Below are 55452 nucleotides of genomic sequence, written 5' to 3' on the forward strand. Positions count from 1 at the left end.
TTGGCGGTCGAGGGCATCACCTGCATCAGGCCGGCCGCGCCGACGCCGGAGCGGGCGTCGACGATGAAGCGCGACTCCTGCCGGATCAGGCCATAGGCCCAGGCGCGGTCCAGGCCCAGTGCCTGCGCGGTCGGCTGCATCAGCTCATCGTGCGGCGCCGGGAAGCGCTGGGTGTAATCGAGCTCGGTGCGGGTGCGCTCCGAGGTGTTGATCATGCGGTCCAGGATGTTGTTCTGGCGCGCGAATTCGGCGGTTGCCAGCAGCTGGCGCTCGGTGTAGCCGCGCAGGCCCCAGTTCCATTCGCGCGTGCCTTCGAAGCGCAGGCGCAGCGCGAAGAACTTGAGGGCGCGCTGCAGGTCGGGGTTGGCGGCGACCTGCGCGACTTCGGCCGCGCTGGGCGCTTTCGCCGCAGGCGGGATCGTCACCAGCTGGCCCAACTCTTCCATCGCGAGCTGGCCGTAGAAACTGTTCTGCTCCGCGATCTGCTCGAACAGGCGCCTGGCTTCGGTGCGCCGGTCCTGCGCCTGCAGCGCGCGGCCGAGCCAATACACCCAGGTGGGATCGTCGCGCTGCGCGGACGGCATCGCTTCGATGGTGGCTTTCACGGTCTTCCAGTCGCCCTGGCGCAGCGCGATGCGGGTCTTCCAGGCCATCTGGTCCTGCGACAGCGGCGCGCCCGCGGCCAGCTTCCAGTCTTCCCAGGCGTCGGGCGACAGCGCGATCGAGGCGGCCAGCGCGATATTGGCCCAGCCCACCGCGCGTTCTTCTGCCGACAGCTTGTGTGCGTTCTTCTTCAGCGCGACGGTCGCGAGCTTGATGCTGGTACGGGCCATGCGGCCGACGGCGACCAGGTAGATTTCGTGCTCGGCCGCGGTCTTGCCGATACCGCGCGCCATGGCCAGCGCCGGCAGGTCGACCGCTTGCGCGGCGCGTGTGTCGGAGGCGCCCAGCAGGCTGGCGGCGCGGCGCGCGGGGCCGGTGGAGTTGGTCTCGCCGGCCAGGCGCAGCTGCGCCTTCAGGTCTTCCTGGGTCAGCTGGCCGGCCTGCGCGGCCGCCACCAGCAGCGCGTTGCAGGCCTCGCCGTAGCCGGAGGGATTGACCAGCAGCGCGCGCGCTTCCTTGCCGATCTTCTCGCCCTTGGCCAGGCGCGAGAGCAGCGCGTAGCATTTGACCTGGTAGTCGTCGTTCCTGACGAACAGCGGCAGCTCGCGGTCGAAATTGGCCCAGTCGCGCCGGCGCCCGAGTTCGAGCAGCCAGTCATTGCGCAGGCGGTCGGCGATGGCGCTGCCGTTCCAGCGCTTGAGGAAGGCGCGGACCTCATCCTCGCCGGCATCGCGCAGGCGCGGTTTCAGACGATAATAGTCGACATACGAGGGGATGGCGTAGCTGGGCAGGCGCGAGGCGATGGCGTTGGCCCTGGCCGCGTCGTCCTGGCGCGCGGCCTCGCGCAGCAGCATGAAGGTGTCGTCCTCGGCGTTCTGGCTGATGCCGGGCGGGGTCGGGCCGGGCACCGCAGGCTCGGCGCCCTCGGGCGCCTGCGGCACGAAGCTGGCCGCGGCCGAGGCGGCGGGCGCCAATGCGGATTGCGGCGACTGGGCGGCCGCGCCGGGTGCGGCCTGCGGCGCCTGCGCCGCGAGGGCGGCGACACTGGCAGCGGCGAGCAGCGCGCCGGTTAACAATTTCGACGGAAACATCAAATATGCAGCTCTCACAATTCGGCGTGTTCAAACCATGACCGGCGCATCAAGAATACCATGTGGCTCGTCAGGCCTGCCACCCTCCGGCGCCGGCGTGTCCGCGGGCAATGGCGACGATGCAAAGCGGGCCTTGCGCACGGCGCTCAAGGCGGTGCGGCGCGAGCTCGGCATGGAGAAGCGGGTGCAGTGGGACGCCTACATCGGGGCCCAGGTGGTGGCCTGGTGGCGGCGCCGCCAGCCGGCGGTGCTGGGCGTGTACTGGCCGCTGTTCGGCGAGCCCGACCTGCAGGCCGCGTATGCCGAGCTGGTGCATGCGGGCGCGAAGCTGGCCCTGCCGATGGTGGTGGCGCGCGATGCGCCGCTGGCGTTCGCTGCGTGGACGCCGGGCGATCCGATGCACACCGACGATATGGGCGTGGCGGTGCCGCGCGATCCGCATTTCGTCGAGCGGCCGCCGGCGATGCTGGTGCCTTGCCTGGGGTTCAATGCCGAGGGCTACCGGCTGGGGTATGGCGGCGGGTTTTATGACCGTACGCTGGAGGCGCATCCGCGGCCGGCGACGCTGGGGATTGCGTATGCCAGCCAGGAGGCGGTGTTTTCGCATGCGGCGCATGATGTGCCGCTGGATGTGGTGGTGACGGAGGTGTCGCAGGTGCGATGAGGGCGGCTGCGAGAAAAAAAGAGAACGTCGTTCCCGCGCAGGCGGGAACCTCCTCTCATCCGCTACCGCGACGTTAAGCGCAACCGTACTGCTTGCAAAATGGGGTCCCCGCTTTCGCGAGGACGACGTTCTCACTGAGATCAGGCTTTGACCAGGCGCTCCCAAATCGCGCTGGTCGGCCCGGCCTGGTTCATGCTGTAGAAGTGCAGCCCCGGCGCGCCGCCTGCCAGCAGGCGTTCGCACAGTTCCGTCACCACGTCCAGCCCGAATGCCTTGATCGACGCGCTGTCGTCGCCGAAGCTGGCCAGCTTGAGCCGCACCCAGCGCGGAATCTCGGCTCCGCACATGTCCGAAAAGCGCGCCAGCTGCATGTGATTCGTAATCGGCATGATGCCCGGCACGATCGGCACTTCCACGCCGAGCTTGCGGGCATTGTCGACGAAATGGAAGTAGGCGTCGGCGTTGAAGAAGTACTGGGTGATGGCGGCATTCGCGCCCGCCTTCACCTTGCGCGCGAAGTTCTGCAGGTCGTCCTGCGGCGAGCGGGCCTGCGGGTGCATCTCGGGATAGGCCGCCACCTCGATGTGGAACCAGTCGCCGGTCTCGGCGCGGATGAATTCCACCAGCTCGTTGGCGTAACGCAGCTCGCCGGTGCCGCCATAGCCGCTCGGCAGGTCGCCGCGCAGCGCCACCAGGCGGCGGATGCCGTGCGACTTGTAGTTGGCGAGCACCGCGCGGATCGACTCGCGCGTGCCGCCCACGCACGACAGGTGGGGCGCGGCGGCCTGGCCGTCCTGCATGATCTCGAGCACGGTGTCGAGCGTGCCCTGCTGGGTGCTGCCACCGGCGCCGAAGGTCACCGAGAAGTATTTGGGATGCAGCTCGGCCAGCTTGCGGCGGGCCACACGCAGTTTTTCCACGCCCTCGGCGGTCTTGGGCGGGAAGAACTCGATGCTGAAGTTTGGAGTGTCAGTCATTCTTCAAAATGAGGGTAGACAGCGCCCACGAAATGATGCTGTAGAGGATGGCCGCCACGAAGGCGGAGCCGAAGCTCGCCACATGGAAGCCCTCGACGACGTGCGCCACGGCATAAAACAAAATCGCATTGATCACCAGGATGAACAGGCCCATCGTCACCAGCGTCACCGGCAGGGTCAGCAGGACGAGCACGGGGCGGATCAGGGTATTGACCAGCCCGAGGAAGAGCGCGGCGACCAGTGCGGTCGGGAAGTCGCTCACGGTCACGGAATGCATCAGGTAGGGCAGCGCCAGCAGGGCAAGCGCATTGATCAGCCAGGTAATTAGCAGGCGCATGGCAAGGCTTTCGTGATTGCTGTGTTGTTATTCTATTGTCGAAAAAAAAGGCACGGCGCGCGCCGTGCCTGGGTTCGATCAGTAGCGATAGTGGTCCGGCTTGTAGGGGCCGTCCTGGCTCACGCTGATGTAGGCGGCCTGTTCCGCGGTCAGGGTGGTCAGCTGGGCGTTGAGCTTCTTGAGCTGCAGGCGCGCCACTTTCTCATCCAGCTTCTTGGGCAGGGTGTAGACGCCGACCGGGTATTCCTTGGTATTGCTGAACAGTTCGATCTGGGCGATGGTCTGGTTCGCGAACGACGAGCTCATCACGTAGGACGGGTGGCCGGTGCCGCAGCCCAGGTTGACCAGGCGGCCTTCGGCCAGCAGGATGATGCGGCGGCCGTTCGGGAAGATCACGTGGTCGACCTGCGGCTTGATGTTCTCCCACTGGTACTTGCGCAGCGCGGCGACTTCGATCTCGTTGTCGAAGTGGCCGATATTGCAGACGATCGCCTGGTCCTTCATCTTGAGCATGTGCTGCTCGGTGATCACGTGGTAGTTGCCGGTGCAGGTGACGAAGATGTCGCCGTGTTCGGCGGCGTAGTCCATGGTGACGACGCGGTAGCCTTCCATCGCGGCCTGCAGGGCGCAGATCGGGTCGATCTCGGTGACCCAGACCTGGGCCGACAGCGCGCGCATGGCTTGCGCCGAGCCCTTGCCGACGTCGCCATAGCCGGCGATGACGGCGATCTTGCCGGCGACCATGACGTCGGTGGCGCGCTTGATGCCGTCCACCAGCGATTCGCGGCAGCCGTACAGGTTGTCGAACTTGGACTTGGTGACCGAGTCGTTGACGTTGATCGCCGGGAAGGCCAGCTTGCCGTCCTTGTGCATCTGGTACAGGCGGTGCACGCCGGTGGTGGTTTCCTCAGTGACGCCCTTGATGCACGGCAGGCGCTTGGAATACCACTTCGGATCGCGCGCGAGGCGGCCCTTGATGGCGTTGAACAGGCAGATCTCTTCTTCCGAACCCGGCTTGTCGAGCACCGAGATGTCGGACTCGGCGCGCACGCCCAGGTGCAGCAGCAGGGTGGCGTCGCCGCCGTCGTCGAGGATCATGTTGGCATGCTCGTCAGCCGGCCATTCGAAGATGCGGTGGGTGTATTCCCAGTATTCGTCCAGGGTTTCGCCCTTGACCGCGAACACCGGGGTGCCGGCGCCGGCGATGGCGGCGGCAGCGTGGTCCTGGGTCGAGTAGATATTGCATGAGGCCCAGCGCACTTGGGCGCCGAGGGCTTCCAGGGTGCGGATCAGGACCGCGGTCTGGATCGTCATGTGCAGCGAACCGGCAATGCGCGCGCCCTTCAGCGGCTGGGCGGCGGCAAATTCCTCGCGGATTGCCATCAGGCCCGGCATTTCGGTTTCGGCAATGCGGATTTCCTTCTCGCCCCAGCTGGCCAGGGAGATGTCGGCAACGTGGAAGTCTTTGATGTCTTTTAGTACGGCGCTCATCACGCCCTCCTTTCAATGGTTGAAAAAAGTAACGTGAGCGCGGTTGGTGAGTATCCGAGCCTGGCGAAGTGGGGAAACTTCGTCGCAACGCTCCTCGGAACGAGTAGTTTAACAGCTTTGGCGCGGGTCTGGCCATAGCCCAGCGCCGATGCTGCCGCGGCTGGCCGCGATCAAAGCGCCTTGAACGCCGGCGTCCAGAATGCTCTCTTTGCAAAGCATCGGACGCGGAACATCAGGGCTATGATTGAACCTAAGGTACTGCCATTCAGGCGACTTAACCCATACAAGGGTCCGGTGACGGAAGATGTAATCGTGATCGACCGATTCGGAAACGCCATTCCCGTCTATCAGGGGCAGCGCCTGCGGGCTTCACCGAACAGCGATTTCCAGCAACTGATCGGTCTTGATGGAAGGGCAACTGGGGACCGGATGGATCGGGCCGGCCACCGTGGGCAAAGGGACCCTGCGGCGAGGCGCCCCCATGCGCACAGGCCGGGTTTTACGACATCCAAGGGCAATCCTCACTTGCCAATTGAACCGAAGTGGAGGTAACCGTGTCCAAGTTCACTTACAACGACATCGTCAGGATCAGGCAAGACTGCGAGCCAACCCTGCAACGCGGCAGGGCCTGGGTAGTCGGGGTCATTGATGAACGCGAAGGTGACTACTTCAACAAATTCCCGCCCGGCGTTGTCTACACGATCGAATTCGAGGACGGGTCCTCAACCGAAGTGCACGAGGGCAGCCTGGAATTTGACCCGTCCCAATTCGAGGAAGAATCCCCCGCCTTTGAAAGCGGCGAGGGACCACCGGGACTTTAGGACAGCCCGGCCTCGGCGCGCAGCAGCGCGGCCTTGTCGGTGCGCTCCCAGGTGAACTCCGGCTCTTCGCGGCCGAAGTGGCCGTAGGCAGCCGACTTGGCGTAGATCGGGCGCAGCAGGTCGAGCATCTGGACGATGCCTTTCGGGCGCAGGTCGAAATGCTCCATCACCAGGCGGGCGATCTGCTCGTCCGGGATCACGCCGGTGCCTTCGGTGTACACCGTGATGTTGATCGGCTTGGCCACGCCGATCGCGTAGCTGACCTGCACCTGGCACTGGCGCGCGAGGCCGGCGGCGACGACGTTCTTGGCGACGTAGCGGGCGGCGTAGGCGGCCGAGCGGTCGACCTTGGACGGATCCTTGCCGGAGAAGGCGCCACCGCCGTGCGGCGCGGCGCCGCCGTAGGTGTCGACGATGATCTTGCGGCCGGTCAGGCCGCAGTCGCCCTGCGGGCCGCCGATGACGAAGCGGCCGGTCGGGTTGACCAGGTAGCGGGTGCCGTTCAGCCATTCGCGCGGCAGGATCGGCTTGATGATCTCCTCGATCACGGCTTCCTCGATCTGCGAGTGCGACACTTCCGGCGCGTGCTGGGTCGACAGCACCACGGTGTCGACCGCGACCGGGCGGCCTTCGACGTAGCGCAGCGTGACCTGCGACTTGGCGTCCGGGCGCAGCCACGGCAGGCGGCCGTCCTTGCGCAGCTGCGACTGGCGTTCCACCAGGCGGTGCGCGTAGTGGATGGCGGCCGGCATCAGTTCCGCCGTCTCGTCGCAGGCGTAGCCGAACATCAGGCCCTGGTCGCCGGCGCCCTGGTCGAGGTCGATGCCGGCGCCTTCATCGACGCCCTGGGCGATGTCCGGCGACTGCTTGTCATAGCAGACCATGACCGCGCAGCCCTTGTAGTCGATGCCGAAATCGGTGTTGTCGTAGCCGATGCGCTTGATGGTGTTGCGCGCGACCTGAATATAATCGACGTTGGCGTGGGTGGTGATTTCGCCCGCCAGCACCACCAGGCCGGTGTTGCACAGGGTTTCGGCGGCCACGCGGGCGCGCGGGTCCTGTTCCAGGATGGCGTCGAGGATGGAATCGGAAATCTGGTCCGCGACTTTGTCGGGATGGCCCTCCGAGACGGACTCGGAAGTAAAGAGGTAGTCGTTAGACATGTAAGGCTCCGGATACTGGTCAGAATAAACATGCCGCAGCCACGGGTGCCTGCGACGCTTTAGCGATATTTATATTCCGCTTCGCAAGTTGTCTATTAACTCCGCGGATCCTGCTGGAAGTGGTATTTTACGCTGTTTTGAAATTTTGTTGAGCCGGTCACCCTCGGCTTGTATCCCGATCAATCGAATGCTCGTTCTCTTATTCCGCATCATTTCCGTCCTCCCTCTGCCTGTGCTACACGCCATGGGGGCGGCACTGGGCTGGCTGGTCTACCTCGCTTCCCCCTCGTATCGCCGGCGCATGCGCGCCAATCTTGAACAAGCCGGCTACGGCCAGCACCTGCATGCCGCCATCGCCGAATCGGGCAAGGCGATCACCGAACTGGCCTTCGTCTGGTGCGCCAAGCAGCAGCGCGTGGACCGCCATTGCCGCATGGAGAACTACGAACTGGTCCAGCGCACCCTCGACGCCGGCCAGGGCATCGTGTTCCTGACCCCGCACCTCGGTTGCTTCGAGCTGACCGCGCAGCAGGTCTCGCACCGGCAGGCGCTGACGGTGATGTACCGGCCGCCGCGCCAGGCCGCCCTGAAGCCGCTGGTGGAAGGCGCGCGCGCGCGCCAGAACCTGCGCCTGGCGCCGGCCAACCTGTCCGGCGTGCGGCAACTGGTGAAGTGCCTGAAGGGCGGCGAGCCGATCGGCATTCTCCCGGACCAGGTGCCGCAGGAAGGCGAAGGCGTGTGGGCGCCGTTCTTCGGTCGTCCTGCTTATACCATGACGCTGCCGGCCAAGCTCGCACTGTTGAGCAAAGGCGTGATCCTGCTGACCTATGCCGAACGCCTGCCGCGCGGACGCGGCTGGGTGATCCGCTTCGTGCCCTTCGAGGGCGAGCTGTCCGGCACCCAGGCCGAGCAGGCGGCGGCGATCAACCGGGCGATGGAGCAATTGATCGCGCGTTGCCCGGCCCAGTACTTCTGGAGCTACAACCGCTACAAGCGCCCGCAGGGCGTGGCCGCGCCCGAGGGCGAGGTGGCGGCATGAGGATCCTGATCGCGTTCATGTGGCTGCTGCATTGGCTGCCCTTGCCCATCCTCGGCCGGATCGGCGCCGCCATCGGCAGCCTGATGTATGTGGCGATCCCGAAACGGCGCAAGATCGCCCTGATCAACCTGCGCCTGTGCATGCCTGAGCTGTCGGAGCAGGAGCGGCGCCGCATCGCGCACCAGCATTTCCAGGACTATGCGCGCAGCATCCTGGAGCGCTCGATCCTGTGGTGGGCGCCGATCCCGCGCCTGAAGCGCCTGATGCACATCGAGCCGGCGGTGCCGCAGGCGGAGATGGAGAGCGGCCCGACCATCCTGCTGTGCCCGCATTTCGTGTGCCTGGACATCGCCGGCGTGGCCGCGCGCGTGATCCCGGTGTCGACCATCTACGCGCCGCAGTCGAACGAACTGTTCGACGCCATGCTGCGGCAAGGGCGCGAGCGCTTCGGGCCGGTGCGCCTGATCACGCGGCGCGAGGGCATCAAGCCGATCCTGCGCGCGCTGCGCGAGGGCCTGCCCTATTTCATGCTGCCGGACATGGATTTCGGCGAGAAGGACGCCGCCTTCGTGCCCTTCTTCGGGATTCCGGCGGCGACCCTGACCGCCCTGCCGCGGCTGGCCGCCACCGCGCGCGCCAAGGTGATCCCCGTGGTCGCGACCTTCATGCCCAATTACAAGGGCTGGCGCATCGTGTTCTACCCGAAGTGGGATAATTACCCGGGTGACGATATGATCGAGGCAACGCGGCGCATGAATACCTTCATCGAGGAGCGCGTGCGCGAAGCGCCTTCGCAATACTTCTGGACCCACAAACGCTTCAAGACCCGCCCGCCGGGCGAGCCGTCGTTTTACGATCTCTCAAAATGAAACTGAAATTCACCAAGATGCATGGCGCCGGCAACGATTTCGTTGTCATCGACGCGATCAACCAGCAGCTCGACCTGGGGCCGGAACAATGGCGGCGCCTGGCCGACCGCCGCTTCGGCGTCGGCGCCGACCAGATTCTGGTGGTCGAGAAGTCGGGCGAGCCAGGCGTCGATTTCCGCTACCGCATCTTTAATAATGATGGCGGCGAAGTGGAACAGTGCGGCAACGGTTCGCGCGCCTTCGTGCGTTTCGTGTTCGACAAGGGGCTGACGCGCGAGCGCAGCATCCGGGTGCAGACCATGTCCGGCGTGATCGCGCCGCGCCTGGAAGCCGACGGCAATATCACGGTCGACATGGGCGCGCCGCGGCTGGAGCCGGCCGAGGTGCCGTTCGACAGCAGCGGCCTCGCGGGCCAGGCGCAGGGGCGCGATACCCTGTGGCCGCTGGCGCTGGGCGCGGACGGAGAGGTGATGGTGTCGGTGGTTTCGATGGGCAATCCGCACGCGGTGCAGGTGGTCGGCGACGTCGATACGGCGCCGGTGGCCGAGACCGGGCCGCTGATCGAGCACCATCCGCGCTTCCCGAAGCGGGTCAACGCCGGCTATATGCAGCTGGTGGACCGCCATCACATCCGGCTGCGCGTGTTCGAGCGCGGCGCCGGCGAGACGCTGGCCTGCGGCACCGGATCGTGCGCGGCGGTGGTGGCGGGCATCCGCCGCGGACTGCTCGAATCGCCGGTGCGGGTCTCGGCGCGCGGCGGCGAGCTGTCCATCGCCTGGGCCGGCGAAGGCGAGCCGGTGTACCTGAGCGGGCCGGCGGTCACCGTGTTCGAGGGCGAGATCGAGATCTGAGCGGTGCGGGGCAGCCGCGGCAGATTCCCTGTTCAGATGCGCTTTCAGCACGTCGTCACGGCGCCGGCTCCTTGAGCTGAAATAAAGCAGCGCTATCTACAGCACGTCGTCCGGCGCAGGCTCGCCGATCTGGCAGAACCACAAACCCAAACACGTCGTCCCGGCGCGGGCGGATCAATGCCCCGGCATTGTCCATGGACCGCGTGACAGGATACGCAGCATGGGTCCCGGCGCCGGGACGACGGCATTCTGGCGGCTGGCGGTGCCGTCGAATGCGAGGATCGATGCCGACGGCCGCGGTCAGCCCGCAGGCGGCGCCAGCCCCACTCCGCCGACCGGCTCGGTCTCGAAGCGCTCGCCGAAGCCGGCAATCATCGGCCGCCCTTCGGCGATTGCGGCTCGCACGGCCGGCAAGGACAGCGAGGCCTTGTGGCTGGCCGGGCTGTCCCACACTTCCGTCACCCACAGCGCATCGGCGTCCGCGGCATCCTTGGCGACGATATAACTGATGCAGCCGGGCATTGCGCCGGTGGCCCGGGCCAGCAGGCCAGCCAGGGCGTCGCGCTTGCCGGGCACGCAGCGTATTTTTCCGATCAATCCATACATGGGCGAACCTTCGCGGTTGGCGGCCATCGTGTGCGCCATCACCGACGGCAAGGTGGCGAGGGCAGCCAGCGCGCTGCGTCGGGTGATGGGCACGGGCGGCCAGTTGGGGTGGGGACGGCGCCCAGTGTAGCGAGCGCTGTTGGATATCGCAACGGCGCCCATCCCCGCGCGGCCGGTCGTTCTCAGGCGGCAATATCATAGTCGAGCCCCTCGCCTTCGCCGATGGCCGCGCCGAGCAGCGTGCGCAGGCGGTACAGGCGCTGGCGGTAGTTGCCTTCCGGCCCGGCCGGACCACAGTCGATGTTGTCGAAAATGCCGGCGATCCGGTCCAGCGCCTGGCGCTCCGGTGCCGTCTCGACCACCACCAGGCGCCGCTTGCTGCGGCCGTAGCTGGCGCGGATGTCGATCACCAGGCAATGGCCGTGGTCCGCCGCCTTCACGTCCAGCAACAAAGCCTCGGCCCGGCTCAGCCCGAACAGCGCCGCCAGTTCGAGCCGCGCCGCCAGCAGCGGGTGGGTCTCGGCCAGCCCCGGCGGAGCGGCGGCCAGCTGGCCGGTGCCGATGCCGGCCGGAAGGCGCGGCGCGATCTTGCGCAGCGCGGCGGCGGCATCCGCACAGCCCTGGCCGGCCGCCTTCTGCAACCAATAAATGGCGCGCACGTCGTTGTTTTCGTTTTCGCGGCGCGCCCGCCAGGCATGCAGCCCGCATTCGAGCTGGGCTGCCCGGTAGCCCATTTCGGCCGCCTGCTGCAGGTATTTCTGGGCATCGGCCACGTTGCGCTGGGAAAACTCCGGCTTGAGGTAGATACGCGCGAGCGCGTACCAGGCTTCCGGCAAGTTTTGCTCGCCGGCCAGCAGCAGCCAGCGGATGGCTTTTTTGAAGTTGGCCGAGCCGGCGCCCGCCGCCACCCGTTTGCCATCGACCTGCATGCGGGCGTACCACAGCCCCAGCGCGAGCTGGGCATGGCGGTCGTGCTCGGCGCCGGCCAGTTCCCAGAAACGCTGCAGTTCGCCCGGCGACAGCTGGTGCGCGGCGCTGCCGGCGGCCGCCCGTGCGCAGCGCGACAGCAGCCGCACTTCGTCCGGGGCCAGCCGCGGCCCGGCCCGGCCGCGCGCCTCCACCGCCTGCAGCACCGCCCGCGCCAACGGCAGGGCGCGGGCAAGATAGGCGGCGTGCTTGCCCTGGGCCCAATCCTGTTCCAGCACGGCAAACCGGGCTTGCGCCACGCCGGAGTCGGCCGCGCGCCGCAGCCAGCCCTGGGCCGCGGCCGGCTGGGCCGGCAACCCGGCGGCGACGGCGGGCGCGGCGCCTGGACCAGGCGCCCCCTCGGCCGCGCCATGCTGGCGCGCCAGCAGCCACTGGGCCTCGGCGAAGCCGGCGCGCGCCGCGTCTTCCAGCGCGCGGGCGGCGCGGGCCCGCACCGCCGGCCGCGGCGGCACCGGCTGGGCCAATACCAGCTGCGCATACACCAGCGCGGCGCGCGCGCTGCCGTCGTCCCAGGCCCGCTCGTACCAGGCGGCGACCGGACGCTGGCTTTGCTGCGCCAGCTCGAGCGGGATGTGGCTGCCGATGAGTTGCCATGCCTCGGCGCAATCTTGCTGCGCGGCACGGTCAAGCCAGTGCAGGGCCGTGGGCAGGCTCTTCGGCAGCCCGGCGCTGCCGAACAGGTACAGCTTGCCCAACTCCAACTGCGCGCCGGCCCGACCGGCACGCGCACTACGGATCACCGCAAGTTCCTCACGATTCGCCATCGCATCAACTCGCTTCAGTGTCTGTGGGAAACAGCGGCGCGCGGATTTAACAATCGGGCGCCGCCGGCAGGGCTTTCTGGATGGGCGCAAGTCTAAGCCCCGCCTGCCGGCGATTCGATTGAAAGCCCGGGCGCGCTTGATTTCGCACAAACCCCGGAGCGGTGCACGCGGCGTCCGCGCAAGCCCGAAAAACGGCCTCAACTGCACCGAAAACGGGCAGATTCCGGCCTTTTCCGCATCGACGTGCGTTTCGAAAATACAACAGCACGATTCGTTTTATTGGCTTTCCACCAAGTGCACAGGCCATAATTGACAAATCCGACAATCTTGATGCACGGAGCATTTAAGGTGCAGGGACGAATTTGGTCTTCACCGGGATGCCCGCAATGCACAGAGGATTACCGCTTTTTTCTTAACAAGGACACGAATACATGAAAAAATCACTGATGGCACTGGCCTTCCTGGGCGCATTCGCCGGTGTGGCACATGCACAGACCGCAGTGCAGATCTACGGCAACCTGGACGCAGGCTTCATCAAGGACACCGACAAGACCCTGAGCATCGGCAAGCGCGCCGCCAACACCCTGGGCTTCAAAGGCACCGAAGACCTGGGCAACGGCCTGAAAGCACTGTTCCAGCTGGAAATCCGCTACGAGCCGGACACCGGCACCGTCGAGTCGAACTCGCGTCCGCTGTTCCAGGGCCAGAGCCGCGTCGGCCTGCAGGGTGACTTCGGTATGGTCCGCCTGGGCCGTGGCCTGACCCCGATGCAGGAAACCATCGGCGCGTTCGAGCCGTGGCACGGCCTGCCGACCTCGGCCGGTTTCTACACCGACGTCGAAGTCGCCGGCTACACCTCGCAGCCGCTGGATCCGGCCGGTTCGTCGAACAACCGCTGGTCGAACGGCTTCTGGTACAACAGCCCGGCCAACCTGTGGGGCGGTTTCCAGGTCAACGCAGCCGTGGCAACCAAGGAAGCCAACGGTGGCGCCGCCCTGGTCGGCACCGGCACCTCGACCGCGCCGCAATACCCGGCCAACAGCGAAGCTTCGGCCAACCCGTTCTCGCTGTCGGCAACCTACAACAACGGCCCGGTGTCGGCGATGGCCGCCTACGAGCGTAACGCTGTCGAGACCAAGTTCTGGTCGCTGGGCGGCGCGATCAACGCCACCCCGGACCTGAAGCTGATGGCAACCTACGCTCGTCAAGACCAGGGCCACACCTTCGCCTTCAACCCGCGCACCAAGGCATGGGTGCTGGGTGCACAGTACTCGGTCGGCCCGGGCAAGGTGCTGGCTGGTATCGGTTCGAAGAACCCGGACGGCGCGCCGAAGACCAAGCAGTTCTCGCTGGGCTACGAGTACAGCCTGTCGAAGCGTACCTACGTGTACGTGGACGCATCGCGCAAGAAAGACATCACCGGCGCGACCCACCTGCTGTCGAATCCGTCGACCGTCAACCACTACGACGTGGGCGTGAACCACTCGTTCTAAGTTGACTTAGACCGCCGGGGCAGCGCCCCCGGCAGCGAAGACCACCGCAAGGGCGGGCACGGGAAACCGTGCCCGCCCTTGGCGTTTCTGGGCCCTGTGTGATTTGCGCAACCAGCTTGCCGGCTGGTGCGGACTGTCGAGACAAGCTGCTGACGCCGCTCAAAGGAGCGTGCGCGGCGGTTCCAATGAACGCAATTCGGGAGATGCCATGAAACAGATAGCCCTCGCCGCCCTGCTGGGCGCCGGCTGCAGCGGCGCCGCGCTGGCCCAGTCCACCGTCCAGATCTACGGCGTCGCCGACGCCGGCGTCATGTGGCAGCGCGGCGGCACCACCAAGATCATCAGCGGCGGCGCCGACGGCTCGCGCCTCGGCTTCAAGGGCAGCGAGGAGCTGGGCGGCGGCTACAAGGCCGTGTTCAACATCGAGGCCCGGGTCGAGCTCGATACCGGCCTGCAGTTCCCGACCATCCTCAACGACAAGCAGGGCCTGTACCTGACGCGCGGCATGGACCTGCTGCCGCCCGCCGTCCTGCAGGCCGTGCGCGGCGCCACCCAGCCGCCCGGCGGGCTCGCCGTCAACCCGCAGAAGGCGCTGTTCGACCGCACCTCGATGGTCGGCATGATCACCCCCTACGGCGCCTTCCTGCTGGGGCGCCTGTACACGCCGGAATACGAGGTGTTCGCCGCCGCCGACACCTTCGAGGCCGGCACCGCCGGCACCTGGGGCGGCATCCTGTACGGCACCGGCGGCTACACCGTGATCCCGTCCGACATCCGCTCCTCGCGCTCGCTCGAATACCGGATCGTGCACCCGAGCGGCTTCGGCGCCGTGCTGATGGTGTCCAGCAAGGGTTCCGGCTACCTCGAACGCTACAACAAGTTCTACGGCGTTAACGTCACCTACAAGAACCGGGGCTGGGACGTCGGCATCGGCTACAACCACGGCTACGACCAGCAGGACGCGCCCAGCCTGCGCACGGCCACCGCCGGCGGCTCCTGGAGCTGGGGCGACTACCGCTTCTTCGCCGGCGTGCACTACGAGCGCAACACCAACTCGCCGCTGATGCAGGACTACATCCTCGGCTGGGACAGCCTGGTCGCGCCCCAGCTGGCGCCGCTCGGCGCGGCCACCGCCGGCTTCCTGCGCAATGTCTTCATTCGCAACATCTTCGCCAACACCGAGCAGAACGCGATCAGCGTCCAGGCCGGCGTGCAGTACCGCTATGGCCCGGGCAAGATCCTGGCCTCGGTCGCGCACCAGAACGACCGCACCTCAGGCGATTCCGACGCCACCCTGTACGCGCTCGGCTACGATTATTTCGTCTCGCGCCGCACCGACCTGTACGCCGTCGGCGCCTTCATCGACAACCGCAAGTGGGCCCAGTTCTCGCCCGCCAGCGGCGGCGTGCCAGGCGGCTTCACGCGCCATCCGGGCGACAACGGCGGGGCGCTGCAGGTGGGCATCCGGCACCGCTTCTGAGCGCGCCATGACATCTTTCCCGGCCGCCATTTTTCTGCCCGCCCGGAGCAGGCAGTCGGTTAGAATTGCGGACATCTCATACTCGCCGCCTTATCCAATGACCGCACTGGACGCCAACGCCGTCGCCCAATACCTGGCCGACCATCCGCACTTTTTCGACGACTACGCCGGCCTGCTGGGCGAAGTGCGGCTGGCCAGTCCGGTCACCGGACGCGCGGTGTCGCTGCAGGAGCGCCAGATGGAAGTCATGCGCGACAAATACCGCGCGCTGGAGCTGCGCCTGGCCGAGCTGGTCCGGGTCGCGCAGGACAACGCGGCGATCGCCAACCGCTTCCACGCCTGGAACCAGATCCTGCTCACCTCGCGCGACCTGGCCACGCTGCCGCGCGCGCTGGCCGACGGCCTGGCCAGCAAGTTCAACGTCCCGCAGGTCACCTTGCGCCTGTGGAACACCAAACCGGAACATGCAGGCGCCTGGTTCACCGAAGACGTGTCGGACGACGCCCGCATCTTCGCCGGCAGCCTGCGCGCGCCCTACTGCGGCCCGAACCGGGATTTCGAAGCCGTGCGCTGGCTCGGTGACGCCGCGGCCGTGCGCTCGGTCGTGATCCTGCCGCTGGCCAGCGGCGACAGTACCTTCGGCCTGCTGATCCTCGGCTCGCCCGACCCCGACCGATTCAGCGCGCAGATGGGCACCGACTTCCTGGTCCACATCGGCGAAACCGCCAGCGCCGCGCTGGCGCCGCTCGTGGCCTGAGATGGACACGCCCGCGGGCCAGCCGGACTGGGTGCAACGCTACCTGGGCGAGCTGGCCACGCAGCGCCAGCTGTCCGCGCACACGGTGGCGGCCTACCGCCGCGACCTGGCCGAGCTGGCCGTGCTGGCCGTGCTGGCCGGCCACCATGACTGGGCCCGCCTGACCCATTTCGACATCCGCCGCTGCGCCGCCAAACTGCACGCCGGCGGCCAGCAACCGCGCACCATCGCGCGCAAGCTGTCCGGCTGGCGCGGCTTCTTCGACTGGCTGGCGCCGCGCGCCGCGCTGGCCGCCAATCCGGTACAGGGCGTGCGCGCGCCCAAGCGCGCCAAGACTTTGCCGAAGGCGCTGTCGGTCGACGACGCCGTGCAGCTGATGGAAGCGAACAAGCAGGCCCATCCGGAACCCTTCGAGCTGTGCAACCAGGCCATGTTCGAACTGCTGTATTCCAGCGGCCTGCGGGTGTCCGAGCTGGCCGGCCTCGACCTCGAATTCGCCCCCGCCGCGCGCGGCCGCGCCGCCTCGCTCGGCTGGCTCGACCGCGCCGCGCAGGAGGTGGTGGTCACCGGCAAGGGCAACAAGCAGCGCCGCGTGCCGGTGGGCGAGCCGGCGCTGGCCGCGATCGCGGCCTGGCTGGCGGTGCGCCCGCCGGCGCGCGACGGCAGCGCCGCCCTGTTCCTGTCGGCGCGCGCCACCCGCATCACGCCGCGCGTGGTGCAGCAGCGCCTGAAGCAGCATGCGATCCGCGCCGGCAGCCCGGTGCACGTGCACCCGCACGTGCTGCGCCACTCCTTCGCCTCGCACGTGCTGCAATCGTCCGGCGACCTGCGCGCCGTGCAGGAACTGCTGGGCCACGCCAGCATCACCTCCACCCAGGTCTATACCGCGCTCGACTTCCAGCACCTGGCCGCCGTGTATGACCGCGCCCACCCGCGCGCCAAGCCGAAGTAAGCAGTGCGCTTGACCTGCATCAAGCTGATGTAGTGTTGATGGTAGGGTGGCAGGTTTTGCGGCATAATCGCTCGATTACCCTGGCCGCGGACGGCTGCAATTGAAGAGTTAGCGAAACATGGAATTGATCCCCACCACCATCCTCACCGGCTTCCTCGGCGCCGGCAAGACCACCCTGCTCAACCGCATCCTGCGCGAGCAGCACGGCCTGCGCATCGCCGTCATCGAGAACGAATTCGGGCAGGAGAACATCGACAACGAAATCCTGGTGCAGGACAGCGGCGAGCAGATCGTGGAAATGAACAACGGCTGCATCTGCTGCACGGTGCGCGGCGACCTGATCGTGGCCCTGGGCACCCTGGCCGACAAGCGCCTGCGCGGCGAGCTCAACTTCGACCACGTGGTGATCGAGACCACCGGCCTGGCCAATCCCGGCCCCGTGGCCCAGACCTTCTTCGTCGATGAAGGCGTCGGCAGCGCCTACCTGCTGGACGCGGTGGTGACCGTGGTCGACGCGCGCCACGGCATGCAGCAGCTGGACGAGCACGAGGAAGCCCAGCGCCAGGTGGGCTTCGCCGACAAGATCCTGCTGTCCAAGCTCGACCTGGTGACGCCGGAACAGCAGGAAGCGCTCAAGGCGCGCATCCGCCGCATCAACCCGCGCGCCCCGATCTCCACCTCGGACTTTGGCCGCGCCCCCATTTCGGACGTGCTCGACCTGCGCGGCTTCAACCTGAACGACAAGCTGGAGATCGATCCCGCCTTCCTCAAGGAAGAAGAGGACGAGCACGAACACGGCCCCCACTGCGGCCACGACCATGAGCACGGCGCGCATTGCGATCATGCGCACCATCGCCATGACCACCACCACGCCCACCACAGCGACGACATCGCCGCCTTCGTGTACAAGAGCGACCGGCCGTTCGACCCGGCGCGCCTGGACGAGTTCCTTGGCGGCCTGGTCAATGTGTTCGGCCCGCGCATGCTGCGCTACAAGGGCGTGCTGTGGATGGAGGGCGCCGACCGCAAGGTGGTGTTCCAGGGCGTGCACCAGATGATGGGCAGCGACCTTGGCGCCAAGTGGTCCGACGGCGAGCCGCGCGGCAGCAAGATGGTCTTCATTGGCAAAAATTTACCAAAGGACGTATTTATCTCCGGATTGGAACAATGTTTGGTATAAACTATCCCGGTTTTGCGGTGCGCGCATCATCGCAGCCATGACCGGGACCGAGCGCATCGCCTTTGTTTGACGACTGAAATGCCGACTCGCCGGCGGGGCGAGGATAAGACATCGGGATGCCAACATGAAGGAAACCGTAAGCAAGACCGCAAAAAAAACTGGTGGAGCAAGCCCCGCCCCCCGCAAGACGGCCCTGACGGCCAAGGCGGCGCCTGCGGCCACGAGCAAAGCCAAAGCCAAGCCGGCTTCCCGCCCGGCCACCAGCAGGGCGGCGGCACCGAACGCAGCTGCGGCCAAGACGGCTGCAACGAAAGCGGTCAAGGCCGCCGCGCCAAAAGCGCCGGCCAAGACCAGCACCAAGACTCGCGCCGCCACGGCCAGCGCTCCAAAAGCGGCGCCGGCAGCGAAAGCGGCACCGGCCAAGGCATCGGCCGCGGCAGTAAAAGCAGTCAAGGCGCCGGCCAAAACCGCCCCGGCGGCGGACAAGCCGCGCAGCACCAAACAGAAGGCCGCGGCCGTATCGCCAACGGCCAAGGCAGGCAGCGGCAACGCGGCCGCCACCAGCGCACGCAAGAGCGTGGCGCCGGGGGGCAAGGCCGAGTTAGCTGATAAAATGGAAACCCCTGTCGTATCAAAGGTAAGTGAAGTCATGACTAAAACCACCAAACCGAATACTGCCGCCCAGGCCGAAGATCGCATCTTGACGGAAGACGAGATTCGGGCCATGAGCGACAATGACTACATGAACCCGGCCCAGCTCGCCTTCTTCAAGGCCAGGCTGCAGGCGCTGGAAAAAGAACTGCTCAAGAACGCCGGGGAAACCACCGAACACCTGCGCGAAACCGTGCTCGTGCCGGATCCGGCCGACCGCGCCACCATCGAGGAAGAACACGCGCTGGAACTGCGCACCCGCGACCGCGAGCGCAAGCTGCTCAAGAAGGTGCAGCAGTCGCTGGCCTCGATCGAATCGGGCGAATACGGCTGGTGCGAAGAGACCGGCGAGCCGATCGGCATCCCGCGCCTGATCGCGCGCCCGACCGCCACCCTGTCGCTGGAAGCGCAGCAGCGCCGCGAACTGAAGCAGAAGCTGTACGGCGACTGAGCCGCCAGGGCATCCCGCACCGAAAGCATGCGGCCGGCGCCGCATGCTTTTTTTGTCGCCGCCCGCGGGCCAAGCATGCGAAATTCTTGCCTATCAGATACACTTAGCGGGGCAGCCTGTGCATGCACATGCCGGGCTTAATTAACGGGACAAGATTTGGGCCTTTTCGACTTCCTGAAGAAAAATCCGGAGCCATCGGCCAGCGCGCCGGTGCCGCGCCGCACGGCCGACGCCGGCGCGCGCGTGGCGCCCGGGCCGCGTACCGTGTCGCCCAATACGGTCGCCCCGAATACGGTGGCCCCGAACACCGTCGCGCCGAACAGCGTGGCCCCGCGCCCGGCCGGGTCGCGCCACGCCGCGCCGGCCGGCCAGCGTCCGCCCGCGCACGGCCCCGCCACCCAGCGTGGCGCCGCCCCGCGCGAGCGCGCCGGCGGCGCCAGCCGCTACGACAGCGAGGAAGCGCGTGCGCGCCAGCGCGAGATCGCGCGCGCCACCGCCGCCAAGATCGACGCCATCGAAATGGAAATGGCGGCCGATATGTTCAACGACCTGCCGACCTGGAAAAGCAACACCGCGCGCCGCGCGCCGACTCCGGTGGCCGGACCGCAATCCTATGAATTCGGGACCCAGGGCGCCGGCCTGCCGCCGATCCCGCCGGTGGCGGAAGCGGCCGCCGTGATCTACGCCAACGGCGACAGCCAGACCGCCGAGCGCACCCTGCGCGGCAGCCTGATCGGCGACGGCCGCAACCAGCGCATGACCTGGTGGATGCTGCTCGACCTGTACCAGGCCGGCGGCCGCGAGCAGGATTTCGAAAGCATCGCGATCGACTACGCGATCCACTTCGAGACCTCGCCCCCGGTGTGGAAGAAGGAAGCGGCCAGCGCGCCCCAGCAGTTCGCCGGCGTCACCCCGACCGAAGCCTTCGCCGGCATGCTCGGCGCCACCATCCAGCCCCAGCTGCAGCGCCTGCGCGACTGCAGCGCCAGCAGCCCCGTGCTGCGCCTGGAATTCGGCGGCGTGCGCGGCGTCGCGCCGGAAGGCTGCGCCGCCCTGCTCGACGGCCTGCGCGCCCTGCGCGCCACCCGCAGCGAACTGGTGCTGGGCAGCGCCGACACCCTGCTCGCCGTGCTGCGCCCGATGCTCACCATCGGCAACCGCGGCGCCAGCCAGATCCCCTGGCTGCTGGTGCTGGAACTGCTGCAGCTGACCGACCGCGCCAAGGAATTCGAAGAAACGGCGATGGATTTCCGCGTCACCTTCGAAGCCGAGCCGCCGCCGTTCACCGCGCGCCTGCGGGTCGCCACCGCCGCCACCAGCACCGTGGCCGGCGACCGCTTCATGCTGCCGGTCACGGTCGAAGGCGAATCCGCCGAGCTGCTGGCCTCGATCGAAACCTATGCGCGCAGCGCCACCCCGGCCCTGCTCGACTGTTCGCGGCTGGCGCGCCTCGACTACAAGGGCGCCGAAGCCCTGCAAGGAAAGTTGCGTGCGCTCAAGACCGCAGGCCGCCAGATCGAGCTGCGCGACGTGAACCACCTCGTGGCGCCGCTGCTGCGCCTGCTCGGCGCGGGCGACAGCGCGCGCCTGTACGCCAACAAGTACTGACGAGCCCGGGCAGCTCGACAAATCCGCCCGACCGTCTTGCATTTGGCGCGGCCATCCCCACCTGCGGATGGCTGAACAACCAAGAGGCAAAGAATGGAACAATTTCACGGCACCACCATCGTGAGCGTGCGCCGCGGCGCCCAGGTCGCCCTCGGCGGCGACGGTCAGGTGACTCTCGGCAACGTCGTCATGAAGGGCTCGGCGCGCAAGGTGCGCACCCTGTACCAGGGCAAGGTCCTGTGCGGCTTCGCCGGCGCCACCGCCGACGCCTTCACCCTGCTCGACCGTTTCGAGGCCAAGCTGGAAAAACACCAGGGCAACCTGCTGCGCGCCTCGGTCGAGCTGGCCAAGGACTGGCGCACCGACCGCATGCTGCGCAAGCTGGAAGCGATGCTGCTGGTCGCCGACCGCGAGAAGACCCTGATCCTGACCGGCAACGGCGACGTGCTCGAACCCGAGGACGGCATCGGCGCCATCGGCTCCGGCGGCGTGTACGCGCAGTCGGCGGCCAAGGCGCTGCTGGAGAACACCGAGATGGCGCCGGCCGAGGTGGTCAAGAAAGCCCTGACCATCGCCGGCGAGCTGTGCATCTACACCAACCTGTCCCACATCATCGAAACGCTCGAGTAAGCGGCCCGCACCATGAACATGACACCCCAGGAAATCGTTTCCGAACTGGACAAGCACGTGGTCGGCCAGGCCAAGGCCAAGCGCGCCGTCTCGATCGCCCTGCGCAACCGCTGGCGCCGCCAGCAGGTCGAGGAGCCGCTGCGCCACGAGATCACGCCCAAGAACATCCTGATGATCGGCCCGACCGGGGTCGGCAAGACCGAGATCGCGCGCCGCCTGGCCAAGCTGGCCGACGCCCCCTTCATCAAGATCGAAGCGACCAAGTTCACCGAAGTGGGCTACGTCGGGCGCGACGTCGACACCATCGTGCGCGACCTGATCGACATCGGCATCAAGCAGACCCGCGCCACCGAGATGAAGAAGGTGCGCCAGCGCGCCGAGGACGCCGCCGAGGACCGCGTGATCGACATCCTGGTGCCGCCGCCGCGCGACTTCGGCTTCAACGTCGCCGCCGACGGCGCCAAGGAAGCCGACACCACGCGCCAGACCTTCCGCAAGCGCCTGCGCGAGGGCCTGCTGGACGAGCGCGACATCGAGATCGAAGTGGCCGAGGCCGGCCCCAACATGGAGATCATGGCGCCGCCCGGCATGGAAGAGATGACCGAGCAGATCAAGAGCATGTTCGCCGGGGTCGGCGCCGGCCGCAAGAAGCCGCGCAAGATGAAGATCAGGGAAGCGCTCAAGGTGCTGGCCGAGGAGGAAGCGGCGCGCCTGATCAACGACGAGGAGCTCAAGCAGAAGGCGATCGCCAACGTCGAGCAGAACGGCATCGTGTTCCTCGACGAGATCGACAAGATCGCCGCACGCGCCGAGCATGGCGGGGCCGACGTCTCGCGCGCCGGCGTGCAGCGCGACCTGCTGCCGCTGGTCGAGGGCACCACGGTCAACACCAAGTACGGCATGATCCGCACCGACCACATCCTGTTCATCGCCTCGGGCGCCTTCCACCTGTCCAAGCCCTCGGACCTGATTCCGGAGCTGCAGGGGCGTTTCCCGATCCGGGTCGAGCTCGAATCGCTGTCGATCGATGATTTCGTCAGCATCCTGACCTCGACCGACGCCAGCCTGACCAAGCAATACCAGGCCTTGCTGGCGACCGAAGGCGTGCAGCTGGAGTTCGCGCAAGACGGCATCCATCGCCTGGCCGAGATCGCGTTCTCGGTCAACGAGCGCACCGAGAACATCGGCGCGCGGCGCCTGTACACGGTGATGGAAAAGCTGCTCGAAGAGATCTCCTTCACCGCGGCGGGCGCGAGCGGCAAGACGGTCACCGTCGACACGGCCTACGTCAACGAGCGCCTGGACAAGCTGGCGGTGAACGAAGACCTGTCGCGTTATGTGCTGTAATTCGGGGCTGTAGCGAGGCGAAGGCATGGCGAACAAGGCTCTGGCCACCCGGCAGAAGATGCGCTTGCTCGCCAAGCCCGGCCCGCCCACGCCCATCGGCAAGCCGCGCAATCCGTTTGCCGGCTTCGCCAAGAACCGTTCGGCTGGCGCGCACGTGAAGACCGAGGCCGCCCAGCGTGCCGAGGCCAAGCGGGCGCTGAAGAAGGTGCCGCTCAAGGCCGAGGACGACGAGTAAGGCTATTGTCCGCACGTCGTCCCGGCGCAGGCCGGGACGACAGTTGAAGTGATTGGTGACTTTTAGCTTGGCCGCCTGCGGACGCCCACACCGGGCGCCCGCGATCAGGCCATTCTTGCTGCGCGCCAGCGCCCGGCTGGCGGCGGAATCGGGAGAGTGGGCACGTCCTGTGCCCACCGCGCTGGGACAGCCCATGTCCTGTCCAGCGCATGGATGCAGTCTCCACAGTTCAGCCGGCTTGCGCCAGCGGCTTGTGCGAAGTACCGCCTCGTTGTACATTCGGTACAGCCTGACAGTACCGATTCCCTTCAACGAGGTCCCATGAGCTCTCCCGAACTAATCCTGGACGTGCTGCGCGCCGAACTGCGCGGCGCCGGCATCACCTACAAGGCCCTGGCCGAGCGCATCGGCATGAGCGAGTCCTCGGTCAAGCGCATGTTCGGGCAAAAGGATATGGCGCTGACCCGGCTGGCGCAGATCTGCACCGCCTGCGGCATCGCGCTGGAGGACGTGCTGCGCCGCGCCGCCGACTCGCGCGCCGCCGCCGACACCCTCACCCTGCTGCAGGAAAAATCGCTGGTCGCGCAGCCGCAGCTGCTGCTGGTGGCGATCTGCTGCCTCGGCCACTGGAGCCTGGAGCAGATGGTCGAGACCTACCGCATCAGCACCACCGAGTGCATCCGTTACCTGGCCGAGCTGGACCGGCTGGGCCTGATCGAGCTGAAGCCGCTCAACCGCTACAGCATGCGCGTCTCGAACGCCTTCCGCTGGCTGCCGGACGGGCCGGTGCAGCAGTTCTTCCGCGAGCATGTGGTGGCGGATTATTTCAGCGGCCGTTTCGACGGCCAGGGGGAAGCCTTGATGTGCCTGCCGGCGCGGCTGTCCCTGTCGAGCGCGCACGAGCTGGCGCACAAGCTGCACCAGCTGGCCGGCGACCTCGCCCGCATGCACCGCAACGACCGGCGCCTGGCGCCGGAGGAGCGCGATGGGTTCACCTTGCTGCTCGGGTTCCGGTCGTGGGAGTTTGCGGCGTTCACGGCGCTGCGGCGCTAATGGCGCAGCGCGCGCTCCAGACAGACCGTCGTTCCCGCGCAGGCGGGAACCCCATTTTGCGAGCAGGCCACCGCGATTTAACGTAGCGGTACGCGTGCAAAATGGGATTCCCGCGTGCGCGGGAATGACGATCTCTCTTAGAACGACATGTGGGCAGCGCTACCAGATCGGGCCGAGATACAGATACAAGGTCCGGTCCCCATCTTTCGTCGCCCCTGCCCCGAAATACGCCGGCCCAAACCGCGTATCCAGCGACAGGAACGCACTCCCCGCCTGTTTGACCGTATTCGCGCGCAGCGGATGCACACCGTTGTACGCGCCGCCCGCCTCCAGCGAAAAGCCCAGGTGCACGGTGCCGCCGATGGTGAGCGGCAGCGCGCCGATGCGCCGCGCCAGCACCACCCGCCCGAATGCGATGCCCTGCCCCTCGACCGAATCGGCCGGGGTGCCGGAGATGCGCAGGAAGCCGCCCAGGCTGAGCGGCGCCGAGCCGCGCTGCGCGCGCGCCCACTCCGCGTACACGTGCCCGGCCCAGTTGGTGGTGTGCACCGCCGCCATCGCCGCCACCGAGGACCGCGCCAGCGACGTCGGTTGCGACCGGCTGGCCGGCGAGCGCTCGACCGTCGCATCCAGCAGCACGCCGCGGGTCGGGAAGGCCAGCGAATCGAGCGTGTCGACCCGGTAGCGGACGAAGTGCGTGGTGTCGTACACGTAGGCAGCCGGCTGGTCGGCCTGCGGGATCAGGGTCTGCACCCGCGCGCGCTGGCGCGTCGCGCCCAGCTGCAGGTCGCCCCAGTCGCCCAGCTCGCGCCCCAGCACCGCGGTCGCGCCAAAGCTGTCGAGACCCGTGCGCGCCACCCGCCGCCCTTCCGAAAACAGGTCGCTCGACTGCGAGCCGTACTGCAGCGACGGCGCCACATACCATGTCGAACCCGGCGACAGCGGCTGCCAGAACTGGGTGCCGAGCGCGCGCTGGTCGCCCACCCGCAGCACGCTGCGCAGCTCCGCGCCGGAATCGTTGATCGACGAGCGCACGTGCATCAGCTTGAGCGCGAAACTGTTGGCGTCGTTGAAGTCGCTGCCCAGCTCCAGCCCGACCCGCACGCGGCTGTTGGCCCAGCTGGCCTCGGTCGCGCGCACGGTGACGTCGCGCTGGCCATCGGCTTCGCGGATGTCGGTCTCGACCCGCTCGACGTCGCCGCGCCCGTACAGGCGGTCGGCGCGGCGCACGATCTCGGCCTGGCTCAGCGCCTCGCCCTCCTTCAGGCCCGACTGCTTTTCCAGCGCCTTCGGATTGATGCGGCCGACGCTCTCGACCTCGACCCGGCGCAGCGGCAGCGCGGGATCGAAGGCCGACGGCGCCGCCAGCCGGTGGTGTTCGAACTGCGCGTACTGCTCCGGCGTCACCGCCAGCGGCAGCAGGCGCGCGGCCAGCTGGCGCGCGGCCTGCTCGCCGGCGGCGATGGCCTGGCCGGCGCGCGCGAAGTCGAGGAAGCCGGTGCCGTCCAGCTTGGGCGCAATCAGCACGTCCTGCGGCTTGAGCTCCTTGAGCGAGCGCTGCACGTTCTGCTCGGTCAGGATGTTGAGCATCTGCTGGGCCACGCCGACCGCGGTGCCGAGCGACTTCTCGGGCGCCAGCGGGGTACCGACGTTGACCGCGATGACGATGTCGGCGCCCATCTCGTGTGCCATGTCGACCGGCAGGTTGCGCACCAGGCCGCCGTCGGCGACGAGGTGGCCGGCGACCCGCACCGGCGCGAACACCCCCGGCACCGCCAGCGAGGCGCGCATCGCGGTGAACAGCGGCGCCTTCGCCAGCTCGACCAGCTGGCCGGTGACGAGGTCCGAGGCCACCGTGCGGAACGGCAGCGCCAGCTGGTCGACCGGGGTCTCGCGCGTGCCCGGCGGCAGTAGCCGGCCCATGGCCTGCTCCAGCGTGGCATTGCTGGCGGCGGAAGGCGGCGAGGTGACGCCCTCATCATGGTGCACGCCGAACTCGATCCGGGACGGCAGCAGCTGGTCTTCCTCGCGGCGCCGGAACACCAGCGTGTCGCGCGAGGGCCGGTCGGCGATCACGTCTTCCCAGTCGGTGTTGCGGGCCAGGTCCTCGATCTGCGCGACCGGCGTGCCGGCCGCGTAGGCGCCGCCGATCACGCCGCCCATGCTGGTGCCGACCACGATGTCGATCGGCACCCGCATCTCCTGCAGCACGCGCAGCACGCCGATGTGGGCGAAGCCGCGCGCGCCGCCGCCGGACAGCACCAGCGCGACGCGCGGCCGCGGCGGCGCCGCATCGGGCGCGGCGAAAGCTGAAAACGAGAGGAAGAAGACCGCGCACGCCGCCAGCAGGCGCTGGCGCTGGCGGCGCCGGGAATGGCGCGTCAAGGCGTCAGCGCGACGTCGGCGGCTGGACGTTGGGCGAGCGGATCGGCTGCGGCATCTGCACCGGCGCCGACGGCGTCCCGACCGGCGTGACCGAGGAACCGGGCGGATTGACGGGGGCGCCCGGGGTGATGGCGGCAGGCGGCGACACCGGTGCGGTGGTGGCCGGCCGCGCGACCTGCGGCACCGGCCCCATGTTCAGCGGCGGATTGGTGGCCGACGGCGGCGGCGGCGCCTGGTCGTGCGCGCCGACCTCGCCATGGCCGGCTTCGACGCCGGCGTCCATCTGCGGTTCCGGCACCGAAGTCATGGGAGCCGGGGCCGCCGCGGCGGCAGCGCCGCCCATCGGGGTGGCGGCCTTGGTGTCCGGCGCCAGCTCGATGCGCTTCATGACGCCGCCGTCGGACAGCATCACGAAGCGCGGGTGCACCTCGGTCACCGACACGCCCGGCGCCAGCTCCTTGCCGATCGCCAGCGCCTTGGCCGGCGCGCCATTGGCCGAGATGATCGCCACGCTGCGCGCGCCGTCGGCGATCACGCCGGTCAGCGTGTAATTGGCCGCGACCTCGGTCGCAGCCTGGCCGCCGAACAGGGTGGCGGCGGCGTCCATGCCGGGATCGGGCAGCGCCGCCACCGGCGCCGCCGCCAGCGGACGCTGCGGCGGTTTGTAGAACTGCAGAACCCAGTAGGCGATCGAGGCGGCCAGCGCGATCAGGGCAACCAGGGTCAGGACGATGGGCAGACGCTTCATTAGGTTCCTCGTTAGCGCACGAGCTGGTTGATTTCGATGATGGGCATGAGCACGGCCAGCACGATCAGCAGCACCACCAGGCCCATGGCCAGGATCAGCACCGGCTCGAGCAGGCCAGCGATGGTGAGGGTGCGCCGTTCGAGGTCGGCCTGCTGGGCGTTGGCGGCCCGCTCCAGCATCTGCGGCAGTTCGCCGGTGATCTCGCCGGCGCGGATCATGTGCACCAGCATCGGCGGGAAGTGCTTCTGCGCCGACAGCGCGCGCGCCAGGCTGACGCCTTCGCGCACGCTGCCGGTGGCCTGCTCGACCAGGTTGCGCATGGCGACGTTGGACAGGGTGTCGCGGCTGGTGTCGAGCGCGCGCAGGATCGGCACGCCGGAGCCGGTGGTGATCGCCAGCGTGCTGGCGAAGCGCGCCGTGTTCATGCTGCGCTCGAACTTGCCGTAGATCGGCGCGTCCAGCAGCCAGGTATGCCAGCGCAGCTTGAGCGCCGGGTTGCGCAGCGCGCGCCGCCACAGCCAGAAGGCGCCCGCGATCAGGATGCCGACGTAGATACCGTAGGCGCGCACGAAGTTCGACACCGACAGCATCACGATGGTCAGGAAGGGCAGCTTCTGCTTGGTGTTGGCGAACACCGACACGATCTGCGGCACCACGTAGGTGAGCAGGAAGATCACGATCGCAAACGCGACGAAGGTGACGATGGCCGGATAGGTGAAGGCCAGGCGCACCTTCTGCACCAGCGCGTTGCGGCGTTCGATGTAGTCGGCGAGGCGCGACAGCACCCGCGCCAGTTGGCCGATCTGTTCGCCCGAGGCGACCAGCGCGCGGTAGATCTCGGCGAAGTCGCGCGGGTGGCGCGACAGCGCGGCCGAGAACGAGGCGCCGCCGATCACTTCCGAACGGATCGAGGCGATCAGGTCGCGCAGGTAGGGCCGCTCGGCCTGTTCCAGCAGCGCGGTGAAAGCCTGCTCCAGCGGCAGGCCCGCTTCCAGCAGGCTGGCCAGCTGGCGCGTGAACAGCGCCAGCTCGTTCTGCGACAGCCGCTCGCCGAAGCCGCGGCTCCTCGCCGCGCCGGCCGCATCCACCTGGGCCGCGATGGCCTCGACCGTGATCGGGGTCAGGCCCTGGGTGCGCAGGTCGGCGCGCGCCGAGCGCGGGCTGTCGGCGTTGACCACGCCCTTGCGGGTGGCGCCGCCGGCGTCGACGGCTTCGTAGCGAAATGCCGGCATCGGGTCAGTCCTTGGTCACGCGCAGCAGCTCGGCCTGCGTGGTGACGCCTTCGCGGATCCAGCGCTCGCCGTCCTCGCGCATGGTCTGCATGCCGCTCTTCAGCGCGGTATCGCGGATCTCGGACTCGGCCGCCTGGTTGTGGATCTGGCTGCGGATCTGGTCGGTGGTCTCGAGCAGCTCGTAGACCCCGACCCGGCCCTGGTAGCCGGTGTGGCCGCAGCGCTCGCAGCCGACCGCGTGCCAGCTCTGGCCGTCGAACTTCTTGCAGTAGGGGCAGAGCTTGCGCACCAGGCGCTGCGCCATCACGCCCAGCAGCGAAGACGACAGCAGGAAGGGCTCGATGCCCATGTCCAGCAGGCGCGTGACGGCCGAAGCAGCGTCGTTGGTGTGCAGGGTCGCCAGCACCAGGTGGCCGGTGAGCGAGGCCTGCACCGCGATCTGCGCGGTTTCCAGGTCGCGGATCTCGCCGATCATGATCACGTCCGGGTCCTGGCGCAGGATCGCGCGCAGGGCCTTGGCGAAGGTCATGTCGATGCGGGCGTTGACCTGGGTCTGGCCGATGCCGGGCAGGTCGTACTCGATCGGGTCTTCCACCGTCATGATGTTGGTGGCGGTCGCGTTCAGGCGCGACAGCGCGGCGTACAGCGTGGTGGTCTTGCCGGAACCGGTGGGGCCGGTGACCAGCACGATGCCGTGCGGCTGGTTGATCAGCTTGTCGAACTGCGGCAGCAGGGTGTCGCTCATGCCGAGGTGGCCGAGGTCGAGGCGGCCGGCTTCCTTGTCCAGCAGACGCAGCACCGCGCGCTCGCCGTGGCCGGTGGGCAGGGTCGAGACGCGCACGTCGACCGGCTTGCCGCCCACGCGCAGGGTGATGCGGCCGTCCTGCGGCAGGCGCTTCTCGGCGATGTCGAGCTGCGACATGATCTTGATGCGCGAGATCAGCGAGGCGTGGATCGCCTTGCGCGGCCGCACGATGTCGCGCAGCGCGCCGTCGATGCGGAAACGCACCACGGAAGTCTGCTCGAAGGGTTCGATGTGGATGTCGGACGCGCCCTCGCGCAGCGCTTGCGTCAGCAGCGCGTTGATCATCCGGATCACCGGCGCGTCGTCGGACGATTCGAGCAGGTCCTCGATGGCCGGCACGTCCTGCAGCAGCTTGGTCAGGTCGAGCTCGCTGTCGAACTCGTCCACCATTTGCGAGGCGTCGCCGCCGGCCGAGGCGTAGGCATTCGCGATCGCTTCGTCGAGTTCGCTGCGCTCCATGCGGCGCAAGGCGATGCGCCCGAAGCGGCGCGACACCTCGGCGATCGCGGCCGGCGCGGTGGCCGGCGACACCAGCACTTCGACGCTCTGGCCGGGGTCGCCGTTGGAACGCGCCAGCACCGCGTGGTCGCGCGCAAAGGCATAGGGCAACAGGTTGTTCATCTCACTTATCTCTGGTTCGGCGCCAGCGGCGGCACCGGAGCGGCCGCAGCCGGCTGGCCCGGCGTCGGCACGATGCCGGGCGCGTTGCGCGGGGCCGGGGCCTGGTAGGGCTGGGACGGTGCGAAGCCGCTGCCGGCCGGCGGCTGGCCATTGCTCAATTGTGGCAGCACGGGGGCGCCCAGGTCTTGCAGCAGTCCGCCGCCGCTCGGGTACTGGTTCTGGCCGGCGGCGCGGATCCAGTCGTAGCGGTCCATCGTGATGTTCGAGGTGGCTTCCTTGCTGCGCACCACGATCGGGCGCAGGAACACCATCAGGTTGGTCTTGACCCGGCTCCGGGTGCGGTTCTTGAACAGGTTGCCGAGCACGGGGATGCTGGACAGCCCGGGCACGCGCTCCTCGTTGTCGCCTTCGGTATCCTGGATCAGGCCGCCGAGGACGATGATCTGGCCGTCGTCGGCCAGCACATTGCTTTCGATTGCGCGCACGTTGGTGGTAATGCCGGACGGAGAAGTGAGGGTGGACTGGTCCACGCTCGAATTCTCATGGTAGATCGCCAGCTTGATGGTACCGCCTTCGGAAATTTGCGGGCGCACCTTCAGCAGCAGGCCGACGTCGCGGCGGTCGATGGTCTGGAACGGGTTGGTGTTGGTGCCGCTGGTGGTGGTGAAGGAGCCGCTGATGATCGGCACGTTCTGGCCGACCTTGATGGTGGCCAGCTCGTTGTCGAGCGTGATCATGTTCGGCGTCGCCAGGATGTTGGCGTTGCCCGAGGTTTCCAGCGCGTTGGCCACCGCGCCCAGGCCCAGCTGGCCGTTCTTCTGGTGGAACAGGCCGAGCGTGAAGCCGCCCGGCAGCAGCGAGGCGGCGCTGGAGGCCGCGGTGCTGCCGGTGGTGCTGGTGCCGCCCAGGCCGTTGCGCGCGGCCAGCGCCAGGTTGACGATATTGCCGGGCTGGCCGACGCCGAAGTTCTGCAGGCCGCCGACCCGGTAATTGCTGCTCTGGTCGCCGGACAGGGCGACCCACTGGACGCCGAAGTCGGATGCCTTGTTCGAGGTCACCTCGACCACCATCGCCTCGATATAGACCTGGGCGCGGCGCACGTCGAGCTGGTCGATGACGCCGCGCAGGTTGCGGTACATGGCGTCGTTGGCGGTGATGATCAGGCTGTTGGTGGAGGTGTCGGCCTGGATGTAGCCGGAGCCTTGCGCGGCACCGCCGCCGCCCTGCTGGGTCTGCTGTGCGAAGGTGTTGGTCGGCCCGCCCAGGCCGGTGGAGCCCTGGCCCACCGGGGTGGTGGCGCTGGCCGCGCCGGCCGCGCCGCCGGTGAGGGTGCCGGCCGGGATCGAGCCGCCCTGCGTGCCCTGGCCAGTCTGCGGCGCCGCCGAGACGTCGCCCGTCACCACCGCGCGCAGCGTCTGCGCGACCTTGGCGGCGTCAGCGTTCTTCAGGTAGACCACGTGGACGTTGCCCAGCTCCTGGGTCGGCTGGTCGAGCTTGGCGATCAGCGCGCGCGCCAGGTTGGCCTTGGCCGGCGACGGCGCCTTGACCACCACCGAGTTGGTGCGCGGGTCGGCCATCACGCTCACGCGGCCGGCGTCGCCACCGGGCGCCGGCTCCAACATGCGCGAGGCGATGGTCGCGATGTCGCTGGCGATGCCATTGCGGATCGGGATCACGTCGAGGTCGCCAGTCACCGGCGCGTCGAGCGAGGCGATGATCTTGGACAGGCGCCGCAGGTTGTCGGCGTAGTCGGTGATCACCAGGCTGTTGTTGCCCGGATCGGCCATGATCGAGTTGTTCGGCGACACCAGCGGGCGCAGCACCGCCACCAGGTTGGCCGCCGACTCGTAAGACAGGCGGTAGACCTGGGTCGCGATCTGGTCGCCGTGGGCCTTGGAGCCGCGCACCCCGACCTGGGTCGGCGCCGCCTGCAGCTTGGCTTCCGCTTCCGGCACCACCTTGGCGAAGCCGTCGGATGTGACCACCGCGTAACCCTGCAGGCGCAGCTGGCTGGTCAGCAGCGAGAACGCTTGCGCCTTCGTCAGCGGCCGCTCCGACACCAGGGTCAGCGTGCCCTTGACGCGCGGATCGATGATGAAGGTCATGCCGGTGTAGTGCCCGACCGCCTTGATCACCGACTCGATGTCGGCGTTCACGAAGTTCATGGCCGCACCGCCCGGCGCAACGTTCTGGGCGAAAGCGGGAACCGCCGTCAGGGCGCAGCACAGCATCGCGCCGGCCACGGTCCGGCGCAGGGCCGGCAGATCAAGTTGATTTTTCATTTATCTGAACTCTAGCGCGATAACTTTCTTGCCGTTCACCATTCGGCGCTGGCCCAACAGATTGAGCATGTTGCCCAGCGTGTCTTCGTAACCTTCGGCGGCCGTGGCCTGCCCGGAAAACTGCAGCCGACCGCGGTTCAGGCTGCCGTTGCCGGACAATTGCAGCGCCCCGCGCACCGTGCGCAGGGTCAGCACGGCGTCCTGCCCATGCCAGTCCATCACCATGTCGTAACTGCCCAGCGGCTTGATGGGCGACATGCGCGAACCCATGTCGCTCATGGCCAGCACCGTGCGTCCGGTGACGGCCACCAGCTGGTCCTGGCGCTGCACTTCCAGCGCATTCCAGTCGAGCTTGATCGTGCCGGTCGGCGCCAGCGTGTTCAGCGGCGCGCCCAGCCCGGCCAGTCCTTCCGCCGGCAACAGCAGCTCGCCCGGGCTTACCTGCCACTGCGACCAGCTGCCGGTCACCGTCACCGGCTGCGACAGCGCCTGCGGATTCTCGATCCGCATATTGACCGAGCCCACCAGCACCAGCGGCGACAGATGCCAGGCGAAGCGGCCCGGCAGCAGCGGCGTCACCGCCCCGCCCTCGCCCGGCGCGCCGCCCAGGAAGGCAGAGCCGTTCCACAGCGTACCCTGCGCATCCCCGAGCGTCAAACGGCCGCCCGTTTGTTTCTCCACCAATTGCCCGAGCCACATGGCTGGCAGGAAAGCCAACACCGTCAACAGCACCGCCAGCGCGACCAGCGCCAGCCACAGCACCGCCCGCCTCATTGGTTCGCCGCCCCGCCCTGGCGCAAGGTCAGGCTGGCATCGACCTGGCCGGCCGTGGGCAGCGCCGTGACCGCCGCCTCCAGCGCCTGGATGCGGTTCTCGCGCCGCTGGGCGTCGAGCCAGCTCATCAGGTTAGCGAACGACACATTGTTCACCTGCAGCTTGGCGTACTCGCCGGTCATCGCCAGCGAGCCCGGGGTGATGCCGCGCGACGTCAGGCTTTGCTGCAGCGACTCGCGCGTCATCGGCGGCACCTGCGGCACCGGCTGCGCCGCCAGGCTGCGCGCCTGGTCCGCCAGCGCGTGCATCTGCGCCGCCTGCTGGCGCAGCTGCGGCAGCTGGGCGCGCAGCGCGGCGCGGCCTTCCATCGCCGGCGCGATCAGCACCAGGTAGGCCAGCGCCAGCAGCAATATGCCGGCGCCGATCGACAGCGTGCGCCGCTCCTGCTCGGTGCGCGCCATCCAGTACGCCAGCGCGCGGGCGCGCGCCTGGCCGATCCGTTCCTGCGGGGTCATGGCTTGGCTCCGGTGTTGGCGATGCGCCAGGTGGCGGCGCCGGTTTCTTCCAGCGCCAGGCCGCGTGCGCCCAGCGCCGATTGCAATTGCTTGAACAGGCCCGGATCGACGGTCTCGGCTTTGACCTTGACCAGCAGCGCGCGTTCCCGGTATTCCAGCGAAGTGATGCCGGGCGCGCGGCCGGTGCTGCCGGCCGCTTCGCCGAAGGCCGCCACCAGGTAGTTGAATTCGTCATGCGCCAGCTCGCCGCTGCTGGCCTTGGCGCGGGCGATGTTCTGCTGCATCTGGGCCACCGGGTCGATCGCCGGCGTGTTCGGGTAGGCCGACTTGAAGGTCTGGGTGATCTGCTGGCGGATCGCGTTGGCCTCGCCGCGCTGGCGCAGCCAGTCGACGTTCAGCGCGGCCAGGTTAATCACCAGCACCAGCAGCGCCAGCCGGATCGGCCAGCGCCAGCGGGCCCAGTCGCGCTGCGCCATGCCGGCCGCGCCCAGGCCCGGCACCAGGTCCAGCACGGTGCTCTTGGAGCCGGCGATCCAGTGTGCCCAATCGTCCTGTTCGACCGCGCTGCCGGGACCGGCCTCGGCAGCGATGGCCTGGTACTCGCCCAGCTGCTCGTGCGGCACGTACAGCACCAGCGGCGAGTCGCCGGCCAGTGCGCGCACCGTCTGCAAGGTGGAAGCCGCGGTGCCGTCCAGCGCCAGCCCGAGGCCCTGGTACTGGCTCTGGCGCAGGGTCAGTTCGCCGCCGCCGATGGCGGCCGTGACGCTGCCCGGCTGCAGCGGCAGGCACAGCTGCGCCGGCAGGGCCGTCACCGCGCGCGCGCCTTGCGCCAGCAGGGTGCGCACCAGCGGTTCGAACCAGTCGCGCTGCACCACCGCCACCGGGCGCGTGCCGTCGGCCAATGCGGGGCCGGCGACCAGCACTGCCTCCAGCGGGTCACCCAGGATATGTTCTTCGACCAGGCCGGGCAACGCCGCCCTCAGGCGCGCGCCGGACAGCGGCGGCGCCTGCACCGCCAGCAGGGTCACGTCGGAAGCGGAGACCACCAGCACCACGCGGCGCGCGGCGGCCACCAGGTCGGACAGGTTGCGCAGCGCCCCCACGCCGGTCTGCTCGATGGCGCCGTTGTCCCCGGCCAGCGCGAAGCTGCACAGGGCGCCTTCGCCTTCGGCCCGGGCCGGATGCCGGATGTAGAGTGTAGTCAAGCTCGCTCTCTTTCTTGTTCTAGATTTGGCGTATCCATACCACGTGCGGCCCCAGCTGTCTCTGGGCCGGCGCGGTCACCCTGCTCACCAGCGCTTCGACGTTCAGTGTAGCGCGGTCGAGCTTGATGTGGCTCTCCACCAGGAACCAGTCGCTGCGCACGCTGGCCTGGGTCGGCAATTGCGTCCCCCGCCCCTGCAATGCCTCGGCCGTGAACTGCTGGATGTCCTTGTACGGCGCCTGCTTGCGCCGCATCACCAGCGAGTTCGCGGTCGTCAGCGACAAGGCCGGCGACAGCGCCGACAGCACCTCGGCCGGGGCCGTGTTCACGTTCACCGGCGTATTCGTCGGCAGCACGATCGCGAACGGGCGCAGCTTTTCCACCAGTTCCGGCGTCCAGCCCGGAATCGCCAGCAGGTCGTCGACCTGCACCAATTTCATGACCGTGCTCTGGCGCTGTCCGGTCGTGGTGCCGCCGCCCGGCGTACCGCCGCCGGGGCCGCCGCCCGCGCCACCACCGGCACCGCCGCCGGCGCCGCCCGCATCGCCGCCGCCTGCCGCATCGCCGCCCCCTGCCGCGCCGCCGCCCGCGACGCCGCCCGGTCCCGGGGTTCCGCCGCCGGCGCTCACCTGGCCATTGGCCACTTGCGCCAGGCCTTGGCTGGCAGCGACGAACTGCGCCGTCCGCTGCGCCAGGTTGATATCGATCTGCAGGTTTTTCAGCAGGCGCGCGAACACATCCACCTCGTCCTTGACCGGCGCGCCGCCCGATGCCAAGTTAAATAAATTATAACGTGAGTTGGCGTCGATCATGCTGCCGGACAGGGTCGCATCATACCTCTCTCCTTGCACCCGCTCGCGCTCGATATACTGGTCCAGCCGGGTTTCGGCCAGCGGGGTGGCCCAGATCTGGTTGAGCGAGGTGTACTGGTAGTTGTCCTGGCGGTCCTGCTGCAGCACCAGCCCGGCCCAGTCGAGCGCGCCGCGTTCGATCCATTGCGTCTGCAGCTGCAGGCGCTGGTTCTCCATCGAGCGCACCTGCACCTGCTGCTGCCAGAACAGGCTGGCCACGATCGAGATCGCCAGCGTGGTCAGCAGCAGCGCCGTGACCACCGCCACGCCGCGCTCGCGCCCATGCATTCTCATATGCGGCCTCCCATCAGGAAGGACTTGGTCATCGGCACTTCCTGGCGTTGCACGGTCAGCTGGACCTGCACCCCGGTCGGCGCCAGCGCCAGCCCGACCGTGGCCTGGGTCTGCAGCGAGGAGCGCCACTGGTTGTTCTGCCACAGCAGCACCTGCATCCCGGTCACGCCGGACTGCAGCACCACCGGCTGGGTCTTGTCGCCATCGCCGGTCATGGCCTGCCAGCTCGCATCGAGCTGGGTCAGGTCGCGCGTGGCCACCGATTCGCGCCGGGTCAGGGTGCCGTCGGCCACGCGATAGGCCACCACCTGCAGCCGGGTCGGCTCGTTCTCGTTGGCCACCAGCCGCACCAGGGTCAGGCGGTCGGCGCCGACCAGCAGGTAGGGCCGGCGGTCCATGATGTCCTGGCCCGCGATGTGCTCGCAGTCGCTCTGCATCTGGGCGAAGGCGAGCTGCATGCCGCGCGTGGTCTCCATCTGCTCGGTGAGGGCGACGCGGGCGCGCACGATGCCGTCCAGCCCGCGCCAGCCGAGCACGGCCACCATGGCGAGGATGCCGATCGCGACCAGCAACTCGACCAGCGTGAAGCCCTGTCCCCGCGAAGGCGGTGATCCCATTTGCTTTATCCTCATCTTCATAGCCGCGGCCTCGGCACCAGCTGCACCAGCTTGACGATGCGGCGGTTGGGATTCTCGACGTCGAACACCGACACCTCGACCCGCCGCAGCAGCGGGTTCGGGCTGGTGAACACGTCTTCCTGGCACACCAGCTTGAGGTCGCCTTGCGGGCAGTCGAACACGCGCTTGCCGACGTCGGGGAATTCCTGGCCGAGGCGGATCTGCACCAAGCGGTTCTCGGCCGACCAGGTGGCCATCATGGCGGCGCGCAGGCCGGCGCTGTTCTGCGTCAGGCTGCCCACCGCGCGCAGGCCGGCGCCGAGCGCGGTGCCGACGATGACCAGCGCCACCAGCACCTCCAGCAGGGTGAAGCCGCGTTGGGCTTGGTGGGAGCGCGCCATCGTCATTCGACCGTGAAGTGGCCGACCCCGTCGGCGTGGATGGCGACGCGGTTGTCGCCGCTGGCCAGGGTCAGCACGAAGGGTTTGTCGACCGGCTCGCGGCCGAAGGTGATGCGCAAGGTGCTGCCGCTGCCGCTGCCGGGCGGCGGGTCGAGCATCAGGTTCACCGGCGGATTCTTGAAGGCGCGTTCGCGCAGCAGGTCGTCGTTGACGATCGGGGCCCAGCCCTTGTCGCCGCGGACGAGGAAGTGATAGCGGTCGGAATCGGCTTCGAAGCTGACCAGGCGGTTGCGCACGATCGCCTCGTCACGCGCCAGTTGCAGCAGCAGGGCGATGCGCTGAGCTTCCTTCTGCAGGTCCTGGCGCGGACTCGGAAGCGCGTTCAGCGTAGCCAGCCCCAGCGTGATGCCAATGATGACCATCACGACCAGCAGCTCCACCAGGGTGAAGCCGGAATGCTTGCGTGCCGCCCGCTGGTCCGGCATTGGGCTCCTTACTTGCTTTCCCAGGAGCCGATGTCGGCGTCTTCGCCGGTGCCGCCCGGCTGGCCGTCGCCGCCGTAGGAGAACACATCGACTTCGCCGTGGATGCCCGGCGACAGGTACTGGTACTGGTTACCCCACGGGTCCTTCGGCAGGCGTTCGAGATAGCCGCCTTCCTTCCAGCCGTTGGCGGCCGGGCCGGAGGTCGGCTTCTGCACCAGCGCCTGCAGGCCCTGTTCGGTGGTCGGGTAGCGCTGGTTGTCCAGCTTGTACAGCTTGAGCGCCTGCATGATGGTGGAGATGTCCACGCGCGCCGCGGTCTGGCGCGATTCGCCGGTGCGGCCCAGCAGCTTGGGCACCACTAGGGCGCCGAGGATGCCGATGATGACCACGACAACCATGATCTCGACGAGGGTGAAGCCGCGCTGGCGCAAACTGCGTTTGGAGTCGTTTCGCATATTGATGGATTATGGGTCGGTACAAGCGACGTAGTATAAGACCGATCGGCCAAGGCAGCTATCGGTGGCGGGTCACCAATTGTAAGTCAGCTGTGACAGCCGTGCATTGCTTAACAGTGTGCTATGGACGCCCGGCGCAGACCTGGCATGCGTCATTACGCGCGACAGCGATGCTGGTCCATTCCATCGAGCGGCCATCGAGCAGCAGCAGGCGTCCCGCCAGCGATTCGCCGATGCCGATGATCAACTTCATCGCTTCGGCCGCCTGCATCGCGCCGACCACGCCGACCAGCGGCGCGAACACGCCCATGGTGCTGCAGGCCACGTCCTCGAACTTGCCGTCTTCGGGGAACAGGCAGGCGTAGCAGGGGCTGGCGGCGGCGCGCGGGTCGTACACCGACAGCTGGCCGTCGAAGCGGATCACGGCGCCCGAGACCAGCGGCACGCCGGCCGCGAAGCAGGCGCGGTTGACGGCGTGGCGGGTGGCGAAGTTGTCGCTGCAATCGAGCACGACGGTGGCGCTTTTCACCAGCGCGGCCAGGCGTTCGCCCGCCACGCGTTCGCACAGGGCGGTCACTTCCACTTCGGGGTTAATGGCCAGCAGGGCGTCGCGGCCGGACTCGGCTTTGGGGCGGCCGATGCGGGCGCTGGTGTGCATGATCTGGCGCTGCAGATTGGTCAGGTCGACCTCGTCGTCGTCGACCAGGGTGATGTGGCCGACGCCGCCGGAAGCCAGGTACAGCGCGGCCGGCGAACCGAGGCCGCCGGCGCCGATCACCAGCGCATGCGCGCCAAGCAGCTTCTGCTGGCCTTCGATGCCGATCTCGTCCAGCAGGATGTGGCGGGAGTAGCGCAGCAGTTGGTTGTCGTTCATGGTGCTATTTATGCAAAATATTGCATAACCACAGCCAGCCGTCGTTCCCGCGAAGGCGGGAACCCATGCTGAGATGGCGGGCCTGCAGCTCTCAACGTATCGATAGCGCGAAGGTTCTATGGGTCCCCGCCGTCGCGGGGACGACGGTTCAAGATCAGCCGCTTATTTTTTCTTCACCGGAGCGGCCGACGCCCCCTTCAGCTCCACCGGCTTCTGCTCCGTCCCCGGCAGCTCTTTCGGCGCCGGCCCCTCGACCGCATCATCGGCCTTGGCCAGCTTCACCGGCAGTCCCTTGAAGTGGTTGATCGCCTGCACCAGCTGGAAGTCGTCCTTGCTGCCGTACTCGGTCGGCTTGTGATTCTTGAGCAAGGCCAGCGCCTGCTGCTCTTCCTCCACCTCGTCGCGCTGCCTGGTCTTGACCATCTTGACGTTGCTGCCCGTGGTGTCGTTCTGCAGGTGATGGTCGAGGTCGGCCTCGCGCACGCGCAGCGCGTTCAGGCCATCGCCGTCCGCCGACTCGTCCACCGCCATGTCCGGCACGATGCCGGTGGCCTGGATCGAGCGGCCTTTCGGCGTGTAGTAGCGCGCAGTGGTGATCTTGACCGCGGTGTCCGGCGACAGCTGGCGCAGCGTCTGCACCGAGCCCTTGCCGAAGGTCTGGCTGCCCATCACGATGGCGCGCTTGTAGTCCTGCAGCGCGCCGGCCACGATCTCGGAGGCCGAGGCCGAACCGGTGTTGACCAGCACCACCATCGGCACCTGCTTGAGCGCCGCCGGCAGCTTGGCCAGCGGATCGCCCGCGCCCACCGCGTAGAAGTCGCGGCGGCCGTAGAAGGTCTGGTTGGAATCCGGCAGCTGGCCCTTGGTCGAGACGATCACCTGGTCCTTCGGCAGGAAGGCAGTCGAGACCCCGATCGCGCTCGGCAGCAGGCCGCCCGGGTCGTCGCGCAGGTCCAGCACCAGGCCCTTGATGTTCGGGTTCTGGGCGTACAGCGCGCTGGTTTTCTTGACCAGCTCGTCCACGGTTTCTTCCTGGAACTGGCTGATGCGCACCCAGGCGTAGCCGGGCTCAAGCAGCTTGGCCTTGACGCTGGCGACGTGGATTTCCTCGCGCGTGACCGGCACCACCCACGGTTTGTCGTCGCCGCGGCGGGCGATGGTGACCGTGACCTTGGTGTGCGGCGCGCCGCGCATCTTGTTGATCGCCTCGTCCAGCGACAGGCCCTTGACCGGCGTGTTGTCGATACGGGTGATCAGGTCGCCCGCCTTGATGCCGGCGCGCCAGGCCGGCGAATCCTCGATCGGCGACACCACTTTCACGTAGCCGTCTTCCATCGCGACCTCGATGCCCAGGCCGACGAACTTGCCGGCCATGGTTTCCTGCATCTCGCGGAAGGCTTTCTTGTCCAGGTAGACCGAGTGCGGGTCGAGCGAGGACACCATGCCGGCGATCGCGTCGGACAGCAGCTTCTTGTCGTCGACCGGCTCGACGTAATCGGTCTTGATCAGGCCGTACACGTCGGCCAGCTGGCGCAGCTCGTCCAGCGGCAGCGGCGAGCCCACGTCTTTCTGCGCGAATGCGGAAAACTGGAAAGTGGCGGCCACGCCAGCCACCACGCCGAAGCCGATCAGGCCGAAGTTCTTCAGTTTCTTACCCATCGTCTTTACCCTTTCTTACACCAGCTTGCGGGCGTTTCTCGTCAAAAATGAACCCAGGTCTGCGGATCGAAGGGCTTGCCCTTGTACAGCAACGAGAAAAACAATCCGGATACCTCCACGCCGCCGGTGTTGCCGGCGGTAGCGATCGGCTCGCCCGCCTTTACCATATCACCTTCGCGCTTCAGCAGGGACTGGTTATATCCGTAAATCGACAAATAGGCGCCGCCGTGGTCGATGATAATCATGTTCCCGTATCCGCGCATCCAGGCCGCATGCACCACCCGTCCGGGGCCGGTCGCGCGCACCTCCGCGCCCTCCGGCGCCTTGATGAACATGCCCTGCCAGGCCGGGCCGCCTTCGGGACGCTTGGAGCCGAAGCGGGCCTCGATCTTGCCGTCGATCGGCGCCGCCAGCTTGCCGCGCAGGCTGGCGAAGGCGCCGTCCGGCACCGGCGGCAGGATGTTCGGCGCCGGCTCGCTCTTCACCGGCGCCGGCTTTTCCTCGACCACTTTCGGCGGTTCCGGTTCCGGCAGCGGCTTGGCGCCCGGCTTGCCCTGCTGCGCCAGCCGTTCGCGTTCGGCCTTGGCGCGCGCCAGCGCGGCCGCTTTCGCTTCGGCCTCGGCCTTGGCGCGGGCGGCGGCCAGCGCTTCCTGGCGCTTGCGTTCCGCGGCCGCGGCCAGTTCCTGCTGGCGGATGATCTTGGTCAGCTGGTCGACCATGCCGGCCAGGCGCTTGTCGTCCTGCTCCAGCTTGCTGGCCTGCTTGCGCTGGCTGGCCAGCTTGGTCGACAGCGAAGCCAGCAGGGTCGCGCGGCGGCCTTTTTCCTGCTCCAGCTTGGACTTGGCGTCGCGCTTGTCCTGCTCGATTTCTTCCAGCTCGTCCTTGGCTTCCTGCACCTTGTCGCGGTTGGCCTCGACCTGGGCCAGGTTGGCGCGCAGCGATTCCAGCAGCTTGGCGCGTGCCTTGGACACGTAGGCCATCATCTGCAGGTCGCGGTTGATGCGGTTCGGGTTGTCGCCCGACAGCAGCAGCTTGATGCGGTCCTCGTTGCCGGCCACGTAATGCTGGCGCAGCAGCTTGGTCAGCTGCTGCTTCTGGGTCTCGATGGTCTTGGCCAGGCGCTCTTGCTCGTCGGCCAGCGACTGCAGCTTGGCATTGGTGTCCAGCTGCTCCTGCTTGAGGTCGTGCAGGGCGCGGTTAGCGTCCGAGATCGCGCTTTCCGATTCGGCCAGGGCGTCGCTGGCGTCGTCCTTGGCGCTTTCGGTGCGGTCGATCTCTTTCTGCAAAGCCTGTTGCTGCTGCTGGATGCCGGCCCGGCGCGCCTCGGCCGCGGCCTTCTGCTTGGCGCGTTCGGTGACGCGCGCGTGGGCATTGCCGGCGCAGGCCAGCGCCAGCAGCGCACACAGGAGCGCGCTGCCGGACTTCGGGACGAACGAACGCAAGTTACTTGGCCTTCCCTTGATTGGCCACGGCCGCCTGCGCGGCGGCGATCGCGGCCGGGTCGCCCAGGTAGTAGTGGCGGATCGGCTTCAGGTCCTTGTCCAGTTCGTAGACCAGCGGCTGGCCGTTGGGGATGTTCAGGCCGACGATGTCGTGGTCGCTGATGCCGTCGAGCATCTTGATCAGGGCGCGCAGGCTGTTGCCGTGGGCCGAGATCAGGATCTTCTTGCCGGCCCGGATGGCCGGGGCCAGTTCCTCGTTCCAGCACGGCAGCACGCGCGCCACCGTATCCTTCAGGCATTCGGTCAGGGGGATCGCGTCCTTCGGCAGGCCGGCGTAGCGCGGATCATCGAACGAGGCGCGCGGATCGCCGGCTTCCAGCGCCGGCGGCGGGGTGTCGTAGCTGCGGCGCCAGACCAGCACCTGCTGGTCGCCGTATTTGGCGGCGGTCTCGCCCTTGTCCAGGCCCTGCAGTGCGCCGTAGTGGCGCTCGTTCAGGCGCCAGTCGTTCTTTACCGGCAGCCACATCAGGTCCATCTCGTCCATCGTCAGCCACAGGGTGCGCACGGCGCGCTTCAGGACCGAGGTGTAGGCCAGGTCGAAGGTGAAGCCGGCGTCTTTCAGCACCTGGCCGGCCATGCGGGCCTCGGCGCGGCCCTTCTCGGTCAGGTCGACGTCGGTCCAGCCGGTGAAGCGGTTTTCGAGGTTCCAGGTGGATTCGCCATGGCGCATGAATACGATTTTGTACATAAGCTGTCGGAAAGATTAAGAGTGCAAAAAATCTGGGATCGTCTTCTATTTTATAATGCTCGGATTCACTTCTACCGGGACTGTACGTGAAATTTATCCTTGACCATATTTTTGTCGTCGCCATCGCCGTCGTCTCGGGCCTGGGCCTGCTGTGGCCCGGCCTGCGTCCGGCCGGCAAGCGCGCCACCCCGCTGCAAGCGACCCAGATCCTGAACCGCGGCAAAGCCACGGTACTGGACGTGCGCAGCGCCGACGAGTTTGCTGCGGGGCACATGCGCGACGCCAAACATATTCCGCTGGCAGACTTGGGCAATCGTCTGGCCGAACTCGAAAAGGCCAAGGCCCGTCCCGTCATCGTCGTGTGCCAGAGCGGCGCACGCTCGGACAAGGCGGTGCGCCAGCTGGCCGCCGCCGGCTTCACGGAGGTCTGGAGCCTCGATGGCGGCCTCGCCGCCTGGCAAGCCGCCGGCCTGCCCGTGATCAAATAAACCAGGATTTGGAAGGAAAGCTTATGTCTGCACACGTCGTTCTCTATCACACCGCCGCCTGTCCCTATTGCGTCCGCGCCGAGCGCCTGCTCGAAGCCAAGGGCGTGAAAGACATCGAGCGCATCCGCGTCGACCTCGACCCGGAACAGCGCCAGATCATGATGCAGCGCACCGGCCGCCGCACCGTGCCGCAGATCTACGTGGGCGAGACCCACGTCGGCGGTTTCGACGACCTGTATGCGCTCGATCAGGCCGGACGCCTGGATCCGCTGTTAAATGGCGGCTGATCGTTGAATTGACTGCGCGACAAAACCGTCTATTGTTCGTAAATTGATTTTGCTACAATTGCCGTCGCGTTTATCCAATGCACACATGAACGGCACTGCCGTTCTTCTTAATTTAACGAAAGCGTTCCATGGCTGACGAAAACCTGCAACCCGTATTTCAAATCCAGCGTGTCTACCTGAAGGACATGTCCCTGGAACAACCTAACTCGCCGTCGATCTTCCTGGAGCAGGAAGCCCCGACCATCGAGGTGTCGCTGGACGTTGGCGCTGAGAGCATCGCCGAAGGCATCTACGAATCCACCGTCACCATCACCGTGACCGCCAAGGTCAAGGACAAGGTTGCGTTCCTGGTCGAAGGCAAGCAGGCAGGCATCTTCGAAGCCCGCAACATCCCGGCTGACCAGATGGATCCGCTGCTGGGCATCGGCTGCCCGAACATCGTGTACCCGTACCTGCGTTCGAACATCGCCGACGTGATCACCCGTGCAGGCTTCCCGCCGGTGCACCTGGCCGAGATCAACTTCGAAGCCTTCTACCAGCAGCGCCAGCAGGCAATGGCCGAGGCCGCAGCGGCCCAGCCGAAGCAGTAAACCACCCCGCATCCGGCGCCGGGCGGCTTGTTGCCCCTCGCGCCGGATCGCGCCCGCCATCCGGCCCCTCCTTTTGCCGGGTACTCATGCACGACACCAAACGACACAAGATTACCGTCCTCGGCGCTGGCGCCTGGGGGACAGCCGTTGCCATCGCCCTCGCCGCGCGTCATGACGTGCTGATGTGGGGCCGCCATGCCGAGGCCATGGCCGCCACCGAGCGCGCCCGCGAGAACCTGGAATACCTGCCGGGCTTTCCGCTGCCGCCGGGCTTGCGCGTCACGTCCGATTTCGATGCCGCCGTCGGCCATGTGCTGCACGGCACCGACGACGAGCCGACGCTGCTGATCGCGGCCTGCCCGGTGGCCGGCCTGCGGCCGCTGATGGAAAAGCTCAAGGCATATCCGATCCCGAACGTGGTCTGGCTGTGCAAGGGCTTCGAATACGACACCGGCCTGCTGCCGCACCAGGTAGTGCGCGAAGTGCTGGGCGCTGCGGTGCCGGCGGCGGTGCTGTCCGGCCCCTCGTTCGCGCAGGAAGTGGCGCGCGGCCTGCCGTGCGCGCTGTCGGTGGCCTCCGATTCGCCCGCGCTGCGCGAGCGCGTGGTCGCGGCGGTGCATGGCGGCAGCATCCGCGTGTACGCCTGCGACGACATGGTCGGCGTGGAAGTCGGCGGCGCGGTCAAGAACATCCTCGCGATCGCCACCGGCGCGTCCGACGGGCTGGGGATGGGGCTGAACGCGCGTGCGGCCCTGATCACGCGCGGGCTGGCCGAGATCACCCGGCTCGGCATCGCGCTGGGCGCCAAGCCGGCCACCTTCATGGGGCTGACGGGGATGGGCGATCTGATCCTGACCTGCACCGGCGACCTGTCGCGCAACCGGCGCGTCGGCCTGGCGCTGGCGCAAGGCAAGGCGCTCGACACCATCATCGCGGAGCTGGGGCATGTGGCGGAAGGCGTGCCGTGTGCGAAGGCGGTGCGCGAACTGGCGGCCAAGCTCGGCGTCGATATGCCGATCACCAATGCGGTGGCCGGGGTATTGTTCGATGGGGTGAATGCGACGGTGATGGCGAAGCAGCTGATTGCGCGGGATCCGCGGAACGAGCTCGCTTAAAGCTAACTCTGTTCATGCAAAATGGGGTTCCCGTGCACGTGGGAACCCCATTTCCTCTGCACACCCGCGCACCGAAACCTAATTGGGCGCCCCCCGCGGATCCCTGGTCGGCCCACCACTGTTATCCCCCGGATGCAGCAAAATGGTCAGCAAGCCCACCGCATCCTTGTTCGCCCGCACCGAATGCGGCTCCCCACCGGCCAGGTAGACCATCTCGCTCGGCTGCAAAATGGTGGTGCGCCCGTGCGCATCAAACGCGATCTCGCCCTCCAGGCACAGCAAGGTCATCTCCCCCTCCACCCGATGCTCGGGCAGCGGCTTGTCCTTGGGGATGACCAGCCGGATCAGTTCCATATGCTCCGTCTTGATCAGCGCCACCGAGGTGAAATTCGCGATGTCGTCGCTGTCGCGCCTGAGCTTGATTCGTTCCCCCGATGCCGCATGCTGCAAAGCCATGTCGCTCTCCCCGTCTATTCTTCTTGCGCCACATTTGGAACCCCGCGCAGCCAGGTGACCAGCGCGAAGGCGTCCTTGAATCCCTGCGCCAGCTGCGGCACCAGCTTGTCCGGTGCGTTCAGCTGCAAAGGCACCTCGACCCACACGAAATAGCTCTTGAGCTTGAGAAACTCGACGAGCGGGTGGTCCGGGTCGAAGCCCTTCGGCGGCCGCTGGAGTTTGCCGTCTTCCTCGCGCAGGCTGCCGTAGGTCTCGCGCAGATGCTTATTCTTCAACATCTTCGAGAAACCCGGCGCATCGTTGACAATGTGTTCGCGGATCGCCTTCAGCCGCGGCGCAGGGGGAATGTATTCGCCGGCGCCGAACAGCAACTTGCCGTCGCGCTCGATGTGGAAATAATAGGTCGGGCCGGCGCCGTGGCTGGGACGGCGCTTGTTGTTGGGCGCGATGCCGGCCGAGAAATAGGTCTTGTACGGCGTCTTGTCGTGCGCGAAGCGGGTGTCGCGGTAAATGCGGAACATCGACTTCTTCGGGTCGCAAGCCGCCACTTCCTTGTCGAACTTGCCCAGCTCGCGGATGACGTCGGTCACCACCTGCAGGAATTCCGCCCGCAGGATGTCGTAGCGCGGCTTGTTCCACAGGAACCAGGGGCGGTTGTTGTTTTCGTTGAGTTCGTTCAGGAACTGCGTCAGGTCGCGCAGGTGCATGGATGTCCTTTTCTGGTTTACTCGTCGTCGACCTGGCGCGGGCGGCGGCCGATGTTCACGTCCATCTTTGCCTCGCGGTTCTTGCGCATCACGGTCATCCGGGATTTGCCGCCCGGTTTCAGCTGGGCGATGAGGTTGAGCATATCGCTGGTGTTGGCGACCTTCTTGCCGTCGACGTCGAGCAGGATGTCGCCCGGCCGCATGCCGGCTTTCTCGGCCGGTCCGCCGCGCACCACGCCGGCGATGATCGCCCCGCTCTGCCGGGCCAGGCCGAAGCTGTCGGCCAGTTCGGGCGTGATGTCCTGCGACTCGATGCCGATCCAGCCGCGCACCACCTGGCCATGCTGGATGATCTGCTCCAGCACCATCCTGGCGGTGGACACCGGGATCGCGAACCCGATCCCGACCGAACCGCCGGTCTGCGAAAAAATCGCCGAATTAATGCCGAGCAGGTAGCCGCGCGAATCGACCAGCGCCCCGCCCGAGTTGCCGAAGTTGATCGCGGCGTCGGTCTGGATGAAGTTTTCGTACTGGTTGATGTGCAGGTTGTTGCGCCCCAGCGCGGAGATGATGCCCATGGTCACGGTCTGGCCGACACCGAAGGGATTGCCGATCGCCAGCACCACATCGCCCACCCGCGCGTCTTCCACGCGGCCCATCACCATCACGGGCAACTTGTCCAGGCGGATGCGGACCACGGCCAGGTCGGTTTCGGGATCGGTGCCGACGATCCTGGCGGCGCTCTTGCGGCCATCGGCCAGCACGACTTCGATCTCGTCGGCGGCCTCCACCACGTGGTAGTTGGTCAGGATATAGCCGTCGGTGCTGACGATCACGCCCGAGCCGAGGCTCGACATCTGCTCGTGCGGCAGCTTGTCGCCGAAAAAGCGCTTGAAGAAGGGATCCTTCAGCGAAGGATGCGCATCGCGCAGGGCCTTGCTGGTCAGGATATTGACCACCGCCGGCATCGCGCGCCCGGCGGCCTGGCGGTAGCTGTCCAGCACCGGCGCCGCGCCGGCCTGCAGCACGCCGGCCGCGGCCGGGCCGCTGCCGACCTGCACCTGGCTCACCTGCCGCCCCAGCCACTCCGGCCGCATCGCCGCCACCACCGCGTAAATGCCCAGTGCGATCGTGACGGTCTGCGCGAAAATCAGCCAATAACGTTTCATCGGGGACGGCCGCGGGGGCCGGGACTTATCTCTTCAGGGAGTCGCGGATATCGCGCAGCAGCATGATTTCCTCGCTCGGCGGGGTCGGCGCCTCGGCCACCTTGGGCTCGGCGCGCAGGCGGTTCACCACCCGCACCATCTGGAAGATGATGAAGGCGAGGATAATGAAGTTCAGCAGCACCGTGAGGAAATTACCGTAGGCCAGCACCGCGCCCGCCTTCTTCACCTCGGCCAGCGGCAAGCCATAGGCCTGGTTATGGAGCGGGATGTAGTAGTTGGAGAAATCCAGGCCGCCCAGCAGCAGCCCGATCGGCGGCATGATGAGGTCCTGCACCAGCGAATCGACGATCTTGCTGAACGCGGCGCCGATGATCACGCCGACCGCCAAGTCGATCATATTGCCTTTGACGGCGAAAGTTTTGAACTCCTGCAGCATGCCCATGCGTTCTCCTTCAGGTTGGCAAGGTTGTTATTTCTGCAGTACAGATAATACCGCAAGCCATCACCAAGGGAAGACCTCTCGCGGTCCTGCCGCCTGCCGCGAATGGCGGTTTTTCCTTCCCCCGCACTGCGCCATTCTTTTTTCTTTAGTTAAGTTGCCCATTCACATATAATTTTAGGTTGCTGGAAGCTCTTTATTGATTCTTAAGTTCGTATTTAACGGAGTGGAGTTGGTATGAGTAATAAAAAGCAGGTCGATTCAGGCCGGCGGGGCCTGCTCGCGGCTACATGTGCTGCGGGCGGGGTCGTCGGTGTCTCAACAGCGGGTGTCCTGGTAAGTACCTTCCAGCCGTCCGAACGGGCCAAGGCCGCCGGTGCGCCGGTGGAAGTGGACATCTCGGACGTGAAACCAGGCGAACTGAAAGTGGTCGAATGGCGTGGCAAGCCGGTTTGGATCCTGCGCCGCACGCCGGAAATGCTCGCCAGCCTGCCCAAGAACGACGACAAAGTCGCCGATCCCACCTCCGACAAGCCGTACCAGATGCCCATGCCTGAGTACTGCAAGAACGAAACCCGTTCGCGCACCGAGCACAAGGAAGTGCTGGTGGCGGTCGGCATCTGCACCCACCTGGGCTGCTCGCCGTCGCAACGCTTTGCCGAGGGCGCCCAGCCCAACCTGCCGGACGACTGGCACGGCGGCTTCCTGTGCCCCTGCCACGGCTCGACCTTCGACCTGGCCGGCCGCGTCTTCAAGAACAAGCCCGCTCCGCTGAACCTGGACATCCCTCCGTACATGTATCTGTCGGATAACAAGATCCTGATCGGCAAAGACGAGAAAGGCGAGGCATAAAGATGGGTACCGCATTCAAGGAGACCAAGCTGCCCGCCGAGGCACCGGCAGCCGACAAGGCGCTGGCCTGGGTGGACGACCGCTTCCCGCTGACCAAGCTGTGGAATGACCAGTGGGGCAAGTACTACGCCCCCAAGAACTTCAACCTCTGGTACATCTTCGGTTCGCTGGCGATGCTGGTGCTGGTGCTGCAGATCGTCACCGGCATCTTCCTGACCATGCATTACAAGCCGGACGCCACCATGGCCTTCGGTTCGGTCGAATACATCATGCGGGAAGTCCCGTGGGGCTGGCTGGTGCGCTACATGCACTCGACCGGCGCCTCGTCCTTCTTCATCATCGTGTACCTGCACATGACCCGCGGCCTGCTGTACGGCTCGTACCGCAAGCCGCGCGAGCTGATCTGGCTGTTCGGCTTCGCCGTGTTCCTGTGCCTGATGGCCGAAGCCTTCTTCGGCTACCTGCTGCCGTGGGGCCAGATGTCGTTCTGGGGCGCCCAGGTGATCGTCAACCTGTTCTCGGCCATTCCCTTCGTCGGCCCGGACCTGTCGCTGTGGATCCGCGGTGACTACGTGGTGTCGGACGCGACCCTGAACCGCTTCTTCGCCTTCCACGTGATCGCGATCCCGCTGGTCCTCCTGGGCCTGGTGGCGGCGCACCTGATCGCGCTGCACGAAGTCGGTTCCAGCAACCCGGACGGCGTGGAAGTGAAGGAAACCGTCGGCCCGGACGGCCATCCGCTCGACGCCATTCCGTCGCACCCGTACTACACCACCAAGGACCTGATGGGCGTGTCGGTGTTCCTGCTGATCTTCTCGGCGGTCGTGTTCTTCGCGCCGGAGATGGGCGGATACTTCCTGGAATATAACAACTTCCTGCCGGCCGACTCGATGAAGACCCCGCCGCACATCGCGCCGGTGTGGTACTTCACCCCGTTCTACTCGGTGCTGCGCGCCACCACCTCGGACTTCATGTGGGTGGTGATGATCGGCCTGGCGGCCTACGTGGTGCTGATCTTCCTGCGCTCGCGCCTGTCGTCCAAGACCAAGCTGGCGATCGCGATCGTCGCCGTGCTGGCCGAGATCGGCATGCTGCCGCAAGTGCTCGACGCCAAGTTCTGGGGCGTGGTGCTGTTCGGTTCGAGCGTGGTGATCCTGGCCGGCCTGCCGTGGCTGGACAAGTCGCCGGCCAAGTCGATCCGCTACCGTCCGCAATGGCACAAGTACGTGTACATCGTGTTCGGCATTTCCTTCCTGGCGCTCGGCTACCTTGGCACCCAGATGCCGACCCCGGCCTTCACGATGATCGCCCAGGCCTGCACCTTGCTGTACTTTAGCTTCTTCCTCCTGATGCCGTGGTGGAGCACGATGGGCACCTTCAAGCCCGTGCCCACTCGCGTGACCTTCACGCCCCACTGATCGCCGGAACCAAGCAAAAGGACAACAAGATGAAATTGCATAAGAAACTGATTGCGATCCTGGCCTTGCTGCCGGCACTCGCATTCGCCAACGAAGGCGGCTATCCGCTGGACAAGGCGCCCGAACGCGACAGCCTGGCCTCGCTGCAGAACGGCGCCAAGCTGTTCGTCAACTACTGCCTGAACTGCCACTCGGCCAGCTCGATGCGCTACAACCGCCTGCGCGATCTCGGCCTGACCGAAGACCAGATCAAGAACAACCTCCTGTTCTCGGCAGACAAGGTCGGTTCGCTGATGACGGTGGCGATCAAGCCCGACGACGCCAAGGCCTGGTTCGGCGCAGTGCCGCCGGACCTGTCGGTGATCACCCGCGCCAAGGCCTCCGGCGCCGGCAGCGGCGCCGACTACCTGTACACTTACCTGCGCACCTTCTACAAGGACGACACGCGCCCGACCGGCTGGAACAATATGGTCCTGCCGAACGTGGCAATGCCGCACGTGCTGTGGCAGCTGCAGGGCGTGCAGGTGGCCAAGTTCGAAGACGTGCCCGACGAGCACGAACACGGCCGCACCGAGCACAAGTTCGTCGGCTTCGAGCAGGTGCAGCCGGGCCAGATGACCGCCGCCGAGTACGACTCCAACGTGGCCGACCTGGTCGCCTACATGAACTGGATGGCCGAGCCGGCCCAGAACACGCGCAAGAAACTGGGCGTGATCGTGGTCATGTTTTTGGCCCTGTTCGCCTTCCTTGCATGGCGCCTGAACGAGTCGTATTGGAAAGAAGTTAAGTAAGCAAGGCTTTCTTTTGCCATGCCCGGTTAGATATAATCTGGGCAATGTGCATTCTTGGGGTGAAGCGCACACCGCGTTTCGCCCCTTTTGTTTCTTATAAGGAACTACCCATCATGATGGTTCTCTACTCCGGCACCACGTGCCCGTTCTCGCAGCGCTGCCGCCTCGTCCTGTTCGAAAAAGGCATGGACTTCGAAGTGCGCGACGTCGACCTGTTCAACAAGCCGGAAGACATTTCGACGATGAATCCCTACGGCCAGGTGCCGATCCTGGTCGAGCGCGAGCTGATCCTGTACGAATCGAACATCATCAACGAGTACATCGACGAGCGTTTCCCGCACCCGCAGCTGATGCCGGCCGACCCGCTGATGCGCGCCCGCGCGCGCCTGATGCTGTTCAACTTCGAGAAAGAGCTGTTCGTGCACGTGCACACCCTCGAAGGCGAGCGCAACAAGGTCAACGACAAGGCGCAGGACAAGGCCCGCTCGGAAATCCGCGACCGCCTGACCACCCTGGCGCCGCTGTTCCTGAAGAACAAGTACATGCTGGGCGACGAGTTCTCGATGCTCGACGTGGCGATCGCGCCGCTGCTGTGGCGCCTGGATCACTACGGCATCGAACTGTCGAAGACGGCCGCGCCGCTGATGAAATACGCCGAGCGCATCTTCTCGCGCCCGGCCTACATCGAAGCGCTGACCCCGTCCGAGAAGGTGATGCGCCGCTGATGGTGCATGCGGTGCCGTGCGGCACCGCGTCTTGCTCGCAGCGTGCGCCCCGAAAGCGAATGGGCGTACACTGCGTGAATACCCGTCCTTGCGAACACACATGTCTGAAATTTCCACCAAGCCTTACCTGTTGCGCGCCATCTACGAGTGGTGCACGGATAGCGGCTACACGCCCCACATCGCGGTCAAGGTCGACGCCGCCACCACGGTTCCGATGGAATACGTGCGCAAGGGCGAAATCGTCCTGAACATCAGCTACGGCGCCACGTCGGGCCTGAAGATGGACAACGACGCGGTGCACTTCAAGGCGCGCTTCAACGGCGTCTCGCGCGAGATCTATATCCCGGTGAACAATGTGCTGGCGATCTACGCCAACGAGAACGGCCAGGGCATGGCGTTCGAGGTGGAAGCGGCTCCGGCCGAGGCCCCCGCGCCGGCTGCGCGTCCGCCGGTCGAAATGGCGCCGCCGACCTTGGCTGCGGTGCCGAGCGAAGAGCCTGCAACGACCGAGCCGGATGGTGGCGACGAGCCCCCGAAGAAGGGCGGCCGGCCCACGCTGACGCGGGTTAAGTAGAGTTAAATAGCGTATAATCCACCGCGCGCCGGCTTAGCTCATTTGGTAGAGCAGTTGATTTGTAATCATCAGGTGGCGGGTTCGAGTCCTGCAGCCGGCACCAAAATTTAGCTTTGAAAACAGTGCCTTAGGTTTTATCAACCTAAGGCATTTGTCTTTGTGGAACGCAAAAAGTACACTTTCAGTACACTCAGCAGTCACAGAGGCTCATGGCAACCATCGTTCTTACCCCTTCCGGCACCTACAAAGCACTCGTTCGCATGCGAGGCTGGCCGACCACTTCAAAGACTTTCCGACTCAAACGCGATGCAGTCGATTGGGCTCGCAGAACCGAAGATGAGATGGTTCGTGGCGTCTACATCTCGCGGACCGGCTCCGAGCGCATGACGTTGCAGGAAGCGCTGCAGCGGTACCTGGCCGAAGTAACGCCAACCAAGAAGCCAACTACACAGCGCAGTGAAAAGATCACGGCCCAGCACTTAATCGGATACCTCGGCAAGTACTCAATGGCCGCACTGAGCAGTGAGCTCGTGGCGTCGTACCGGGACCATCGTCTCGCGGCAGGAAAGTCCAACAACACCGTTCGCATCGAGTTGGCTATGCTGAGCAATCTCTTCACGATCGCGATTCAGGAATGGGGCTTGGGACTCACGCACAACCCTGTTGCCGCGATCCGCAAGCCAAGCCCTGGGCAAGGACGCGATCGCAGGCTTACAGATGACGAGGAGCGGCGGCTGCTTGAGGCGGTAGAAGCCCACAGCAACCCGATGCTTGCGTGGGTCGTTAAAGTAGCTATCGAGACAGGCATGCGGCAGTCCGAAATCTTAGGACTGCGGCTCAACCAAGTGGATTTGCACAGCCGAGTTGTCCGGCTACTGGACACCAAGAACAATTCAGCGCGCACGGTGCCGCTGAATGCTGCTGCGACCGCCACATTCAAGAGCGCGCTGGAGAACCCTCTTCGCCCCAAAGAAACGCACCTTGTGTTCTTCGGGGAGCCAGGTAGAGATGGCAAGCGCCGGCCGTATCAGTTCGCGAAGATTTGGCAAGACATCAAGGAGGCCGTTGGGATTAGTGATCTGCACTTTCACGATCTGCGCCACGAGGCAGTGAGCCGTTTGGTAGAGAATGGGCTAAGCGATCAGGAAGTCGCCTCAATTAGTGGACACAAATCTATGCAAATGCTCAGAAGATACACTCATCTTCGTGCCGAAGATCTCGTCTCGAAGCTGGACGGTCTCGAGAAGACCCGGGCAGTCGTCTTTGACGTGTACGGCACACTTGTGTCGATCCGCGATAAACGGATGCCTTTCGCAAAGCTACTGCAGATAGGCGAGGCTCAGGGTCGTCCTAGAACTTCGGCTGACCGCCGTGTACTAATGGCCTCGTCGTTCACCCTAGCACAAGCCGCAGCATTCCTAAAAATCGACCTTACTGCTGCCGAGCTTAATTCGTTAGAGGCAGATCTTAATGCTGAGCTGGAATCCATCACTTTGTTCCCAGAGGTGATCCCGACGATCCGTTCTTTACAGAGCCGAGGCATCAAAGTTGGCATCTGTTCTAATTTAGCTGCTGCTTATGCATCACCAGTCCAGGCAATCCTGCCAATGGATTTAAATGCGTACGTCTGGAGCTTTCAGATAGGCGCACTGAAGCCTGAGCCAGCCATTTACAAACACGTCTGCGATGCGCTTGACTGTGAACCTCATCAAATTTTGATGACGGGCGACAGTTTGAAAGCTGACGTTGATGGTCCGAAAATATTTGGTATGAGGTCAATATTGTTGAATCGCAATGTCGATAAGAAAGGACAAATCTCTTCGTTGACCGGACTACTGGATCTCGTCTAAGTGGCTGAATAACTCAGTGACAAAGTGGAAACTAGCGATTTGAAATGCTTTGTTTGGCGAACTCGGTAAATGTGTTTGCAATCTGCGCATGCTGATGCGCTAACACCTAAACAATAGATCCCGAGTTGCGCTCAAAGCGTTGTTGCGCCCTCGCAACATCTCGAAAAAAATGTCAGCTTAGTATGCCGCACTTCTAAGCAAGAACCAGTCATTTCACCCGAAGAGCTACGTAACTGATTGATTCTTATAAAGCAATATAGTTCTCATAAGGCAAAACCGATTAAGATCGCTTACAAAAACATGATATTTCGATTTCAAATGCGCAGATTATCGACCTCAGAACTCACTAACCTCGAAGACAAAATTCATAGATTTCCTCAGCAAAATCAATAGATTAGCAAATTCTTGCACTAACACTTAGTTGATTACGAAACTTTAGTCAGATTAAACTGCTTCCAGTTTAATTACGCAAGGTTTCACATGACAACTGAAGATATGTTGGTTGAGCGTTTCGGGGTTTTGCTCGACTTAGCACAAGTCGCTGAACTTCTTAAGAGAAAGAGTGCTGATAGTGTTCGGGTTGCGCTAAGCGGAAATACTGATCTGGCTCGCCAATTGTTACCCGCCAAAGTGAAAATTGGTCGGCGGATTCTTTTCAAAGCCAGCGTTTTAGCCAAGATTCTCGACAATTCTCACGCGCCGTCATGAGCCATAAAGCAACCGATTGGGCTTGGGGCTTGCAGCTTTCACCTACACTAAAATTTATAATGATCGCGCTTGCTCACGCGGCAGACGACGACGGTATTTGCTGGCCAAGTATCCGTCGGGTCGCATGGCAATGCAGCGTCTCGACTCGTACAGTTCAGCGAGCAATCCAAGAGTTCACTGTTAAGGGCCTATTAATTGTCACTAGCAGATTCTCGGCGACTGGTCGTCAGAAATCGAATGGCTATAAATTGCAACTCGACAACAAAGCCTACCATGACAAATTGTCAGCGTCCCCTACCATTATGCGAATCGACGATGACAGGTTGTCAGGGACGGGGGTGACATTTGATGTCAGAGACGGGGGTGACAATATAATGTCGCCCCTTGAACCAAAATATAAATCTTCAGAACAACCACCACTAGATGTGCGTACAGAAGTCAGTGGCTCACTGCATTTTCCTCCGGCCCTCACGACGGACGAACGAACGGCAGCCAGATCGATAGTTCTTGGGATCGACCAAGAGGTAGCGCAAGCGCTCCTAGATGAACTTTCGGCAACAATGGAACGACGCGCAATCAAGACAACCCCAATTCAATGGCTCGGATCAGTTGCTGAACGAGCTCGGAAAGGGCAATTTGAGCCCACGGGAGGTTTAGCAGTTGCAGCTAGGCGTCAGCAATTTCAGCCGCCTATAACTCATCAGCGTGTATCGTCCGAGACCTCATCTTCGTCAATTGCGATTGCACGCGCCGCCATTGCTACCGCAAAGGCCGTTCTCGCGAAAGCAAAG

General features: G+C 66.0%; 57 protein-coding genes, 1 tRNA gene and 1 riboswitch (2 of these 59 cut by a window edge). Of the genes, 29 read left to right on the forward strand and 29 right to left on the reverse strand.

Features of this window, described 5'->3' with window-relative positions:
* Positions 1-1694: the 5' portion of a lytic transglycosylase domain-containing protein gene (locus NX778_RS12125; protein ID WP_258811998.1), read on the reverse strand. 367 nt of this gene lie to the left of the window's left edge; 1694 of the gene's 2061 nt are visible here — the first part of the coding sequence; the start codon lies at positions 1692-1694; the stop codon falls past the left edge of the window.
* A gap of 97 nt (positions 1695-1791) precedes the next feature.
* Between NX778_RS12125 and NX778_RS12130 the strand changes: the two genes are divergently transcribed.
* The gene (locus NX778_RS12130) at positions 1792-2358 is read left to right on the forward strand and encodes a 5-formyltetrahydrofolate cyclo-ligase (protein WP_258811999.1); all 567 of its coding nucleotides are present in this window, start codon (positions 1792-1794) and stop codon (positions 2356-2358) included.
* Between the two features lie 140 nt (positions 2359-2498).
* Here the strand turns inward: NX778_RS12130 and metF are convergent, their stop codons facing one another.
* The 3 genes from metF to ahcY all read right to left on the reverse strand — a co-directional run bounded on the left by metF (position 2499) and on the right by ahcY (position 5163).
* Positions 2499-3335, reverse strand: a complete 837-nt coding sequence (gene metF / locus NX778_RS12135) for a methylenetetrahydrofolate reductase [NAD(P)H] (protein ID WP_258812000.1) — start codon at positions 3333-3335, stop codon at positions 2499-2501.
* Positions 3328-3672, reverse strand: coding sequence for a phage holin family protein (locus tag NX778_RS12140; RefSeq protein WP_258812001.1), 345 nt, complete (start codon positions 3670-3672; stop codon positions 3328-3330). Before NX778_RS12140 ends, metF begins: the two co-directional genes overlap by 8 nt.
* 78 nt (positions 3673-3750) lie before the next feature.
* A complete protein-coding gene (ahcY, locus tag NX778_RS12145) occupies positions 3751-5163 on the reverse strand; it encodes an adenosylhomocysteinase (RefSeq protein ID WP_258812002.1) in 1413 nt (470 codons plus the stop codon).
* A gap of 28 nt (positions 5164-5191) precedes the next feature.
* Positions 5192-5265, reverse strand: a riboswitch (S-adenosyl-L-homocysteine riboswitch).
* 452 nt (positions 5266-5717) lie between these two features.
* On the opposite strand from ahcY, the gene NX778_RS12150 reads away from it, so the two are divergent.
* The gene (locus tag NX778_RS12150; RefSeq protein ID WP_258812003.1) at positions 5718-5984 is read left to right on the forward strand and encodes a hypothetical protein; all 267 of its coding nucleotides are present in this window, start codon (positions 5718-5720) and stop codon (positions 5982-5984) included.
* Here NX778_RS12150 and metK read toward each other — a convergent pair.
* Positions 5981-7147: a methionine adenosyltransferase gene (metK, locus tag NX778_RS12155; RefSeq protein ID WP_258812004.1), complete on the reverse strand. Its 1167-nt coding sequence runs from the start codon at positions 7145-7147 to the stop codon at positions 5981-5983. The genes NX778_RS12150 and metK overlap by 4 nt on opposite strands.
* Before the next feature lie 187 nt (positions 7148-7334).
* On the opposite strand from metK, the gene NX778_RS12160 reads away from it, so the two are divergent.
* Genes NX778_RS12160 through dapF form a run of 3 tightly spaced genes read left to right on the forward strand, consistent with a single transcriptional unit; the run spans position 7335 to position 9906 of the window.
* Positions 7335-8186 (forward strand): lysophospholipid acyltransferase family protein, encoded by an 852-nt coding sequence (locus NX778_RS12160; protein WP_258812005.1) that lies wholly within the window; start codon positions 7335-7337, stop codon positions 8184-8186.
* On the forward strand, positions 8183-9055 hold the full coding sequence (locus tag NX778_RS12165; RefSeq protein WP_258812006.1) for an LpxL/LpxP family acyltransferase: 873 nt from the start codon (positions 8183-8185) through the stop codon (positions 9053-9055). The genes NX778_RS12160 and NX778_RS12165 overlap by 4 nt, the downstream gene beginning before the upstream one ends.
* A complete protein-coding gene (gene dapF, locus NX778_RS12170; RefSeq protein ID WP_258812007.1) occupies positions 9052-9906 on the forward strand; it encodes a diaminopimelate epimerase in 855 nt (284 codons plus the stop codon). The genes NX778_RS12165 and dapF overlap by 4 nt, the downstream gene beginning before the upstream one ends.
* 300 nt (positions 9907-10206) lie before the next feature.
* Here dapF and NX778_RS12175 read toward each other — a convergent pair whose 3' ends face one another.
* On the reverse strand, positions 10207-10605 hold the full coding sequence (locus NX778_RS12175) for a putative quinol monooxygenase (RefSeq protein WP_258812008.1): 399 nt from the start codon (positions 10603-10605) through the stop codon (positions 10207-10209).
* 89 nt (positions 10606-10694) lie between these two features.
* Positions 10695-12263: a hypothetical protein gene (locus NX778_RS12180; protein ID WP_258812009.1), complete on the reverse strand. Its 1569-nt coding sequence runs from the start codon at positions 12261-12263 to the stop codon at positions 10695-10697.
* Positions 12264-12694: 431 nt separating this feature from the next.
* On the opposite strand from NX778_RS12180, the gene NX778_RS12185 reads away from it, so the two are divergent.
* From NX778_RS12185 to NX778_RS12205, 5 genes are all read left to right on the forward strand, one after another.
* Entirely contained in the window at positions 12695-13756 is a 1062-nt protein-coding gene (locus NX778_RS12185) for a porin (RefSeq protein WP_258812010.1), read from the forward strand.
* A gap of 208 nt (positions 13757-13964) precedes the next feature.
* The gene (locus tag NX778_RS12190; RefSeq protein ID WP_258812011.1) at positions 13965-15236 is read left to right on the forward strand and encodes a porin; all 1272 of its coding nucleotides are present in this window, start codon (positions 13965-13967) and stop codon (positions 15234-15236) included.
* Between the two features lie 97 nt (positions 15237-15333).
* Positions 15334-15993, forward strand: coding sequence for a DUF484 family protein (locus NX778_RS12195; RefSeq protein WP_258812012.1), 660 nt, complete (start codon positions 15334-15336; stop codon positions 15991-15993).
* A gap of 1 nt (position 15994) precedes the next feature.
* A complete protein-coding gene (xerC, locus tag NX778_RS12200; protein WP_258812013.1) occupies positions 15995-16945 on the forward strand; it encodes a tyrosine recombinase XerC in 951 nt (316 codons plus the stop codon).
* 118 nt (positions 16946-17063) lie between these two features.
* Positions 17064-18125, forward strand: coding sequence for a CobW family GTP-binding protein (locus NX778_RS12205; protein ID WP_258812014.1), 1062 nt, complete (start codon positions 17064-17066; stop codon positions 18123-18125).
* Here NX778_RS12205 and NX778_RS24585 read toward each other — a convergent pair.
* Positions 18078-18776, reverse strand: coding sequence for a hypothetical protein (locus tag NX778_RS24585; RefSeq protein ID WP_307728021.1), 699 nt, complete (start codon positions 18774-18776; stop codon positions 18078-18080). The genes NX778_RS12205 and NX778_RS24585 overlap by 48 nt on opposite strands.
* A 73-nt stretch (positions 18777-18849) precedes the next feature.
* On the opposite strand from NX778_RS24585, the gene dksA reads away from it, so the two are divergent.
* From dksA to NX778_RS12235, 6 genes are all read left to right on the forward strand, one after another.
* Complete coding sequence (gene dksA, locus NX778_RS24590) at positions 18850-19227, forward strand: RNA polymerase-binding protein DksA (RefSeq protein WP_307728022.1); 378 nt, start codon at positions 18850-18852, stop codon at positions 19225-19227.
* Between the two features lie 156 nt (positions 19228-19383).
* Positions 19384-20835, forward strand: a complete 1452-nt coding sequence (locus tag NX778_RS12215) for a hypothetical protein (protein WP_258812016.1) — start codon at positions 19384-19386, stop codon at positions 20833-20835.
* 93 nt (positions 20836-20928) lie between these two features.
* Positions 20929-21465: an ATP-dependent protease subunit HslV gene (hslV, locus tag NX778_RS12220; protein WP_258812017.1), complete on the forward strand. Its 537-nt coding sequence runs from the start codon at positions 20929-20931 to the stop codon at positions 21463-21465.
* 12 nt (positions 21466-21477) lie between these two features.
* Positions 21478-22812: an ATP-dependent protease ATPase subunit HslU gene (gene hslU, locus NX778_RS12225; protein ID WP_258812018.1), complete on the forward strand. Its 1335-nt coding sequence runs from the start codon at positions 21478-21480 to the stop codon at positions 22810-22812.
* A 25-nt stretch (positions 22813-22837) separates the two neighbouring features.
* Positions 22838-23047, forward strand: a complete 210-nt coding sequence (locus tag NX778_RS12230; RefSeq protein ID WP_258812019.1) for a hypothetical protein — start codon at positions 22838-22840, stop codon at positions 23045-23047.
* A 321-nt stretch (positions 23048-23368) separates the two neighbouring features.
* Entirely contained in the window at positions 23369-24100 is a 732-nt protein-coding gene (locus NX778_RS12235; protein ID WP_258812020.1) for a helix-turn-helix domain-containing protein, read from the forward strand.
* Positions 24101-24259: 159 nt separating this feature from the next.
* Here NX778_RS12235 and NX778_RS12240 read toward each other — a convergent pair whose 3' ends face one another.
* The 17 genes from NX778_RS12240 to gpmA form a co-directional block, all read right to left on the reverse strand.
* On the reverse strand, positions 24260-26485 hold the full coding sequence (locus NX778_RS12240; protein WP_258812021.1) for a patatin-like phospholipase family protein: 2226 nt from the start codon (positions 26483-26485) through the stop codon (positions 24260-24262).
* A gap of 4 nt (positions 26486-26489) precedes the next feature.
* Complete coding sequence (locus NX778_RS12245) at positions 26490-27233, reverse strand: type II secretion system protein N (protein WP_258812022.1); 744 nt, start codon at positions 27231-27233, stop codon at positions 26490-26492.
* A gap of 11 nt (positions 27234-27244) precedes the next feature.
* Positions 27245-28465, reverse strand: a complete 1221-nt coding sequence (gspF, locus tag NX778_RS12250; protein WP_258812023.1) for a type II secretion system inner membrane protein GspF — start codon at positions 28463-28465, stop codon at positions 27245-27247.
* Positions 28466-28469: 4 nt separating this feature from the next.
* Positions 28470-29891, reverse strand: coding sequence for a type II secretion system ATPase GspE (gspE, locus tag NX778_RS12255; protein ID WP_258812024.1), 1422 nt, complete (start codon positions 29889-29891; stop codon positions 28470-28472).
* 5 nt (positions 29892-29896) lie between these two features.
* The gene (gene gspD / locus NX778_RS12260; protein WP_258812025.1) at positions 29897-32173 is read right to left on the reverse strand and encodes a type II secretion system secretin GspD; all 2277 of its coding nucleotides are present in this window, start codon (positions 32171-32173) and stop codon (positions 29897-29899) included.
* Complete coding sequence (gene gspN / locus NX778_RS12265) at positions 32174-32947, reverse strand: type II secretion system protein N (RefSeq protein WP_258812026.1); 774 nt, start codon at positions 32945-32947, stop codon at positions 32174-32176. It abuts the gene before it with no gap.
* Positions 32944-33462, reverse strand: a complete 519-nt coding sequence (locus tag NX778_RS12270) for a type II secretion system protein M (RefSeq protein WP_258812027.1) — start codon at positions 33460-33462, stop codon at positions 32944-32946. Before NX778_RS12270 ends, gspN begins: the two co-directional genes overlap by 4 nt.
* The gene (gspL, locus tag NX778_RS12275) at positions 33459-34667 is read right to left on the reverse strand and encodes a type II secretion system protein GspL (RefSeq protein WP_258812028.1); all 1209 of its coding nucleotides are present in this window, start codon (positions 34665-34667) and stop codon (positions 33459-33461) included. Before gspL ends, NX778_RS12270 begins: the two co-directional genes overlap by 4 nt.
* Positions 34668-34686: 19 nt before the next feature.
* Positions 34687-35811 carry a type II secretion system minor pseudopilin GspK gene (gene gspK / locus NX778_RS12280; protein WP_258812029.1) on the reverse strand — a complete coding sequence of 375 codons (1125 nt, stop codon included), beginning with the start codon at positions 35809-35811 and terminating at the stop codon, positions 34687-34689.
* Positions 35808-36428, reverse strand: a complete 621-nt coding sequence (locus NX778_RS12285; RefSeq protein ID WP_258812030.1) for a type II secretion system protein GspJ — start codon at positions 36426-36428, stop codon at positions 35808-35810. The genes gspK and NX778_RS12285 overlap by 4 nt, the downstream gene beginning before the upstream one ends.
* Positions 36429-36445: 17 nt before the next feature.
* Complete coding sequence (gene gspI, locus NX778_RS12290; RefSeq protein WP_258812031.1) at positions 36446-36829, reverse strand: type II secretion system minor pseudopilin GspI; 384 nt, start codon at positions 36827-36829, stop codon at positions 36446-36448.
* Between the two features lie 2 nt (positions 36830-36831).
* Positions 36832-37314 (reverse strand): GspH/FimT family pseudopilin, encoded by a 483-nt coding sequence (locus NX778_RS12295; RefSeq protein WP_258812032.1) that lies wholly within the window; start codon positions 37312-37314, stop codon positions 36832-36834.
* 8 nt (positions 37315-37322) lie between these two features.
* The gene (gene gspG / locus NX778_RS12300) at positions 37323-37769 is read right to left on the reverse strand and encodes a type II secretion system major pseudopilin GspG (protein ID WP_258812033.1); all 447 of its coding nucleotides are present in this window, start codon (positions 37767-37769) and stop codon (positions 37323-37325) included.
* Positions 37770-37890: 121 nt separating this feature from the next.
* Positions 37891-38643: a HesA/MoeB/ThiF family protein gene (locus NX778_RS12305; protein ID WP_258812034.1), complete on the reverse strand. Its 753-nt coding sequence runs from the start codon at positions 38641-38643 to the stop codon at positions 37891-37893.
* 162 nt (positions 38644-38805) lie between these two features.
* Positions 38806-40302 (reverse strand): S41 family peptidase, encoded by a 1497-nt coding sequence (locus tag NX778_RS12310; RefSeq protein WP_258812035.1) that lies wholly within the window; start codon positions 40300-40302, stop codon positions 38806-38808.
* A gap of 41 nt (positions 40303-40343) precedes the next feature.
* Positions 40344-41744 carry a murein hydrolase activator EnvC family protein gene (locus tag NX778_RS12315; RefSeq protein ID WP_258812036.1) on the reverse strand — a complete coding sequence of 467 codons (1401 nt, stop codon included), beginning with the start codon at positions 41742-41744 and terminating at the stop codon, positions 40344-40346.
* Between the two features lies 1 nt (position 41745).
* Positions 41746-42492: a 2,3-diphosphoglycerate-dependent phosphoglycerate mutase gene (gene gpmA / locus NX778_RS12320; protein WP_258812037.1), complete on the reverse strand. Its 747-nt coding sequence runs from the start codon at positions 42490-42492 to the stop codon at positions 41746-41748.
* An 86-nt stretch (positions 42493-42578) separates the two neighbouring features.
* Here gpmA and NX778_RS12325 point away from each other — a divergent pair, with 86 nt between their 5' ends.
* From NX778_RS12325 to NX778_RS12340, 4 genes are all read left to right on the forward strand, one after another.
* Positions 42579-42980 carry a rhodanese-like domain-containing protein gene (locus NX778_RS12325; protein WP_258812038.1) on the forward strand — a complete coding sequence of 134 codons (402 nt, stop codon included), beginning with the start codon at positions 42579-42581 and terminating at the stop codon, positions 42978-42980.
* 23 nt (positions 42981-43003) lie between these two features.
* Positions 43004-43267: a glutaredoxin 3 gene (gene grxC, locus NX778_RS12330; protein WP_258812039.1), complete on the forward strand. Its 264-nt coding sequence runs from the start codon at positions 43004-43006 to the stop codon at positions 43265-43267.
* A 128-nt stretch (positions 43268-43395) separates the two neighbouring features.
* Positions 43396-43857, forward strand: a complete 462-nt coding sequence (gene secB / locus NX778_RS12335) for a protein-export chaperone SecB (protein WP_258812040.1) — start codon at positions 43396-43398, stop codon at positions 43855-43857.
* Between the two features lie 86 nt (positions 43858-43943).
* Positions 43944-44972, forward strand: coding sequence for an NAD(P)H-dependent glycerol-3-phosphate dehydrogenase (locus NX778_RS12340; protein ID WP_258812041.1), 1029 nt, complete (start codon positions 43944-43946; stop codon positions 44970-44972).
* 78 nt (positions 44973-45050) lie between these two features.
* On the opposite strand, the gene NX778_RS12345 is transcribed toward NX778_RS12340, so the two are convergent.
* The 4 genes from NX778_RS12345 to mscL are packed head-to-tail and all read right to left on the reverse strand — an operon-like array spanning position 45051 to position 47746.
* The gene (locus tag NX778_RS12345; RefSeq protein ID WP_258812042.1) at positions 45051-45428 is read right to left on the reverse strand and encodes a cupin domain-containing protein; all 378 of its coding nucleotides are present in this window, start codon (positions 45426-45428) and stop codon (positions 45051-45053) included.
* A gap of 14 nt (positions 45429-45442) precedes the next feature.
* Complete coding sequence (locus NX778_RS12350) at positions 45443-46135, reverse strand: DUF2461 domain-containing protein (protein WP_258812043.1); 693 nt, start codon at positions 46133-46135, stop codon at positions 45443-45445.
* Positions 46136-46152: 17 nt separating this feature from the next.
* Positions 46153-47304: a Do family serine endopeptidase gene (locus NX778_RS12355; protein WP_258812044.1), complete on the reverse strand. Its 1152-nt coding sequence runs from the start codon at positions 47302-47304 to the stop codon at positions 46153-46155.
* A gap of 25 nt (positions 47305-47329) precedes the next feature.
* Positions 47330-47746: a large conductance mechanosensitive channel protein MscL gene (mscL, locus tag NX778_RS12360; RefSeq protein WP_307728023.1), complete on the reverse strand. Its 417-nt coding sequence runs from the start codon at positions 47744-47746 to the stop codon at positions 47330-47332.
* 234 nt (positions 47747-47980) lie between these two features.
* Between mscL and petA the strand changes: the two genes are divergently transcribed.
* The 9 genes from petA to NX778_RS12410 all read left to right on the forward strand — a co-directional run.
* Positions 47981-48595, forward strand: a complete 615-nt coding sequence (gene petA, locus NX778_RS12365; RefSeq protein WP_258812045.1) for a ubiquinol-cytochrome c reductase iron-sulfur subunit — start codon at positions 47981-47983, stop codon at positions 48593-48595.
* Positions 48596-48597: 2 nt separating this feature from the next.
* Entirely contained in the window at positions 48598-50013 is a 1416-nt protein-coding gene (locus tag NX778_RS12370) for a cytochrome b (protein WP_258812046.1), read from the forward strand.
* Positions 50014-50042: 29 nt separating this feature from the next.
* The gene (locus tag NX778_RS12375; RefSeq protein ID WP_258812047.1) at positions 50043-50804 is read left to right on the forward strand and encodes a cytochrome c1; all 762 of its coding nucleotides are present in this window, start codon (positions 50043-50045) and stop codon (positions 50802-50804) included.
* Between the two features lie 113 nt (positions 50805-50917).
* Positions 50918-51529, forward strand: a complete 612-nt coding sequence (locus NX778_RS12380; RefSeq protein WP_258812048.1) for a glutathione S-transferase N-terminal domain-containing protein — start codon at positions 50918-50920, stop codon at positions 51527-51529.
* A 100-nt stretch (positions 51530-51629) separates the two neighbouring features.
* Positions 51630-52103, forward strand: coding sequence for a ClpXP protease specificity-enhancing factor (locus NX778_RS12385; RefSeq protein WP_258812049.1), 474 nt, complete (start codon positions 51630-51632; stop codon positions 52101-52103).
* A gap of 27 nt (positions 52104-52130) precedes the next feature.
* Positions 52131-52206: transfer RNA gene (locus NX778_RS12390), tRNA-Thr, on the forward strand.
* Between the two features lie 106 nt (positions 52207-52312).
* Positions 52313-53953 (forward strand): HAD-IA family hydrolase, encoded by a 1641-nt coding sequence (locus NX778_RS24645; protein ID WP_370661329.1) that lies wholly within the window; start codon positions 52313-52315, stop codon positions 53951-53953.
* A 480-nt stretch (positions 53954-54433) separates the two neighbouring features.
* Positions 54434-54661: a DNA-binding protein gene (locus tag NX778_RS12405; protein ID WP_258812050.1), complete on the forward strand. Its 228-nt coding sequence runs from the start codon at positions 54434-54436 to the stop codon at positions 54659-54661.
* A protein-coding gene (locus NX778_RS12410) for a helix-turn-helix domain-containing protein (RefSeq protein ID WP_258812051.1) crosses the window boundary here: on the forward strand, positions 54658-55452 show its 5' portion. The gene runs 18 nt beyond the window's last position; 795 of the gene's 813 nt are visible here — the first part of the coding sequence; it begins with the start codon at positions 54658-54660; its stop codon lies off the right edge, out of view. Before NX778_RS12405 ends, NX778_RS12410 begins: the two co-directional genes overlap by 4 nt.

It is taken from the genome of Massilia terrae (genome assembly GCF_024753145.1).
GTDB lineage: Bacteria > Pseudomonadota > Gammaproteobacteria > Burkholderiales > Burkholderiaceae_D > Telluria > Telluria terrae.

What these genes read in the sequence shown, in the direction of transcription:
- metF (WP_258812000.1), bottom strand. Translation starts at nt 3,335, where the DNA reads ATGACTGACACTCCAAACTTCAGCATCGAGTTCTTCCCGCCCAAGACC.
- NX778_RS12140 (WP_258812001.1), bottom strand. Translation starts at nt 3,672, where the DNA reads ATGCGCCTGCTAATTACCTGGCTGATCAATGCGCTTGCCCTGCTGGCG.
- ahcY (WP_258812002.1), bottom strand. Translation starts at nt 5,163, where the DNA reads ATGAGCGCCGTACTAAAAGACATCAAAGACTTCCACGTTGCCGACATC.
- metK (WP_258812004.1), bottom strand. Translation starts at nt 7,147, where the DNA reads ATGTCTAACGACTACCTCTTTACTTCCGAGTCCGTCTCGGAGGGCCAT.
- NX778_RS12160 (WP_258812005.1), top strand. Translation starts at nt 7,335, where the DNA reads ATGCTCGTTCTCTTATTCCGCATCATTTCCGTCCTCCCTCTGCCTGTG.
- NX778_RS12165 (WP_258812006.1), top strand. Translation starts at nt 8,183, where the DNA reads ATGAGGATCCTGATCGCGTTCATGTGGCTGCTGCATTGGCTGCCCTTG.
- dapF (WP_258812007.1), top strand. Translation starts at nt 9,052, where the DNA reads ATGAAACTGAAATTCACCAAGATGCATGGCGCCGGCAACGATTTCGTT.
- NX778_RS12180 (WP_258812009.1), bottom strand. Translation starts at nt 12,263, where the DNA reads ATGGCGAATCGTGAGGAACTTGCGGTGATCCGTAGTGCGCGTGCCGGT.
- NX778_RS12185 (WP_258812010.1), top strand. Translation starts at nt 12,695, where the DNA reads ATGAAAAAATCACTGATGGCACTGGCCTTCCTGGGCGCATTCGCCGGT.
- NX778_RS12190 (WP_258812011.1), top strand. Translation starts at nt 13,965, where the DNA reads ATGAAACAGATAGCCCTCGCCGCCCTGCTGGGCGCCGGCTGCAGCGGC.
- NX778_RS12195 (WP_258812012.1), top strand. Translation starts at nt 15,334, where the DNA reads ATGACCGCACTGGACGCCAACGCCGTCGCCCAATACCTGGCCGACCAT.
- xerC (WP_258812013.1), top strand. Translation starts at nt 15,995, where the DNA reads ATGGACACGCCCGCGGGCCAGCCGGACTGGGTGCAACGCTACCTGGGC.
- NX778_RS12205 (WP_258812014.1), top strand. Translation starts at nt 17,064, where the DNA reads ATGGAATTGATCCCCACCACCATCCTCACCGGCTTCCTCGGCGCCGGC.
- NX778_RS24585 (WP_307728021.1), bottom strand. Translation starts at nt 18,776, where the DNA reads ATGACTTCACTTACCTTTGATACGACAGGGGTTTCCATTTTATCAGCT.
- dksA (WP_307728022.1), top strand. Translation starts at nt 18,850, where the DNA reads ATGAGCGACAATGACTACATGAACCCGGCCCAGCTCGCCTTCTTCAAG.
- hslV (WP_258812017.1), top strand. Translation starts at nt 20,929, where the DNA reads ATGGAACAATTTCACGGCACCACCATCGTGAGCGTGCGCCGCGGCGCC.
- hslU (WP_258812018.1), top strand. Translation starts at nt 21,478, where the DNA reads ATGAACATGACACCCCAGGAAATCGTTTCCGAACTGGACAAGCACGTG.
- NX778_RS12230 (WP_258812019.1), top strand. Translation starts at nt 22,838, where the DNA reads ATGGCGAACAAGGCTCTGGCCACCCGGCAGAAGATGCGCTTGCTCGCC.
- NX778_RS12235 (WP_258812020.1), top strand. Translation starts at nt 23,369, where the DNA reads ATGAGCTCTCCCGAACTAATCCTGGACGTGCTGCGCGCCGAACTGCGC.
- NX778_RS12245 (WP_258812022.1), bottom strand. Translation starts at nt 27,233, where the DNA reads ATGAAGCGTCTGCCCATCGTCCTGACCCTGGTTGCCCTGATCGCGCTG.
- gspF (WP_258812023.1), bottom strand. Translation starts at nt 28,465, where the DNA reads ATGCCGGCATTTCGCTACGAAGCCGTCGACGCCGGCGGCGCCACCCGC.
- gspE (WP_258812024.1), bottom strand. Translation starts at nt 29,891, where the DNA reads ATGAACAACCTGTTGCCCTATGCCTTTGCGCGCGACCACGCGGTGCTG.
- gspD (WP_258812025.1), bottom strand. Translation starts at nt 32,173, where the DNA reads ATGAAAAATCAACTTGATCTGCCGGCCCTGCGCCGGACCGTGGCCGGC.
- gspN (WP_258812026.1), bottom strand. Translation starts at nt 32,947, where the DNA reads ATGAGGCGGGCGGTGCTGTGGCTGGCGCTGGTCGCGCTGGCGGTGCTG.
- NX778_RS12270 (WP_258812027.1), bottom strand. Translation starts at nt 33,462, where the DNA reads ATGACCCCGCAGGAACGGATCGGCCAGGCGCGCGCCCGCGCGCTGGCG.
- gspK (WP_258812029.1), bottom strand. Translation starts at nt 35,811, where the DNA reads ATGAGAATGCATGGGCGCGAGCGCGGCGTGGCGGTGGTCACGGCGCTG.
- NX778_RS12285 (WP_258812030.1), bottom strand. Translation starts at nt 36,428, where the DNA reads ATGGGATCACCGCCTTCGCGGGGACAGGGCTTCACGCTGGTCGAGTTG.
- gspI (WP_258812031.1), bottom strand. Translation starts at nt 36,829, where the DNA reads ATGGCGCGCTCCCACCAAGCCCAACGCGGCTTCACCCTGCTGGAGGTG.
- NX778_RS12295 (WP_258812032.1), bottom strand. Translation starts at nt 37,314, where the DNA reads ATGCCGGACCAGCGGGCGGCACGCAAGCATTCCGGCTTCACCCTGGTG.
- gspG (WP_258812033.1), bottom strand. Translation starts at nt 37,769, where the DNA reads ATGCGAAACGACTCCAAACGCAGTTTGCGCCAGCGCGGCTTCACCCTC.
- NX778_RS12305 (WP_258812034.1), bottom strand. Translation starts at nt 38,643, where the DNA reads ATGAACGACAACCAACTGCTGCGCTACTCCCGCCACATCCTGCTGGAC.
- NX778_RS12310 (WP_258812035.1), bottom strand. Translation starts at nt 40,302, where the DNA reads ATGGGTAAGAAACTGAAGAACTTCGGCCTGATCGGCTTCGGCGTGGTG.
- gpmA (WP_258812037.1), bottom strand. Translation starts at nt 42,492, where the DNA reads ATGTACAAAATCGTATTCATGCGCCATGGCGAATCCACCTGGAACCTC.
- grxC (WP_258812039.1), top strand. Translation starts at nt 43,004, where the DNA reads ATGTCTGCACACGTCGTTCTCTATCACACCGCCGCCTGTCCCTATTGC.
- secB (WP_258812040.1), top strand. Translation starts at nt 43,396, where the DNA reads ATGGCTGACGAAAACCTGCAACCCGTATTTCAAATCCAGCGTGTCTAC.
- NX778_RS12340 (WP_258812041.1), top strand. Translation starts at nt 43,944, where the DNA reads ATGCACGACACCAAACGACACAAGATTACCGTCCTCGGCGCTGGCGCC.
- NX778_RS12345 (WP_258812042.1), bottom strand. Translation starts at nt 45,428, where the DNA reads ATGGCTTTGCAGCATGCGGCATCGGGGGAACGAATCAAGCTCAGGCGC.
- NX778_RS12350 (WP_258812043.1), bottom strand. Translation starts at nt 46,135, where the DNA reads ATGCACCTGCGCGACCTGACGCAGTTCCTGAACGAACTCAACGAAAAC.
- NX778_RS12355 (WP_258812044.1), bottom strand. Translation starts at nt 47,304, where the DNA reads ATGAAACGTTATTGGCTGATTTTCGCGCAGACCGTCACGATCGCACTG.
- mscL (WP_307728023.1), bottom strand. Translation starts at nt 47,746, where the DNA reads ATGGGCATGCTGCAGGAGTTCAAAACTTTCGCCGTCAAAGGCAATATG.
- petA (WP_258812045.1), top strand. Translation starts at nt 47,981, where the DNA reads ATGAGTAATAAAAAGCAGGTCGATTCAGGCCGGCGGGGCCTGCTCGCG.
- NX778_RS12370 (WP_258812046.1), top strand. Translation starts at nt 48,598, where the DNA reads ATGGGTACCGCATTCAAGGAGACCAAGCTGCCCGCCGAGGCACCGGCA.
- NX778_RS12375 (WP_258812047.1), top strand. Translation starts at nt 50,043, where the DNA reads ATGAAATTGCATAAGAAACTGATTGCGATCCTGGCCTTGCTGCCGGCA.
- NX778_RS12380 (WP_258812048.1), top strand. Translation starts at nt 50,918, where the DNA reads ATGATGGTTCTCTACTCCGGCACCACGTGCCCGTTCTCGCAGCGCTGC.
- NX778_RS12385 (WP_258812049.1), top strand. Translation starts at nt 51,630, where the DNA reads ATGTCTGAAATTTCCACCAAGCCTTACCTGTTGCGCGCCATCTACGAG.
- NX778_RS24645 (WP_370661329.1), top strand. Translation starts at nt 52,313, where the DNA reads ATGGCAACCATCGTTCTTACCCCTTCCGGCACCTACAAAGCACTCGTT.
- NX778_RS12405 (WP_258812050.1), top strand. Translation starts at nt 54,434, where the DNA reads ATGACAACTGAAGATATGTTGGTTGAGCGTTTCGGGGTTTTGCTCGAC.